Origin of the sequence: Halorubrum depositum (assembly GCF_007671725.1) — an archaeon.
Lineage (GTDB): Archaea > Halobacteriota > Halobacteria > Halobacteriales > Haloferacaceae > Halorubrum > Halorubrum depositum.
The window spans coordinates 273,319-328,559 of record NZ_VCNM01000001.1 but is presented as its reverse complement, the minus strand read 5'-3'; the positions used below and the strand labels follow the sequence as shown (position 1 = coordinate 328,559).

53 protein-coding genes (1 of these 53 running past the window's edge) are annotated in these 55,241 nt (G+C 70.6%); 28 read left to right on the top strand and 25 right to left on the bottom strand.

The window, feature by feature from the left end; genetic code table 11:
• Positions 1-198: 198 nt before the first annotated feature.
• Positions 199-837, bottom strand: coding sequence for a deoxyribose-phosphate aldolase (deoC, locus tag FGM06_RS01745; RefSeq protein WP_144796868.1), 639 nt, complete (start codon positions 835-837; stop codon positions 199-201).
• Between the two features lie 114 nt (positions 838-951).
• Here deoC and gatD point away from each other — a divergent pair, with 114 nt between their 5' ends.
• The 5 genes from gatD to FGM06_RS01720 all read left to right on the top strand — a co-directional run bounded on the left by gatD (position 952) and on the right by FGM06_RS01720 (position 5,990).
• The gene (gatD, locus tag FGM06_RS01740; RefSeq protein WP_144796866.1) at positions 952-2,262 is read left to right on the top strand and encodes a Glu-tRNA(Gln) amidotransferase subunit GatD; all 1,311 of its coding nucleotides are present in this window, start codon (positions 952-954) and stop codon (positions 2,260-2,262) included.
• Entirely contained in the window at positions 2,259-3,326 is a 1,068-nt protein-coding gene (locus tag FGM06_RS01735) for a GNAT family N-acetyltransferase (RefSeq protein WP_144796863.1), read from the top strand. Before gatD ends, FGM06_RS01735 begins: the two co-directional genes overlap by 4 nt.
• A 24-nt stretch (positions 3,327-3,350) precedes the next feature.
• Positions 3,351-3,566: a hypothetical protein gene (locus tag FGM06_RS01730; RefSeq protein ID WP_144796861.1), complete on the top strand. Its 216-nt coding sequence runs from the start codon at positions 3,351-3,353 to the stop codon at positions 3,564-3,566.
• Between the two features lie 45 nt (positions 3,567-3,611).
• Positions 3,612-4,889 carry a DUF6498-containing protein gene (locus FGM06_RS01725; RefSeq protein WP_144796858.1) on the top strand — a complete coding sequence of 426 codons (1,278 nt, stop codon included), beginning with the start codon at positions 3,612-3,614 and terminating at the stop codon, positions 4,887-4,889.
• A gap of 96 nt (positions 4,890-4,985) precedes the next feature.
• On the top strand, positions 4,986-5,990 hold the full coding sequence (locus tag FGM06_RS01720) for a prepilin peptidase (protein WP_144796855.1): 1,005 nt from the start codon (positions 4,986-4,988) through the stop codon (positions 5,988-5,990).
• 39 nt (positions 5,991-6,029) lie between these two features.
• Here the strand turns inward: FGM06_RS01720 and dnaG are convergent, their stop codons facing one another.
• Positions 6,030-7,643 (bottom strand): DNA primase DnaG, encoded by a 1,614-nt coding sequence (gene dnaG, locus FGM06_RS01715; protein ID WP_144796853.1) that lies wholly within the window; start codon positions 7,641-7,643, stop codon positions 6,030-6,032.
• Between the two features lie 176 nt (positions 7,644-7,819).
• Between dnaG and FGM06_RS01710 the strand changes: the two genes are divergently transcribed.
• Positions 7,820-8,104 (top strand): DUF3311 domain-containing protein, encoded by a 285-nt coding sequence (locus FGM06_RS01710; protein ID WP_241662512.1) that lies wholly within the window; start codon positions 7,820-7,822, stop codon positions 8,102-8,104.
• Positions 8,101-9,585 carry a sodium:solute symporter family protein gene (locus tag FGM06_RS01705; RefSeq protein ID WP_144796851.1) on the top strand — a complete coding sequence of 495 codons (1,485 nt, stop codon included), beginning with the start codon at positions 8,101-8,103 and terminating at the stop codon, positions 9,583-9,585. Before FGM06_RS01710 ends, FGM06_RS01705 begins: the two co-directional genes overlap by 4 nt.
• Positions 9,586-9,630: 45 nt before the next feature.
• On the opposite strand, the gene FGM06_RS01700 is transcribed toward FGM06_RS01705, so the two are convergent.
• On the bottom strand, positions 9,631-9,816 hold the full coding sequence (locus tag FGM06_RS01700; RefSeq protein WP_144796849.1) for a hypothetical protein: 186 nt from the start codon (positions 9,814-9,816) through the stop codon (positions 9,631-9,633).
• Positions 9,817-10,160: 344 nt separating this feature from the next.
• Between FGM06_RS01700 and FGM06_RS01695 the strand changes: the two genes are divergently transcribed.
• From FGM06_RS01695 to FGM06_RS01675, 5 genes are all read left to right on the top strand, one after another.
• Entirely contained in the window at positions 10,161-10,817 is a 657-nt protein-coding gene (locus FGM06_RS01695) for a helix-turn-helix domain-containing protein (RefSeq protein WP_144796847.1), read from the top strand.
• 67 nt (positions 10,818-10,884) lie between these two features.
• On the top strand, positions 10,885-11,769 hold the full coding sequence (locus FGM06_RS01690; protein WP_144796845.1) for a YqcI/YcgG family protein: 885 nt from the start codon (positions 10,885-10,887) through the stop codon (positions 11,767-11,769).
• Positions 11,762-12,355 (top strand): cysteine hydrolase family protein, encoded by a 594-nt coding sequence (locus FGM06_RS01685; protein ID WP_144796843.1) that lies wholly within the window; start codon positions 11,762-11,764, stop codon positions 12,353-12,355. Before FGM06_RS01690 ends, FGM06_RS01685 begins: the two co-directional genes overlap by 8 nt.
• Positions 12,356-12,453: 98 nt before the next feature.
• Positions 12,454-13,392 (top strand): lipoyl synthase, encoded by a 939-nt coding sequence (gene lipA, locus FGM06_RS01680; protein ID WP_144796841.1) that lies wholly within the window; start codon positions 12,454-12,456, stop codon positions 13,390-13,392.
• A 272-nt stretch (positions 13,393-13,664) separates the two neighbouring features.
• Positions 13,665-15,053, top strand: a complete 1,389-nt coding sequence (locus FGM06_RS01675) for an ABC transporter substrate-binding protein (RefSeq protein ID WP_144796839.1) — start codon at positions 13,665-13,667, stop codon at positions 15,051-15,053.
• A 189-nt stretch (positions 15,054-15,242) separates the two neighbouring features.
• On the opposite strand, the gene FGM06_RS01670 is transcribed toward FGM06_RS01675, so the two are convergent.
• From FGM06_RS01670 to ggt, 5 genes are all read right to left on the bottom strand, one after another.
• On the bottom strand, positions 15,243-15,947 hold the full coding sequence (locus FGM06_RS01670; protein ID WP_144796837.1) for an ABC transporter ATP-binding protein: 705 nt from the start codon (positions 15,945-15,947) through the stop codon (positions 15,243-15,245).
• Positions 15,944-16,756: an ABC transporter ATP-binding protein gene (locus FGM06_RS01665; protein WP_241662541.1), complete on the bottom strand. Its 813-nt coding sequence runs from the start codon at positions 16,754-16,756 to the stop codon at positions 15,944-15,946. The genes FGM06_RS01670 and FGM06_RS01665 overlap by 4 nt, the downstream gene beginning before the upstream one ends.
• 44 nt (positions 16,757-16,800) lie before the next feature.
• On the bottom strand, positions 16,801-18,192 hold the full coding sequence (locus FGM06_RS01660; RefSeq protein WP_144796833.1) for a branched-chain amino acid ABC transporter permease: 1,392 nt from the start codon (positions 18,190-18,192) through the stop codon (positions 16,801-16,803).
• Complete coding sequence (locus FGM06_RS01655) at positions 18,189-19,301, bottom strand: branched-chain amino acid ABC transporter permease (RefSeq protein WP_144796831.1); 1,113 nt, start codon at positions 19,299-19,301, stop codon at positions 18,189-18,191. The genes FGM06_RS01660 and FGM06_RS01655 overlap by 4 nt, the downstream gene beginning before the upstream one ends.
• Positions 19,302-19,512: 211 nt before the next feature.
• Positions 19,513-21,171: a gamma-glutamyltransferase gene (gene ggt, locus FGM06_RS01650; protein WP_144796829.1), complete on the bottom strand. Its 1,659-nt coding sequence runs from the start codon at positions 21,169-21,171 to the stop codon at positions 19,513-19,515.
• A gap of 292 nt (positions 21,172-21,463) precedes the next feature.
• On the opposite strand from ggt, the gene FGM06_RS01645 reads away from it, so the two are divergent.
• The 6 genes from FGM06_RS01645 to FGM06_RS01620 all read left to right on the top strand — a co-directional run bounded on the left by FGM06_RS01645 (position 21,464) and on the right by FGM06_RS01620 (position 28,277).
• The gene (locus FGM06_RS01645; protein ID WP_144796827.1) at positions 21,464-23,185 is read left to right on the top strand and encodes an ABC transporter substrate-binding protein; all 1,722 of its coding nucleotides are present in this window, start codon (positions 21,464-21,466) and stop codon (positions 23,183-23,185) included.
• Between the two features lie 38 nt (positions 23,186-23,223).
• On the top strand, positions 23,224-24,174 hold the full coding sequence (locus tag FGM06_RS01640) for an ABC transporter permease (RefSeq protein WP_144796825.1): 951 nt from the start codon (positions 23,224-23,226) through the stop codon (positions 24,172-24,174).
• Between the two features lie 3 nt (positions 24,175-24,177).
• Positions 24,178-25,263, top strand: coding sequence for an ABC transporter permease (locus FGM06_RS01635; RefSeq protein ID WP_144796823.1), 1,086 nt, complete (start codon positions 24,178-24,180; stop codon positions 25,261-25,263).
• Entirely contained in the window at positions 25,263-26,354 is a 1,092-nt protein-coding gene (locus tag FGM06_RS01630; protein ID WP_144796821.1) for an ABC transporter ATP-binding protein, read from the top strand. Before FGM06_RS01635 ends, FGM06_RS01630 begins: the two co-directional genes overlap by 1 nt.
• Positions 26,351-27,670, top strand: coding sequence for an ABC transporter ATP-binding protein (locus tag FGM06_RS01625; RefSeq protein WP_144796819.1), 1,320 nt, complete (start codon positions 26,351-26,353; stop codon positions 27,668-27,670). The genes FGM06_RS01630 and FGM06_RS01625 overlap by 4 nt, the downstream gene beginning before the upstream one ends.
• A 73-nt stretch (positions 27,671-27,743) precedes the next feature.
• Entirely contained in the window at positions 27,744-28,277 is a 534-nt protein-coding gene (locus FGM06_RS01620; RefSeq protein ID WP_144796817.1) for a hypothetical protein, read from the top strand.
• A gap of 49 nt (positions 28,278-28,326) precedes the next feature.
• Here the strand turns inward: FGM06_RS01620 and FGM06_RS01615 are convergent, their stop codons facing one another.
• Positions 28,327-28,686 (bottom strand): GntR family transcriptional regulator, encoded by a 360-nt coding sequence (locus FGM06_RS01615; RefSeq protein ID WP_144796814.1) that lies wholly within the window; start codon positions 28,684-28,686, stop codon positions 28,327-28,329.
• An 84-nt stretch (positions 28,687-28,770) separates the two neighbouring features.
• The gene (locus tag FGM06_RS01610) at positions 28,771-29,076 is read right to left on the bottom strand and encodes a putative quinol monooxygenase (RefSeq protein ID WP_144796812.1); all 306 of its coding nucleotides are present in this window, start codon (positions 29,074-29,076) and stop codon (positions 28,771-28,773) included.
• Between the two features lie 126 nt (positions 29,077-29,202).
• Between FGM06_RS01610 and FGM06_RS01605 the strand changes: the two genes are divergently transcribed.
• The 3 genes from FGM06_RS01605 to FGM06_RS01595 all read left to right on the top strand — a co-directional run bounded on the left by FGM06_RS01605 (position 29,203) and on the right by FGM06_RS01595 (position 32,428).
• Positions 29,203-31,437, top strand: a complete 2,235-nt coding sequence (locus FGM06_RS01605; RefSeq protein WP_144796810.1) for a hypothetical protein — start codon at positions 29,203-29,205, stop codon at positions 31,435-31,437.
• 245 nt (positions 31,438-31,682) lie between these two features.
• Entirely contained in the window at positions 31,683-31,913 is a 231-nt protein-coding gene (locus FGM06_RS01600) for a DUF1328 domain-containing protein (protein ID WP_144796808.1), read from the top strand.
• A 119-nt stretch (positions 31,914-32,032) separates the two neighbouring features.
• Positions 32,033-32,428, top strand: coding sequence for a hypothetical protein (locus FGM06_RS01595; RefSeq protein WP_144796806.1), 396 nt, complete (start codon positions 32,033-32,035; stop codon positions 32,426-32,428).
• On the opposite strand, the gene FGM06_RS01590 is transcribed toward FGM06_RS01595, so the two are convergent.
• On the bottom strand, positions 32,417-33,805 hold the full coding sequence (locus FGM06_RS01590; protein ID WP_144796804.1) for a DUF389 domain-containing protein: 1,389 nt from the start codon (positions 33,803-33,805) through the stop codon (positions 32,417-32,419). The genes FGM06_RS01595 and FGM06_RS01590 overlap by 12 nt on opposite strands.
• Before the next feature lie 431 nt (positions 33,806-34,236).
• Here FGM06_RS01590 and FGM06_RS01585 point away from each other — a divergent pair, with 431 nt between their 5' ends.
• A complete protein-coding gene (locus tag FGM06_RS01585) occupies positions 34,237-35,073 on the top strand; it encodes a YihY/virulence factor BrkB family protein (RefSeq protein WP_144796802.1) in 837 nt (278 codons plus the stop codon).
• Positions 35,074-35,181: 108 nt separating this feature from the next.
• On the opposite strand, the gene FGM06_RS01580 is transcribed toward FGM06_RS01585, so the two are convergent.
• From FGM06_RS01580 to FGM06_RS01565, 4 genes are all read right to left on the bottom strand, one after another.
• On the bottom strand, positions 35,182-35,649 hold the full coding sequence (locus FGM06_RS01580; protein WP_144796799.1) for a nucleic acid-binding protein: 468 nt from the start codon (positions 35,647-35,649) through the stop codon (positions 35,182-35,184).
• Positions 35,646-35,897: a hypothetical protein gene (locus tag FGM06_RS01575; RefSeq protein ID WP_144796797.1), complete on the bottom strand. Its 252-nt coding sequence runs from the start codon at positions 35,895-35,897 to the stop codon at positions 35,646-35,648. The genes FGM06_RS01580 and FGM06_RS01575 overlap by 4 nt, the downstream gene beginning before the upstream one ends.
• A 572-nt stretch (positions 35,898-36,469) precedes the next feature.
• The gene (locus tag FGM06_RS01570) at positions 36,470-38,887 is read right to left on the bottom strand and encodes a heavy metal translocating P-type ATPase (protein WP_206668645.1); all 2,418 of its coding nucleotides are present in this window, start codon (positions 38,885-38,887) and stop codon (positions 36,470-36,472) included.
• A gap of 77 nt (positions 38,888-38,964) precedes the next feature.
• Positions 38,965-39,720: a helix-turn-helix domain-containing protein gene (locus FGM06_RS01565; protein ID WP_144796795.1), complete on the bottom strand. Its 756-nt coding sequence runs from the start codon at positions 39,718-39,720 to the stop codon at positions 38,965-38,967.
• A gap of 266 nt (positions 39,721-39,986) precedes the next feature.
• Between FGM06_RS01565 and FGM06_RS01560 the strand changes: the two genes are divergently transcribed.
• Both FGM06_RS01560 and FGM06_RS01555 read left to right on the top strand, forming a co-directional pair.
• Positions 39,987-40,418 (top strand): Htur_1727 family rSAM-partnered candidate RiPP, encoded by a 432-nt coding sequence (locus FGM06_RS01560; RefSeq protein WP_144796792.1) that lies wholly within the window; start codon positions 39,987-39,989, stop codon positions 40,416-40,418.
• Positions 40,415-41,638 carry a TIGR04347 family pseudo-SAM/SPASM protein gene (locus FGM06_RS01555; protein WP_144796790.1) on the top strand — a complete coding sequence of 408 codons (1,224 nt, stop codon included), beginning with the start codon at positions 40,415-40,417 and terminating at the stop codon, positions 41,636-41,638. Before FGM06_RS01560 ends, FGM06_RS01555 begins: the two co-directional genes overlap by 4 nt.
• A 36-nt stretch (positions 41,639-41,674) precedes the next feature.
• Here the strand turns inward: FGM06_RS01555 and FGM06_RS01550 are convergent, their stop codons facing one another.
• The gene (locus tag FGM06_RS01550; protein ID WP_144796788.1) at positions 41,675-42,286 is read right to left on the bottom strand and encodes a helix-turn-helix domain-containing protein; all 612 of its coding nucleotides are present in this window, start codon (positions 42,284-42,286) and stop codon (positions 41,675-41,677) included.
• A gap of 103 nt (positions 42,287-42,389) precedes the next feature.
• Positions 42,390-43,433, bottom strand: coding sequence for a cell division protein FtsA (locus FGM06_RS01545; RefSeq protein ID WP_186310941.1), 1,044 nt, complete (start codon positions 43,431-43,433; stop codon positions 42,390-42,392).
• Positions 43,434-43,589: 156 nt separating this feature from the next.
• Here FGM06_RS01545 and FGM06_RS01540 point away from each other — a divergent pair, with 156 nt between their 5' ends.
• On the top strand, positions 43,590-44,423 hold the full coding sequence (locus FGM06_RS01540) for a geranylgeranylglycerol-phosphate geranylgeranyltransferase (protein WP_144796784.1): 834 nt from the start codon (positions 43,590-43,592) through the stop codon (positions 44,421-44,423).
• A gap of 122 nt (positions 44,424-44,545) precedes the next feature.
• On the opposite strand, the gene yciH is transcribed toward FGM06_RS01540, so the two are convergent.
• The 5 genes from yciH to FGM06_RS01515 all read right to left on the bottom strand — a co-directional run bounded on the left by yciH (position 44,546) and on the right by FGM06_RS01515 (position 51,030).
• The gene (gene yciH / locus FGM06_RS01535; RefSeq protein ID WP_004596695.1) at positions 44,546-44,839 is read right to left on the bottom strand and encodes a stress response translation initiation inhibitor YciH; all 294 of its coding nucleotides are present in this window, start codon (positions 44,837-44,839) and stop codon (positions 44,546-44,548) included.
• A 132-nt stretch (positions 44,840-44,971) separates the two neighbouring features.
• Complete coding sequence (locus tag FGM06_RS01530; protein WP_144796782.1) at positions 44,972-47,296, bottom strand: transglutaminase TgpA family protein; 2,325 nt, start codon at positions 47,294-47,296, stop codon at positions 44,972-44,974.
• Positions 47,293-48,483, bottom strand: a complete 1,191-nt coding sequence (locus FGM06_RS01525) for a DUF58 domain-containing protein (RefSeq protein ID WP_241662511.1) — start codon at positions 48,481-48,483, stop codon at positions 47,293-47,295. Before FGM06_RS01525 ends, FGM06_RS01530 begins: the two co-directional genes overlap by 4 nt.
• Positions 48,484-48,489: 6 nt before the next feature.
• Positions 48,490-49,479 (bottom strand): AAA family ATPase, encoded by a 990-nt coding sequence (locus FGM06_RS01520; RefSeq protein WP_144796780.1) that lies wholly within the window; start codon positions 49,477-49,479, stop codon positions 48,490-48,492.
• 174 nt (positions 49,480-49,653) lie between these two features.
• Positions 49,654-51,030, bottom strand: a complete 1,377-nt coding sequence (locus FGM06_RS01515) for a dihydroorotase (protein ID WP_144796778.1) — start codon at positions 51,028-51,030, stop codon at positions 49,654-49,656.
• Between the two features lie 118 nt (positions 51,031-51,148).
• Here FGM06_RS01515 and FGM06_RS01510 point away from each other — a divergent pair, with 118 nt between their 5' ends.
• The 3 genes from FGM06_RS01510 to serS all read left to right on the top strand — a co-directional run bounded on the left by FGM06_RS01510 (position 51,149) and on the right by serS (position 53,507).
• Positions 51,149-51,658: a hypothetical protein gene (locus tag FGM06_RS01510; RefSeq protein ID WP_144796776.1), complete on the top strand. Its 510-nt coding sequence runs from the start codon at positions 51,149-51,151 to the stop codon at positions 51,656-51,658.
• A 94-nt stretch (positions 51,659-51,752) separates the two neighbouring features.
• Positions 51,753-51,989 carry a hypothetical protein gene (locus FGM06_RS01505; protein ID WP_144796774.1) on the top strand — a complete coding sequence of 79 codons (237 nt, stop codon included), beginning with the start codon at positions 51,753-51,755 and terminating at the stop codon, positions 51,987-51,989.
• A 147-nt stretch (positions 51,990-52,136) separates the two neighbouring features.
• The gene (serS, locus tag FGM06_RS01500) at positions 52,137-53,507 is read left to right on the top strand and encodes a serine--tRNA ligase (RefSeq protein ID WP_144796772.1); all 1,371 of its coding nucleotides are present in this window, start codon (positions 52,137-52,139) and stop codon (positions 53,505-53,507) included.
• 60 nt (positions 53,508-53,567) lie between these two features.
• Here the strand turns inward: serS and FGM06_RS01495 are convergent, their stop codons facing one another.
• From FGM06_RS01495 to endA, 3 genes are all read right to left on the bottom strand, one after another.
• Entirely contained in the window at positions 53,568-53,777 is a 210-nt protein-coding gene (locus tag FGM06_RS01495; protein ID WP_144796770.1) for a hypothetical protein, read from the bottom strand.
• A 72-nt stretch (positions 53,778-53,849) separates the two neighbouring features.
• Positions 53,850-54,452, bottom strand: coding sequence for an LURP-one-related/scramblase family protein (locus FGM06_RS01490; RefSeq protein ID WP_144796768.1), 603 nt, complete (start codon positions 54,450-54,452; stop codon positions 53,850-53,852).
• A 102-nt stretch (positions 54,453-54,554) separates the two neighbouring features.
• Positions 54,555-55,241 carry the 3' portion of a tRNA-intron lyase gene (gene endA / locus FGM06_RS01485; protein ID WP_144796766.1) on the bottom strand. It continues 501 nt past the right edge of the window, so 687 of the gene's 1,188 nt are visible here — the last part of the coding sequence; its start codon lies beyond the right edge, outside the window; the stop codon is at positions 54,555-54,557.

The following is a 55,241-nucleotide window of genomic DNA, read 5'->3' as shown; positions in this document are numbered from 1 at the left end:
CCGTAGGTGTTCCGTGAATAAATGCTCACGACGGGATTCCCACGGCGAGGGAACGGGAGGCGGGCGGAACGGAGCGAGACATAACGCAGGGGAGTGGACGGGACGGAACGGGAACGAAGGGAAGCGGACGGGACGGGAACGAAGGGAAGCGGACGGGACGGGGGCGATCGGAGCGCACCAGAACGGGACCGACCGCCGTCACTCGGGGTGTCCCTCGACGATCTCGACGCCGGAGGAGGCGCCGATCCGGACCGCGCCGGCGTCGAGCATCGCCAGCGCCTCCTCGTAGGAGCCGACGCCGCCGGAGGCCTTCACCGGGAGGTAGTCGCTCATGAGCTCCACGTCGGGGACCGTGGCGCCGCCGTCGGCGAACCCGGTGGAGGTCTTCACCATGTCGGCGTCGGCATCGACGGCGGCCTCGCAGGCGCGACGCTTCTCGGCGTCGGTCAGGAGCGCGGTCTCGATGATCACCTTCACGGGGACCGGTACCGCGGCGACCACGTCCGCGATCTCGGCGGCGACGACGTCGTCCTCGCCGGCCTTCAGCCGGCCGACGTTGATCACCAGATCGATCTCGTCGGCGCCGTCGTTCCACGCGCCGACGGCCTCGTCCCGCTTCGCCTCCGGCGCGTGCTGCCCGTGCGGGAACCCGACCACGGTCGCGACCGTCTCGGGGGCGTCCTCGTAGTCGGCCGCCTCGGCGACGTAGCAGGGCGGGATACAGGCGTTCATCCCGTGGTCGGCCGCCTCAGCGAGGACGGTCTCGACGTCGCCCCACGTCGTCTCCGGGCCGAGCACGGTGTGGTCGATGCTGGCGGCGAACGCGTCGCGGTCCATGGGCTCAGGTCTGCGCGACCGGTAAAAGACGTACCGACCGAGACGCGCGCCGACCCGGGGCGGCCCCGCCGCCGAACGGTTGGATTCAAGTCCGCCGCAGGGGAAGCGGGTGGTATGCAACCGGGAGATCGCGTCCGCGTCGAGCGCGGGGACGTCACGAACGAGGGCGTACTGCTCCCCTCGACGACTCGCGACCACCTTGTCGTCAAGCTCGACGGGGGGTACAACGTCGGCGTCGACCGCGACGCGGCCGACGCCGAGGTGCTCGAATCGGGCGCCCGCGACGTCGACGAGGGGGCCGACGCGGGCGGGGGCGAGGCCTCCGAGATCACCTTCGACGACGACCTGCCGACGATCTCGCTCATCTCGACCGGCGGGACGATCGCCTCCACCGTCGACTACCGGACCGGCGCGGTCACCGCCCAGTTCGACGCCGAGGACGTGCTGCGAGCGGTCCCCGACCTGGCCGGCCGCGCGAACTACCGCGGGCGCGTCGTCGCCAACATCCTCTCGGAGAACATGGAGCCGGCCATCTGGCGGGAGCTCGCCGAGGCCGTCGCCGAGGAGATCGAGGCCGGCGCCGACGGCGTCGTCGTGATGCACGGCACCGACACGATGCAGTACTCCGCCTCCGCGCTCTCCTTCATGCTCGATTCGCCCGTCCCGGTCGTGTTCACCGGGAGCCAGCGCTCCGCGGACCGCCCCTCCTCGGACAACGTGATGAACGCGGTGTGCGCGGTCGAGGCCGCGAAGGCCGACCACGCCGAGACGCTCGTCTGCATGCACGCGACCCAGTCCGACGACGCCTGCGCGCTCCACCGCGGCACCCGCGTCCGGAAGAATCACACCTCCCGCCGCGACGCCTTCGAGACGGTTGGGGCCCGACCCCTCGGCGTCGTCGACTACGAGGCCGCGGCCGAGGCGGGCGCCGAGGGCGACGCGGCCGACGCCGCCATCGAGTGGCACCGCGAGCCGCTCCCGCGGGGGAGCGGGCCTGACGCGGATAGCGAAGACGCCGACGCCGACCTCGCCCCCGACCTCGACGGCGACGTGGAGCTGGCGAAGTTCACGCCCGGCATGGACCCCGCCGCGTGGGACTACCTCGACGACAAGGACGGCGTCGTCATCGAGGGGACCGGGCTCGGCCACGTCCACACCGACCTCATTCCGCGGATCGAGGAGCTGGTCGAGGGCGGGGCCGTCGTCGCGATGACGAGCCAGTGCCTCGACGGCCGCGTCTGCGACCGCGTGTACGACACCGGGCGCGACCTGCTCGACGCGGGCGTCGTGGAGGCGGGCGACACCCTCCCCGGCACCGCGAAGGTGAAGCTGATGTGGGCGCTCGCGAACCTGTCCGACCCCGCCGAGGCGATGGGGCGCGACCTCGCCGGCGAGCTCACCGAGGAGTCGCAGCCCTGGAGATGACGCCCCTCGACTCGGCGCCCGCCGAACCGACCGTCGTCGTCCGCGAGGCCCGCCCCGCCGACGCCGACGCGGTCGCCGCGTTCACGCGGGACACGTGGGGCGAGCGCCACGCCGACTACATCCCGCGCGTGTTCCCCGAGTGGGCCGCGTCCGACGACTCGGACCGCGGCACCTTCGTCGCGACGCTCCCGCCCGAGGCGGTCGCCGGGAGCGAAGCGGTCGCGGAGCGCGACGACCGGAGCGAGGGCGACACGCTCGTCGAGGGCGACGGCGCGGGCGCCGCCGCCCCGGGCGAACCGGAGGCCGTCGTCGGCTGCATCCAGGGCGCCCTGCTCAGCGAGTGGGAGGCGTGGGGACAGGGTATCCGCGTCGACCCGGCCGCCCGCGGCTTCGGCGTCGGGACCGCCCTCTCGACCGCCGCGCTCGACTGGGCGCGCGAGCGCGGCGCGACCGTCTGCCGGAACATGGTCTTCTCGTGGAACGTCGCGGGGCTCGGCCAGTCTCGCGCGGTCGGCTTCGAGCCGACGACGGAGTTCCGGTTCGCGGAGCCGGAGCCGGCCGCGGATTCGACCGGTGACTCGGTCGCGCTCCGCGCCGTCGACGACCCCGACCCGAACGCGGCGTGGGCGTTCTGGACCGACAGCGACGCCCGCGACCACCTCGGCGGCCTCGCGCTCGACGACGGGGAGTCGTGGGCCTGCTCCGAGCTCACCCGCGATCGCCTCCGCGTCGCGGCCGACGAGGGCCGACTGCTGGCCGTTGCCGACGCGGACGCGCTCGCCGGCTTCGCGGTCCGCACCCGCGTCTCGGAGCGCCCGGGCGACGACGCGGGAGACGCCCCCGAGCGCGTCGCCGTGTACGGCGCCGTCGCGTGGCGCGACGTCGACGCGGCGGGCGCTCTGTATCCGGAAATCGCCGCCGACGCGGCCGCGGTCGACGCCGACGCCACGCGGGTCCTGATCCCCGAGACCGTCGAGCACGTGAGCGACACCGGCGCGAACCGCGTGCCGGTCGCCGGCGAGCCCGACTTCGTCATGCGGGCCGACCTCACGGGCGACTTATAAGCAGCGCCCGCCGAAGGCGGTACCATGACGCTCCTCTCCGGAGTCGCCCTGCCGTGGTCGCTCCCGCTCACGCTCGTGGTCTACGGGGTCGTCGTCGTCGCCGCGGCGTGGATCTACCGCGACGCGAGGGCGCGCGGGAGCCGCTACGCGCCCCTCTGGGCGGTCGCGACCCTCGCGTTCACCATCCTGCCCGTGCTCGCGTACCTCTACCTCCATCGCGACGCGGGACCGGCGCCGTGAGCGGCGCCGACTATTTATAAGCGCGGCCGCGCACCGACCGAACGAATGCCCTCCGCCGTTCGCTTCGCCCCCCTGCGAGCCCTCGCTCGCGGGCGCCGCCCCCGAGCGCTCTCGCTCCTCGTCTCGAACGTCGTCCCCCTGATCGGCGTCGTCGCCCTCGGCTGGAACGCGGCCGCGCTGATGACGCTCTACTGGTTCGAGCTCGGGATCGTCTCCGGCTGGGCGGTCGTCCGCGGCCTGTTCGCCGGGCGCCCCTCCGAGATCGAGCGCGACGCGCTGATCGCCGGCCCGCTCGCGCAGCGACGGGCCGCGCTGCCGGTCCCCCGCACGGGGCTCCGAGTACGTCTCTCCTCGCTGCTCGTCCTCCCGATCGCCGCGCCGGTGCTCTGCGTCGTCTGGCTGGTCGTCGGGGGTCTCACGGTCGGGGTCGTCGCCGACGGTGGACCGCCGGCCGCGACGCTCGACACCGTGGCGCTCGCGACGCTCGGCGTCTTTCTCGGCGAGGGGGCGACGACTCTCGTCGAGTACTTCGGCCGCGGCGAGTACCGGGAGCACAGCGCGCAGACGGCGATCCGAGGGATCTTCGCACGCGGCGCGGCGATCTTCGTCGGCGCGCTGATCACCGTCACGCTCGTCGGCGCGGCGACGCTCGACGGCGACGACCCGATATCGGCGATCGATCCCGACGCGGTCGGGCTCCCGCTCCTGCTCGGAATCATCGCGGTGAAGGCCGCGTTCGACCTCGCCGGGCTGTACGGCGACCGGCTGGCGGCGTTCGACGAGTCGGCGGCGCTGGATCTCGGGCTCTCGCACGAGCCCCCCTCGCCCGAGTCGCCCGACGGGTCGGTCGCGGGGCCGGTCGAGACGGTCCGGCAGCCCGTTCGCTCTCGGCTCGCGGGCGCGGCGGTGACGCCGCTCGGGCGTCCGGGGCTGTGGTACCTCGCCGCGGTCCCGGCGCTCGGTGCGGCGCTGTTCGCGGTCGGCGGCGACTTGGCAACCGCGACCGCCCTCGTCGCGGTCGCGGTCGGCGTCCCGCTGCTCCTCGGCGCGCTCGACCACGAGTTCCGGTACGGGCTCGTGTCGTACCGGGCCGGGGACGACGCGCTCGTCGCCCGCGACCGCCTGATCGGTGCGACGCTGTGGCGCGTCGAACCGTGGGACGAGACCGGCTTGCGCGTGGAACGAAACCGGCTCGACCGGCGGCTCGACACAGAGACGGTCGCGATCGAACTCCGCGACGACGAGTACCGGATCCCCGGGGTGGCGGACCCGGACCCGATCCTCGACGTCTTCGACAGGCGACCCGACCGGCCGGACGACTGACGGGGGCCTCCCGAGCGACGCCCCGGCTCGGCCGGCGCTATCGATCGCGATACCCGAACCCGAACGCCTAATTACGCCCGCGGCGGCCGTGGGGACATGGTCGCCACGCTGCCGGACCTCCTGCGCCTGCTCGTCGTTCCCGTCTTCGCGTGGGCGGCGCTACGGGACGTCCGGACCCGACGCCTCCCGAACCGGATCTGGCCGCCGCTGTACGCCTTCGGCGCGCTGCTGCTGGTCTGGGAGGCGGCGTCGATGTGGCCGTTCGCGGGAGTCGCGGGGCGCCTGTTCCTCGTGCAGGCCGCGATCAGCCTGCTGTTCGTCGCGCCGCTCGGCTACGCGTTCTGGTACCTCGGCGCGTTCGGCGGGGCGGACGCGAAGGCGCTGATCGCGCTCGCGCTCCTCTTCCCCACCTTCCCGGAGTACGCCGTCGCCGGCGCGGAGCTCCCGCTCGTCGAGACCCAGATCGGCGTCTTCTCGCTCACGGTCCTCACGAACGCGGTGCTGCTCGGGTTGGCCTATCCCCTCGGGCTCGCCGGACTCAATCTCCTCCGCGGCGAGCTCTCGGCGAACACGTTCCTCGCGCGCCCGGTGGCGACGGAGTCGCTGCCGGACCGCCACGGTCGGCTCTTCGAGGACGACGCGGGGGAGACGCGGAGCGGGCTGGACCTCGACGCGCTCCGGATGTACCTGCGGTGGCGCGGGCTGACGCTCGCGGACCTGCGCGCCGACCCGGACCGGCTCCGCGACCCGGAAAGCGTCGGCGAGACGTTCGATCCGACCGACGGCGGCACCCACGTCGGCCCGCGGACCGACGGCGGGACCGCGGCGCAACCGGAGGGCGAGGCCGCTCAACCGAACTCCGGACCGGCGGCGTTCGACGACCCGTGGGCCGCGGAGCGGTTCCTCGCGGAGATCGATCGCGGGGCGTACGGCACCGACGTCGAGACGCTCCGCGGCGGGCTGGCGGTCGTCGCCAAGAAGGAGAGCGTGCTGGTGTCGCCCGGGATGCCGTTCGTCGTCCCGATGGCGGTCGGGCTCGTCGTCTCGCTGACGTTCGGCGACGCGCTGTTCGCGCTGCTCGGCGTCGTCGGACTGGTCTGAGCCGGCGGAACGGGAGGCGGTCGCCGGCCGCCGCGGGTCTCAGCTCCCGGCGCGGAGGTCGCCGACCGTGAGCACGCGAGTCCCCACGGGCCGTTTCACGAACTCGCCGACCTCGCGCCCGAGCAGCTCGCTGACTCCGCGCTGGGCCGCCACGTCGAGTAAGCGCTGATCGATCCGGTCGTCGACGACGACCGTGTGCGGCGCCGTCTCCGCGGCCTCGATCGCGTCGAACGCGTCGGCGGCGGCGACCTCCGCGAGGACGCCGCGGTCGTCGCCGAGCAGGCGGGCGCGGTCGCTCCCCGAGTCGACGACCTCCTGGACGTGCTCTTCGATCGACCGCGGCTCGTCGTCGACGGGGACGTCGTCGGACGGGTCGGCCGACCCCTCGTCGGCTTCCACTCCCGATTCCGCGTCGACCGCCTCAGAGGACCCCTCGTCCGTCGGTTCGGCAGGCGTCGACTCGGCGTCGACGACGTCGACTTCGACCGACTCGGGACCGCCCTCGTCCTCGGCGACCCCGTCTTCTGCGGCGGTCGCGGGCGCCTTCTCGACGGCCTCCACGAGGCCGCTCTCGGTCTCGTCTCGGGCCGCGCCGGCGACGACGCCGTCGGTCCCCGGATCGTCGGGGTCGGACGCGTCGGGGTCGGACGCGTCGGGGTCGGACGCGTCGGGGTCGGACGCGTCGGGGTCGGACGCGTCGGAGTCGGACGCGTCGGGCGTGTCGGGAGCCGGCGCCCCGGACTCGGTGTCCCCGGCTTCTCCCTCGGGCTCTCGGTCGTCGGCCTCCCTCTCGCTCCCGGCGCTTCCGGCGCCTTCGTCGTCCGCGGCCGCCTCGCGGAGGTTGGGTTCGTCGGCGAGGGTACCGTACGGGACCTTCCCGCGGAGCGCCTCGAAGACGGCGTTGCGGTCGAGGTCCTCCACCGACTCGCCGGGCGGCGCGAACGCGACGTAGTCGACGTCGCCCACCTGCGCGAGCTCGCGGAGGATGAGCTCGCCGCCGCGGTCGCCGTCGAGGAACGCGGTGACCGTCCGGTCGGCGGTGAGATCGGCGACCGCGTCGGGGACGTTCGTCCCCTCGACGGCGACCGCGTTCTTGATCCCGCACTCGAGCAGCGTGAGCACGTCCGAGCGTCCCTCGACGACGATGACGGCGTCGGAGTCGCCGACGCGCGGGCCGGCCGGGAGCCCCTCGTACTCGACGATCCCCTCGACGCGAGCCGCTTCGCGGACCTCTTCGAGGATGTCGTCGCTCGCGAGGCTCGTCTCCTCGAAGCCGCCGGCGATCAGCTCCTTAGCGCGCTCGACGACCTCGCGGCGCTTCGCCGCCCGCACGTCCTCGATGCTCGTCACCTCCACGGAGGCCTGGCAGGGGCCGATGCGGTCGATCGTCTCGAGGGCCGCCCCGAGGATCGCGGTCTCGACCTTGTCGAGGCTCGACGCGACGGTGACCTCGCCGAACGACTGCCCGTTCTCCGATTGGACGGAGACGTCGATCCGGCCGACCCGCGACGACTCCTGGAGGTCGCGGAGGTCCAACTCGTCGCCGAGGAGCCCCTCCGTCTGGCCGAACACCGCGCCGACGACGTCGCTCCGCTCGACGACGCCGTCCGCCGCGATGGTGGCGTGTATCAGGTATTTCTCTGTGTCGTTCATGATGGGTGAATGGTGATGATCGGGCGGCGTTCGCCGCCCGTGCGCTGTTGTGCGCGTCGCCGAAAATAGTTATCGCACCCGCCTCCGTCGGGGCCCTTTGAAGAAATATATTCTACAAAAACCCATATCGAACTGTTTCGGTAAGATTTATGCGTTCATAGTCGTATTCGTTCGACATGAGACGACCTCGGAGAGATATCGTGTGGATTCCGACGTTCGCGCTGCTCGTCGCGTTCGCGGTTCCGTGGCCGCTGTGGGGCGTCGACCGCGTCGTCGCCGGACTTCCGGTCTGGATCTGGTGGCACGTCGCGTGGCTCGGGCTGTGCGCGGTCCTGTTCTCGCGGTTCGCCCGAAGCGGCGCGTGGGAGCGCGGGATGGGCCTGCGCCCCGAGGCGAACGGGGAGGACCGCGGCGCGGGGGGCGACGCGAGGGGTCCCGCCGCCGGGGGTGACCGACCGTGACGCTCGGGCTCTCGCTCGGGATCGTCGTCGGCTACCTGTTCCTCGCGCTCGCCGTCGGACTCGTCGCCTACCGCGTCTCCGAGACGACCGCCGAGGACTACTACCTCGCCAGCCGGTCGATCGGGACGGTCGTCCTGCTGTTCACCACCTTCGCCACGCTGCTGTCGGCGTTCACCTTCTTCGGCGGCCCGAACCTCGCGTTCGCCGCCGGCCCCGAGTGGCTGATCGTGATGGGGACGCTCGACGGCGTGCTGTTCGCGGTGCTGTGGTACGTCATCGGCTACAAGCAGTGGCTGATCGGCAACCGGAACGGCTACGTGACGCTCGGAGAGATGCTCGGCGACCGGTTCGGCTCGACCGGACTTCGGGCGCTCGTCGCCGGCGTGAGCCTCCTCTGGCTGTTCCCGTACGTCATGCTCCAGCAGATGGGCGCCGGCGAGGCCTTGGTGGGGCTGACCGACGGCGTCGTCCCCTACTGGGGCGGCGCGGCGCTGATCACCGCGTTCATGATCCTCTACGTCGTCCTCGCGGGGATGCGCGGGGTCGCGTGGACGGACACGATCCAGGGGCTGTTCATGCTCTCCGTCGTCTGGCTCGCCGCGGTCTGGGTGGTGTCGGCCGTCGGCGGCGTCGGCGCGGCGACGGGTGCGATGCTCGACGCCCGCCCCGACTTCGGGAGCTTCGGCGGCGGCACCTACTCGGTCGGCTTCATCGTCTCGACGGCGATCACCATCGCGTTCGGCGTGACGATGTTCCCGCAGATCAACCAGCGGTTCTTCGTCGCGAAGTCGGGCGAGACGCTGAAGCGGTCGTTCGCGCTGTGGCCCGTGCTCGTCCTCCTCCTCTTTGTCCCCGCGTTCATGCTCGGCGCGTGGGCGGCCGGGATGCCGGTCGACGTGCCCGAGGGCGCGAACGTGCTCCCGGTCGTGCTGAACGAGTACACGCCGGCGTGGTTCGCCGCGCTCGTGATCGCCGGGGCGATGGCCGCGATGATGTCCTCGTCGGACTCGATGCTGCTCTCCGGATCGTCTTACTTCACCCGCGACCTCTACCGGCCCGTGGTCAACGCCGACGCCTCCGAGCGCCGGGAGGCGTGGGTCGCGCGGATCGGCGTCGCCGCGTTCGCGCTGCTCGCGTTCGCCGCGAGCCTGTTCCGGCCGGGGACGCTGATCGAGGTCGGCAGCACCGCCTTCTCCGGGTTCGCGCTGCTGGCGCTCCCCGTGATCTGCGCGCTCTATTGGGACCGGACCACCCGGACCGGGATGATCGCCGGCGTGCTCGTTCCGCAGCTCGCGTACCTCGCGGTGGTGCTGTCGGCCGTCGTCGGCTTCGTCCCGACGCTGCCCCGCGCCGTCGCCGGCGGCTGGGACGTCGCGCTCGGGCTGATGGCGCTGTCGGCGCTCCTCACCGTCGGCGTCTCCCTGCTCACCGCGCCGACCGCCGAGGGCGACGCCTCTCGGTTCGCCGTCGCCGGGGACTGAGATCGGACGGACCGGGCCCGGGGTCCGAGCGCGAGCGGCGACCGGCTACTCCGAAGCCGGCGACTTCCGCACCTCTGAGACGACGACGTCCCAGTCGGGGTGTTCGGAGCCGTTCCGGCAGTCCCACCCGCCCTCGACGTCGACGCCCTCCTCGTGCGCGCGGCGGAGCAGCGCCCGCAGCTCGTCGCGGAACTCCGCCTCGGCCGTCGGCGAGTCGTCGCCGGGGTTCATTCGAACCGCGTCCCGTCGATGCCGCCGCCCGACGTCTCCGCCCGATCGGACCGCGTCGGAGACGCCTCCGAGCTCGGACCGAAAGCAACCGGATCGAGGGTAGCGCCGCTCTCACTAACATACATGCGTAGATCGAACCTGCCGAAATGGTTCAACTACACTACTGATAGTACAGTGGCTATTTATAATGACGGGCCGCCACCGCCGGTGCGCGGTCGCGAGTCAATCCTTCGCGCGATCGCGGCTCGACCCGTTCCGCTGCGTCCCCGCCATCGCCCAAACCCTGATATACCAAGCTCGCCCTCTATAAGGGGCAATCGAAAACGGATCACAGAGGCCAACTGATGAGTGTAATCGTGGAGTTCCGCGTCCTGTCAAGCGATTTTGAACTCGGTCAGATCCTTCCCGTCGAAGGGAACTCCACCGTCGAGCTCGAGACGCTCGTTCCGCTCGGCGAGGCCTCCGTTCCGCTGTTCTGGATCCACGACTCCACCCGCGAGTCGTTCGTCGAGCGCGTTCAGCGCCACTCGGCGGTCGAGCAGGCCACGGCGATCGACGCCTTCGAGGACCGGACGCTGTTCACGCTCGACTGGGACGCGAACCGGGACCACCTCGTCGACGCCGTGCAGGCGAACGACGGGCAGATGTTGAGCGCCGTCGGGTCGGCCACGTCGTGGACGTTCGAGGTCCGGTTTCCGACCCACGAGTCGCTCAGCGCGTTCTCGACCAGCTGCGGGGACGCCGGGATCAACCTGGAAGTGACCCGCGTGTACAACCCCTCGGAGCCGGACGTCCAGCCGTGGTACGGCCTCACCGAGCCGCAGTTCGAGGCGCTCACGCTCGCGATCGAGATGGGGTACTACGACATTCCCCGCGGGTGCACGACGAAGGAGCTCGCCGACGAGCTCGGCGTCTCCGACCAGGCCGTCACCGAACGCCTCCGACGCGCCATCGTGGCGCTCGTCACGTACACGCTCCCGGTCGGCGACGAGGGCCGGTGAGTCCGGTCTCCGGTACGTTCGCCGCCGGCGCCGAAAGTCAAAAGACCGCTTGCCACCGACTGCCGGCATGAACGAGCCCGGCACCGAGGGCGTGCTGTTGGATCAAGGGGCGCTCCGCGGTCGGCTCGACGACGCCCCCGCCTGGCTGCGCGAGCACTACCGCACCTTCCGCGAGTCGATGCTCGGCGAGCGCGACGGCTCGCCGTTCCCCTGTTACTTCGGCATCGAGGCCGAACGGGAGGGCGACCTCCTCTACGCCGCCTGCGAGTCGACGACCGACCCCGCCGCGCTCCTCCGCCTTCGCGACGTCCTAGTCGAGTACCTCGACACGTACGACGACCACGCCGACCGCGCCCCGCTGGCGGTGTTCTTCCGACCCGAGGGCGACCGAGGCGAGGCCCACTACCACGAGCGACTGTGGAACGTCCTCGAGTTCCTCCACGTCCACGACCCGGCGCCGTGGCCAGAGGGGATTCCGACCGACCCCGACACCGCGCGGTGGGAGTTCTGCTTCGGCGGCGAGCCGCTGTTCCCGACTTCGCGAGCGCCCTTCTACGACGAGCGCCGGAGCCGGTACTCGCCCGTCGGGCTGGAGGTCACCTTCCAACCGCGGGCGGTGTTCGAGGGGCTCACCGCCGACACGGAGGCCGGCGAGGGGGCGCGGGAGGCGATCCGCGGGCGCATGGCGGAGTACGACGGCGTCTGTCCCCACGCCGACCTCGGCGACTGGGGCGTCGAGGGCGACCGCGAGTGGACGCAGTACCTGTTCCGCGAGGACGGGGACGCGAGCCCCGACGCCTGTCCCCTGCGGCCGACCCGCGAGCATCCCAAGGCGCCGGAGGGGCTGCTGGAACCGGGCGCCTGGCGACGGTTCGCGGAGTCGCGCCACTCGGGCAGCGCGTCCGGGCCCGACGCGGACGCGGCCGTCACCTCGGGGCTCGGCGATGACTGAGCGCGACGGCGCCGGTTCGGTCCGCTCGGAGGGCGGTTCCGCGCCCCACGACGACGCGGTCCTCGTCCTGATCGACTTCCAGGTCGGCTTCGACGAGCCGGGGTGGGGCGAGCGCAACAACCCCGACGCGGAGGCGGTCGCGAGCGCCCTCCTCGACCGATGGCGCGCGGCCGACCGCCCGATCGCGCACGTCCGACACGCCTCGACGGAGCCGGACTCCCCGCTCCGCCCGGACGCGCCGGGGTTCGGGTGGAAGCCGGAGACGGCGCCCGTCGACGGCGAGGCGACCTTCGAGAAGTCGGTCAACGGCGCGTTCCTCGAGTCGGGACTGGACGCGTGGCTCCGCGAGGCGGGCCACGAGTCGCTCGTCGTCTGCGGGCTCACCACCGACCACTGCGTCTCCACGACGACCCGCGAGGCCGAGAACCGCGGCTACGACGTTCGCGTGGTCGCCGACGCCACCGCGACGCACGCCCGCGAGACCTATGACGGCGAGGCGATCGACGCCGACACCTCTCACCGGGTCGCGCTCGCGCACCTCGACGGCGAGTTCGCGACCGTCGTCGAGGCCAACGACCTCCGATAGGTGCCGGCCCGTCGCGTGGCGACCCCGGGTGCGACCGGTCCGCTACGACGACCCCGTGCGATCCTCACGTTTTTGCACCCGGCCGCCGTGGTTCGGGTATGCAACGCGGTCGTCGGAAGCCGGACTGGCTGAAGTCGCGACCCCCGTCCGGCTCCCGGTTCACGGAGATCAAGGAGCGCCTCCGCGAGCGCGACCTCCACACCGTCTGCGAGGAGGCCAACTGCCCGAACATGGGCGAGTGCTGGTCCGGCCGGGACGGCCCCGGCACCGCGACGTTCATGCTCATGGGCGACCGCTGCTCGCGCGGCTGTAACTTCTGTGACGTGGAGACCGGCGGGATGGAACCGCTCGACCCCGACGAGCCCGCGAACGTCGCCGAGGCGGTGGTCGAGATCGGGCTCGACTACGTCGTCTTAACTTCCGTCGACCGCGACGACCTCGCGGACGGCGGCTCCGCGCACTTCGCCGAGACGATCCGCGAGATCAAGCGGCGCGATCCGGAGATACTCGTGGAGACGCTGGTCCCCGACTTCCAGGGGGATCCGGAGGCGATCGACCGGATCGTCGCCGCCGGCCCGGACGTGATCGCGCACAACGTCGAGACGGTCGAGCGCCTCCAGTGGCCCGTGCGCGACAGGCGGGCCGACTACGAGCAGTCGCTCGGGGTGCTCGACCGCGTGGACCGCGAGTCGGACATCTACACGAAGACGAGCCTCATGCTCGGCGTCGGCGAGTACGCCCACGAGGTGTATCGGACGCTCGGCGACCTCAGCGAGGTCGGCGTCGACGTCGTCACCTTCGGGCAGTACCTCCGGCCGTCGCGCTCGCACCTCGACGTGTTCGACTACGTCCACCCCGACGCCTTCGAGACGTGGCGCGCGGTCGCCGAGGAGGAGTTCGACTTCCTCTACTGCGCCTCGGGCCCGATGGTCCGCTCGTCGTACAAGGCCGGAGAGCTGTTCGTCGAGGCGCTGCTCCGCGAGGGCCGCTCGCCTGAGGACGCACGCCGCCACGCGCGCGCGGCCGGCGGTGACTGAGAGCCCGGACACCGCCGCCGGGACCCTCCTGAACCGCCGGTCGCTGTCCCCCCGTCCGACCCCGACCGAACGGCGGTGAACCCCTAAGGCGGCTGACCCGTCTGTGGGGTCGCGAGGCCGCCGCGCGGTCATATCTGAGAATCGGTACGATCGGCGCGAAACGCACCCCGATCCCCGAAGGAAGCAATATACCTTATATGAGAGTTATTGACAATACTTGTGTAGCAGTTGACAGGGATATACTTATCAAAGAGGGGTCTATATGAGTGGGTATGTCATACCACAAACGACGGCGTGACGTGTTGAAGACTGTCGGTGTCGCGGGCGCGATCGGGCTCGCCGGGTGTTCGGCGGAAACCGGCGACGGCGGAGACGGAAGCGATGGCGGCGACGGCGACGACGGCGGCGACGACGGAATGGACGGCGGCGACGGCGGCGACGGCGGCTCGGGCGGCGGCAGTCCGGACCTGCTCACCGTCATCGGCTACCCCGAGAGCGGGATACAGCTGTTCCGCGACTACTACGCGGCGTCGGACGGGGCGGAGGACATCCTCATCCCGGACGGGCTTCAGGACCCGTCGTTACCCGGACAGGTCGGGAACGAGATGGCTAACGTCACCGGGACCGCACCGGCGGCGGGCGGTCCGAACCAAGACGCGTTCGAGAGCCTGTATCAGGACGCGTACGACGAGACGCCGGGCGTGTTCACCTCGCAGTCGTACGACTCGGCGGCGGCGCTCATCCTGGCGAACGTCGCGGCGGGCGAGAACAACGGGACCGCGGTTCGCGACCAGCTCCGGCGCATCGCGAACCCCGACGGCACCGCGTACGGGCCGGGCGAGTTCCTCGACGCCGTCGAGGCGGTCGCGAACGGGGAGAACATCAACTACCAGGGGGCGTCGAGCGCCGTCAACTTCGACCAGAACGGCGACCCGGCGTCGGCGGCCTACTCCATCTGGGAGTTCGCGGGACAGGACGCCGACTCCGTCGACGTTCAGGAGACGCAGAGCTTCGAGGGCGAGAACCCCGACGGAGCGGGTCCCTCCGCCGACGAGTCGCCCGGCGGCCTCGGCCGCGAGGTGAGCGTCGGGATCCTGCTGCCCGAGACCGGCGACCTCGCGTCGACGGGGCAGCCGATGATCCGCGCGGCGGAGCTCCCGGCCCAGCAGATCAACGACTCCGACCTCGACCTGACGGTGAACGCCCAGTTCGAGGACACGAACACCTCGCCCGACCAGGGGGTCAGCGGCGCCCAATCGCTGATCAGCTCGGGGGTCCCCGCGGTCTGCGGGACCGCCTCCTCCGGCGTGAACGTCCCGGTCTGTCAGGAGGCGCTCATCCCGAACGAGGTCGTCGGCTGCTCGCCGTCCAGCACCGCGCTGTCGGTGACGAACCTGGAGGACGACGACTACATCTTCCGAACCGCCCCGAGCGACCAGCTCCAGGGCCGGGTGATGGCGCAGGTCGCCTCCGAGCGGCTCGGCGCGTCGACCGCCGCGACGCTGTACGTCAACAACGACTACGGGCAGCAGCTCTCCGAGCGGTTCAGCAGCGTGTTCGAGGACACGTTCGACGGCGAGGTGTACGACCAGATCAGCTTCAACATCGGCGAGTCGTCGTACTCCAACGTCATCGAACAGGCGCTCTCGAGCGGGAACTGACCGCGATCGGAGCCGACGCGCCTATCGGGCGGCCGGCCGAGCACTCCCGTTTTTTTCAGACGATCCGACCGAGAAGCGGTGCGATTCGGACGCGCGACTCGCCTGCGAGCGACGCGTCGCTTTCACGCCTTCCGCTCGGTGTCGTGAAAATCGGTCCGCGGGCCGGCGGTCGGTGTGCGACGCGACCGACTACCCGCCGAGGAACTCCCGGCGGACCTCCTCGTCGTTCAACAGCGCGGTCCCCTCGTCCTCGAACCGGTTCTGCCCGTTCGCGAGCACGTATCCGCGGTCGCAGCGTCTGAGCGCCTCCTTGGCGTTCTGTTCGACCATCAGAACCGCCGTCCCCGACTCGTTGATCTCGTCGATCTTGTCGAACATCTCGTCGACGAGGTCGGGCGCGAGCCCCGCGCTCGGCTCGTCGAGCAGGAGGAGGTCGGGATCGAGCATCAGCGCCCGCCCCATCGCGAGCATCTGGCGCTGACCGCCGCTCATCGTCCCCGCCTGCTGGTGTTTCCGCTCCTCTAAGATCGGGAAGCGGTCGTACACCTTGCGGAGCTCCTCCTGCGGGACCTCGTCGAGGATGTACGCGCCCATCTCGAGGTTCTCCTCCACGTCGAGCTCCGCGAAGATGTTCTCGTTCTGCGGGACGTACCCCAGTCCCTTGTGGATGACGTCCTCGGGTTTCGTCCCGCTGATGTCCTCGCCGTCGAACGTCACCGTGCCGCCCATGTGCGTCGTCAGTCCGAACACCGACTTCATGACGGTCGACTTGCCGGCCCCGTTCGGGCCGACGATGGTGACGTACTCCTCGTCGTCGACGTCGAGGTCGACGTCGGTGAGGATCTGGAGGTCGCCGTAGCCGGCGTCCAGGTCGCGGACCTCGAGCAGGCTCATACCTCACCCCCGAGGTACGCCTCGATCACTTCCTCGCTCTCCTTGATCTCCGCGGGGGTTCCGTCTTTCAGGATCCGGCCCTGGTGCATGACGATGACCCGCTCGCAGTTGTTCATGATGAGGTCCATGTCGTGTTCCACGATGAGGAACGTGTACCCCTGCTCGCGGAGCTCGTGGATGTGTTCGAGCAGTCGCTTCTCCAACGAGGGGTTGACGCCCGCGAACGGCTCGTCGAGAAGCATCACGTCGGGATCGGTCAAGAGCGCCCGGGCCATCTCCAGCAGCTTCCGCTGGCCGCCGGAGAGGTTCCCGGCGTACTCGTCGGCGAGGTGGTCGATCTCGAAGAAGTCGAGCACCTCCCAGACGCGTTCGAGCTGTTCGGTCTCCTGTTCGCGCACCGACTCGCGGGTGATCGGCATGACCGACCGCCACAGCGACTCGCCGACCTGCCCCTTCGGCGCGAGCATCATGTTCTCGAGGACGGTCATCTCCTCCAGCTCGCGGGCGATCTGGAACGTCCGAGCGAGCCCCTGGTTCGCGATCTCGTGAGGTTCGAACCCGGTGACGTCCTCGCCGTTGAACCGGACCGTTCCCTCGTCGGGGTCGAGCATCCCGGTGATGAGGTTGAACGTCGTCGACTTCCCCGCTCCGTTCGGGCCGATGAGACCCGTCAGCGTCCCTTCCTCGACGTCGAAGCTGACGTCGTCGACGGCGACGATCCCCCCGAACTCCTTCCGGAGCCCCTCGACTTCCAGGGGCGCGTATCGGTCCCCGTCGTCCCCGCTCGGGAGGTCGGCCTCGGAACCCATCACCTCGGTCAGGTCGGTCTCGGGCGACGACCCGTCGGTCTCGCTCATCGCTCTTCACCCCCGTCGGCGGCCGCCGGCGTTCCGGCCGACCCGTCGCTTCTCGGACGCGCGAGGTCGACGCTCGACGCGGTCTCCTTGCGGTGTCCGAGCAGCCCCTCGGGCCGGTTGTGCATCAGCCAGATCAGCACCACGCCCATGATCACCAGCCGCAACTGGCTGACGCTGTCGAGCGTGTACAGCACGAACGGCATCGGGTCGAGCGAGGCGAACCCGGCCATCGCCTCGCCGAAGTTCCGCGGCGCCCTCCCGAGATTGAAGGCGGCCTCGACGAGGTTCTTGAAGTAGCGCGGTCCCTCGTACAACAGCCCGGCGAATATCGCGCCGCCGAGGAAGCTCCCGGTGTTCGAGCCCGCGCCGCCGATGATCAGCGCGATCCAGACGAAGAACGTGATGTTCGGGCGGAACGACGGCGGCGTGATGCTCCCGCGGCCGGAGTACCAGAGGATCCCGCCGAGTCCCATCAGCGCGGCGCCGAGCACGAACGCGGTGAGCTTGAAGCGGTCGGTGTCCTTCCCGAGGGCGTTCGCGACGTCCTCGTCCTCGCGGATCGCCTTCAGGACGCGTCCGAACGGGGACTTTCCGGTCCTGGAGAGCAGGAGGTAGAACAGTCCGACGCCTACGAGGAGGACGATTCCGTACACGATCCCGTCGATCACCGGCTTGGGGTTGTTCGGGATGAAGTTCCGCTGGACGAACGCGACGAACCCGAGGTACGGCTCCCAGAGGAACAGTGCCCGAAGCAGCGCTTCGAGCGGATCCGTGTAGTTCAGGATGAGCCCGCCCCCGCCGCCGAGGCCGACGGTGTCGGCCGCCGGGTTCAGCGTGAGCACCTCGTTACCGAGGACGGAGAAGCTGATCGTGTCCGGCACCGTGAACTCCTGAAACGTCCGGGACATCATCGTGAACCGAACGATCTCCGAGAACGCCACCGTGACGATGGCGAGGTAGTCCGCCCGGAGCCGGAGGGCGGGTAACGCGACCAGCAGTCCGAACAGCCCTGCCACGAGCACGCCGGCGACGACGCCGACGAACAGCGGGAGGCCGAACCCACCGACCTGCGCCGCGCCGCCCTCCGCGACCGGCGGCTTCGAGACCAGCGCGGTCACGTAGATGCCGATGCCCATGAAGCCGACGATACCGATGTTGAACAGCCCGGTGTACCCCCAGTGGAGGTTCAACGCCAGCGCGAGCATACCGAACACGCCGATGTAGAACGTGAGGTTCGCGATCGAGTTCAACTGACCGCGGAGCCCGTACCCGAACGCGACTCCGGCGAGGATGTACGCCAGGTAGATGACGCCGAGGACGGCGAGCACGAGCGTGACGTCCCGCTCGAAGAGCCCTTCGACCCGTCCGCGGAGGTCGCTGGCGCTCATGCCGTGGTCCTCCCGCTGAAGATGCCTTCAGGTTTGAACAGTAAGATTACGATCATCACGAGGAACGCGGCCGCGCGACCGAACTCGGAGGGGATCCAGATCACGGAGACGGAGGCCGTCAGGCCGATGACGATCCCGCCGCCGATCGCGCCGTAGATCGATCCGATCCCGCCGAGGATGACCGCGGCGAACACGAGCAGCAACAGGAGCCAGCCGTCGTTGAAGCCGAGCGTCCCCTTCCAGAGGACGAACATGTAGCCCGCGACGCCCGTCAGCCCGGCGCCGACGATCCACGTCGTGCGGATGACCCGCTCTGTCGGGATCCCGGTGATCCGCGCGAGGTCCTCGTTGTCTGACATCGCGCGCATCGCCTTCCCGAGCTTCGTCCGCTGGAGCAGCAGGTGGACGCCGAGCATGAGTCCGCCGGCGACGATCACGAGGCTGATGTCGTGAGCCGTCACCCGGAACGTCCCGTCGATCGCGGGCACGTTCACGCGCGGGACCGACCCCGCAGCGGTCGTTCCCCGTACCCCGGCCCCGAAGACGAACTGGAGCAGGTACCGGAGCGCGAACGCGACCCCGATGCTGGTTATCAGCAGCGCGATACCGCTCTCGTCGCGGATCGGCCGGTAGACGAACCGGTCGATGGCGAGCGCCAGCGCGATCGTGGCGACCCCCGCCAGGAGGGCCCCGAGGACGACGGCGAGCGGCGCCGTCGTGACCCCGATGCCGAGCGCGCCGCCGAACACCGACCCGCCCGCGCCGACGAGCAGGAGCGCGCCGACGCTGTTCTCGCCGATTCCGGCGACGAGGTAGCTGGTCGCCATCCCGGCGAACGCCCCGCTGGTGAGGTAGTCGCCGTGCGCGAAGTTCGCGAAGTTGAGAATGCTGTACGTCATTGAGAGTCCGATGCCCGCCAGGCCGATGATCAGCCCCCTGAGCAACCCGTCCCAGACGAGGGACGCGAGGCTGCTGATCTGGATCCCCCCCGTCAGCAGCCCCGAGACGAGTGACCACGCCATCCACAGGGCCACGAGCAGGACCCCGATGGCGAGCGGTTCCTCGCTGAGGGTTTGGCGGTATCGGACGTACGTTTCAGAGACACTCACGTGATAACACTCCTCATCAAATCGTATGAATCAACCTATAAGACGTTTTCTACCCAAAACCGGCCGACGTATGCCGTATTTAGACACATAAGTCGTATCTGAGGAATATAATCACGAGCGCGTCGGGTCAGGAGACGTCGACTGTGTCGACGGGAGGTGGTTCGTCGGTCGCCGGACGCCCGTTCGCCGATCGCCAGACGCCCGCTCTCGGTCAGTACCCCTGTGCGTTGCCGTCCTTCCGGGGCTCGGTGGCGGCCGAGAGGACGCCGTCCCGATTCCGGACGATCTGCGCGCCGCCGAACTGGACCGGCGAGAGCGTCCTGATGTCGTGGTCCCTCCGGACCAGCTTCGCGGTGACGTCGCCGTCGAAGTGCGGTTCGACGCCCAGCTCGCCGCTCTCGCGGTACCGCCACCGCGGCTCGTCGAGCGCGCGCTGGAGCGGCATGCCGTAGTCGACGACGTTCGAGATCACCTGCACGTGCCCCTGCGGCTGCATGTACCCGCCCATCACGCCGAAGGCGGCCCAGTCGTCCTCGTCGAGGCGGACGATCGCGGGGACCAGCGTGTGGAACGGGCGCTTACCGGGTTCGAGGCTGTTCGGGTGGTCGGGGTCGAGCGAGAAGGACGCGCCGCGGTTCTGGAGGGCGATCCCCGTCTCGCCCGCGACGAGCCCCGAGCCGAAGCCGGCGAACCGCGAGTTGATGTACGAGACGACGTTCCCCTCGTCGTCGGCGACGGTGAGAAGCACCGTGTCGGCGTCCTCCGCGTTTGCGTTCGGCACGCCGAAGGAGACGTCGTGGTCGGCGGTCGGCCCGACGCCGGCCGCCCGCTCCGCCGCCCAGTCGGTCGATCCGAGCGGCGGGATCTCCTCGTACTCGGGGTCGGCGATGTAGCGGTGTCCGTCGTGGAAGGCCAACTTCATGGCCTCCGCGAAGTAGTGGACGCGCTCGGCGGTGTCGTAGTCGTGGTCGCCGGCGCCGAGCTCGCTCGCGATGTTGAGCGCCTCCAGCGCGACGAGCCCCTGGTTGTTCGGCGGGAGCTCGAACACCTCGGCGCCGTTGTACGTCGTCGAGATCGGCTCGGGCCACTCGACCTCGAAGTCGGCGAGGTCGTCGACGGTCATGAACCCGCCCTGCGACCGGACCTCATCGGCGATCGCCTCGGCGATCTCGCCCTCGTACACCATGTCGGCGCCGTGCTCCGCGATCTTCCGCATCGACTCGCCGAGTCGCGGGAGCGTGACCGTCTCGCCGACCTCGGGCGCCTCGCCGTCGAACAGGAACGCCTCCCGGGCGTGGTCGTCGGTGAACAGCTCCTCCGCGCCGGCCCAGTACGAGGCGATGACCTCCGAGACCGGGTACCCCTCGGTGGCGTATCGGATGGCCGGCTCGAGTGCGTCGGCGAGGGTGAGCCGCCCGAGCTCCTCGATCGTCGCCTCCCAGCCGCGGGCCGTCCCCGGGACCGTGACCGCGTGGGGCCCGTAGAACGGCATGCCAGCCTCGTCGGTGTCGTCGACCGCGTAGCCGCCGTCGTCGGGGTAGTACGAGGAGACGTCGTCGTCCTCCCGCAGGGCGTCGCGGACGTTCTCGATCGTCGCGCCGTCGGGCGCCCCGCCGCAGGCGCGCATCGCTCCCACGTCGCCGTCGGCGGTGCGGTACAGCGCGAACACGTCGCCGCCGAGCCCGGTCGACGTCGGCTCGACGACGTTGAGCGCGGCCGCCGTCGCCACGGCCGCGTCGAACGCGTTTCCGCCCTCGCGAAGCGTCTCGATCCCCGCCTGGCTGGCGAGGGGCTGGCTCGTGGCGACGACGCCGCGCTGGCCGTACACCGTCGACCGCCGAGACGTGAACCGGTCCAGGTCTGGCTCCATACCTCCCATCCGACGCCCCGGATTATAAATATCGGACCGGATCTATCCGGTCGGCTCGCCATCGGCCGCGGCTCTTTTTGCCGGCCGCTCGCGGCCCCTCCAGCGGGCGGTGTTCGGCCCATTGATCCGGGGTACCGACACTCGCTTTGATCGTTCTTTCGCGTTATCGACACACACGATGATCATTCATGTCATTTCTGCTTATCGAAAGGGAACCGGCCGATTACTGTACGGACGGTGGTTTGCGGTAAAGAATAGAATGGTTTTTAACACACCACGAGTACGTGTGGGTATGTCTCATTCCGACAACGGACAGACGCGATCGGCAGCGACTCGCCGACGAGTTCTCGCCGCGATGGGCGGCGCGAGCGTCGTCGGTCTGGCGGGCTGTGTCGGCGGCGACGACGGCGGCGACGGCGGAGACGGCAGTGACGGCGGCGACGGCAGTGACGGCGGCGACGGCACGAACGAGTTCGTCGCCTCGGCCGGCGCGAACCCGGGAACGTTCGACCCGACGATCATCACCGACGCGACCTCCAACTCCGTCATCGGGACGATGGCGTACGAGCGGCTGGTCGCGCTGACCTTCGATCTCTCCGAGGTCCGGGGCGAGCTCGCGTCCGACTACGAGCAGGTCGACGACACCACCTTCCGATTCCAGCTCCGCGAGGGCGTCACCTTCCACAACGGCGACGAGTTCACCGCCGAGGACGTCGCGTTCTCCATCAACCGGACGAGCGGCACGACCAACGACGCCGACGTCTCGTTCATCGAGAACGTCGAGGTCCTCGGCGACTACGAGGTCGAGATCACCTCGAGCGACCCGCACGCGCCGTTCCTGAACGACCTCGCCGCCGTCCCGATCCTCACGAGCAAGACGGACGCGATCAGCGAGAACCCGGAGCAGGACGAGCACGACTTCACCGACCAGACCCTCGGGACCGGTCCGTGGGAGTTAGAGGAGTTCTCGGCCGAGGACCGCGCCGTCCTCGTCCCCTACGAGGACTACTGGTACGACGGCGACGAGTACCCCGGCACGGCGCCGTGGGACCAGGTCACGTTCCGGGTCATCCCGGAGCAGGTCTCCCAGGAGGAGGCGATGGCCGCCGGCGAACTCGACATGATCGACAACGCGGCGCCGTTCGAGCTCGACCAGTGGGAGAACCAGACCGGCGAGGTCGTCACCGGCAGCGCCGTCGGGTTCGACTTCATCTCGTACCCGGTCAACCAGAGCCCGTTCACGAACGAGAAGCTCCGTCGCGGGATGACGCGACTCCTGCCGAAGTCTGACGTCATCGAGGCCGTCTTCGGCGGCTACGCGACCGAGCTCGCGGCCCCGATCAGTCCCGGACTCGGGGCGTTCTGGGACGAGGAGCACGAGCAGCGCCTCCTCGACGAGTACGTCGGTCAGAACGAGGAGGAGGGCCTCCGGCTCATCGGCGAGGCGTTCGAGGAGGAGGGCATCGAGGCGCCGTTCGACGTCTCCTTTATCACCAACGTCAACCGGACCCGCGAGCGGTGGATGGAGATCATCCAGCAGACGATGGACGAGACCGAGTACTTCAACGCCGAGCTCGACGTCCGCGCGTTCGACGACCTGGTCCCGTTCCTGCTCGACCCCGAGGGCGCCGCGGCCAGCACGGACGTCGTCGGAATCGGCTGGACCGGCGGCTCCGACCCCGACGGTCACGTGAATCAGCTGCTCCACTCCAGCCAACACGTTCCCGACGGGTTCAACTGGAACCTCTACGAGAGCGAGGAGATGGACCAGCTCATCACCGAGGGTCAGACGACGCTCGGCGCCGACGAGCGGCTCCCGATCTACCAGGACCTGCAGGAGCTCGTCGCGCAGGACGTTCCGATGGCGAACATGTGGACCGGCGACCAGATCGACATCCTCAATCCGTCGAACATCGAGTCGGTCGATCAGTGGAGTCCCCACCCCAACTCGAGCAACCGGTACAACACGCTGTACAAGCCGCACCTCGACGAGATCGTCTACCCGGCGGAGTAACGTCCCCGAACACCCGATAGCCCTCTCATTTCACCTCGATGAGCCTTCAACGATTCGTACTCAAACGCGGTCTGATAACCATCCCGCTGCTGTTAGGGATCTCCCTGCTCACCTTCGGGATGGTCCACGCCATCCCCGGTGACCCGATCGACTTCATCACGCTGTTCACGGACCTCGATCCGCAGACGGAGATGGAGATACGGGCCGAATACGGCCTCGATCAGCCGGTGTACATCCAGTACATCGACTGGGTCACCAGCGCGGCGACCGGCGACTTCGGCCGGTCGATCATCACCCGCGACCCGGTGATAGACGAGATCATGACCCGGCTCCCGTACACGCTCGTGATGGGGATCATGGCGTTCGGCGTCACGCTGATCACGGCGATTCCCACCGGCGTGATCGCGGCGTACTACCGCAACACCAAGATCGATCAGGCCAGCCGCGTGTTCGCGCTGCTCGGGATCGCGATCCCGAACTTCCTGCTCGGCCTGCTGCTCCTCTTGGTCTTCGCGAGCTGGCTGGACCTGTTCCCCATCCTCCCGCCGACCGATCAGGGGATTCTCAGCTACGACATGCTGGTGTACACGCTGTTGCCCGCGATCACCATCGGCACCGGCTCCACCGCCCTGTTGATGCGGCTGATGCGGTCCTCGATGGTGGAGGAGCTCGACAAGGATTACGTCCGAACGGCGCGCGCCAAGGGGCTCCCGGAGCGGACTGTCGTGCGGAAACACGTCCTCCGGAACTCGCTGATCTCGGTCGTCACCGTGGCGGCGATCCAGGTCGCGTTCATCATCAGCGGCTCCGTCGTCGTGGAGATCGTCTTCTCGTATCCGGGCATCGGGCGCCTCCTCGTCAACCGAGTGGGCAACCGCGACTTCCCGGTGATCCAGGCGATCGTCCTCCTCATCGGCGTCGCCGTGATACTCGCGAACTTCCTCGCGGACGTGCTCTACGCGTACCTCGATCCCCGAATCCGATACTAGATAATGTCAAGCGAAACCTCACAGCGGACGACGGAACGCGGACGAATACGGGTCAGCGGATTCGACGTCGACCGCGTCGAGTCCCGGGACCCGCTCTCCTCGTGGGAGCCGGACCTCCAGTCGGAGGAGGGACGCGGGCGCCTCGAGTACGCGTGGAAGCGGTTCAAGCGCAACCGCCTCGCGCTGTTCGGCGCGGCCACCATCGCCTTCATGATCCTGCTCGCGGTGTTCTCCCGACCCATCCAGCTCCCGAGTGGCTTCCCGGTGCTGGCCGGCCAGACGGTCCAGCCGTTCTCGCTCGCGCCGGCCGACCCCGCGAACCAGGACGTCCTCACCGGCTACCGAGAGCCGACGCTCGAGAACGTCCTCACGTGGCCGCCGACCGGGCTCTACCTGTTCGGCGCCGACTGGGCCGGACGCGACATCCTCTCGCGGGTGATGTACGGCGGCCGCTGGAGCCTCTCGATCGGCTTCATCGCCGTCGCCATGGCGCTCCTCGTCGGGATCCCGCTCGGCTCGATCGCGGGGTACTACGGCGGCAAGGTCGACGAGCTCATCATGCGGATCGTCGACATGCTGTACGCGTTCCCGTTCATCGTGCTCGCGATCGCGGTCATCGCGGTGCTGGGCCGCGGCTACTGGGAGATGATCCTCGCGTTGGTCGTCGTCGGCTGGCTCCCGTACGCCCGCATCATCCGCGGCGAGATACTGAGCGTGAAGGAGAACGAGTACGTCACCGCCGCGAAGGCGCTCGGCTCCCGCGACCGGTCGATCATCGTCCGGCACATCCTGCCGAACGCGATGGCGCCGGTGATCGTGCAGGCGACGCTCAGCATCGGCACGACGGTGCTCGTCGCCGCGGCGCTCGGGTTCATCGGGCTCGGGCTGTCGCCGGCGAGCGCGGAGTGGGGCGTCATGCTCAACGTCGAGCAGGACGCGATCGCCCGCGGTCGCTGGTGGGCCGGGCTGTTCCCGGGGCTCGCCATCTTCGTCTTCGTGATGGCGATCAACCTGGTCGGCGACGGCGTCCGCGACGCGTTCGACCCGCAGGGCGACCAGACCGACGCGGACACCGGGGGGCTCCGCTGATGGCGATGCTCGAAGTCGAGGACCTCAACGTGCGGTTCTACACCGACGACGGCGTCGTCAAGGCGACGAACGACCTCACGTACCGGATCGAGGCCGGCGAGCGGTTCGGCGTCGTCGGCGAGAGCGGGGCCGGCAAGAGCGTCACCAGCCTCGCGCTGATGCGCCTCATCGACAACCCCGGAGTCATCGAGAGCGGGGAGATCCGCTTCAAGGGGCGGAACCTCCTCGAGATGGACGAAGAGGAGATGCGGTCGCTCCGCGGCAACGAGATCGCGATGATCTTCCAGGACGCCGAGACCGCGCTGAACCCCTCCTACACGGTGGGAGAGCAGATCTCGGAGGCGATACGGTATCACCTCGGACTCGACGAGGCGGCGGCGCGCGAACGGGCCATCGAGACGCTGGAGTCGGTGGGGATCCCGTCGGCGGCCGAGCGGTACGGCGACTACCCGCACGAGTTCTCCGGCGGGATGCAACAGCGCGTCGTGATCGCGATCGCGCTGTCGTGTGACCCCGACCTGATCATCGCCGACGAGCCGACCACCGCGCTCGACGTCACCATCGAGGCGCAGATCCTCGACCTGTTGGAGGAGGTCGCGACCGAGTTCGACACCGCGATCCAGCTCATCACCCACGACCTGGGCGTCGTCGCCGAGTTCTGCGACCGCGTGATGGTGATGTACGCCGGCCACCCCGTGGAGATGGCGCCGGTCGAGGACGTGTACTACGACCCGCAACACCCCTACACCGTCGGGCTGATGAGCTCGATCCCGCGGATCGGCGACGAGCGCGAGCGGCTGCAGACGATCCCCGGGCGGATGCCGGACCTGATCGAGATGCCGCCGGGGTGTAACTTCCACCCCCGATGCCCGTACGCCGAGGAGTCGTGCACGCGCGTGGAGCCCGGGCTCGTCGACGTCGACACCGGCGATCCCGCGGACCCGATCAACAGCGACGCGCAGACCGCGGCGTGTCTCGCGCACACCGGCGAGCTCACGGGCGAGCTCGACTACGAGATCACCGTCCGCGGCGAGGAAGATCTCCCCGGATCGGACGACGCGTCGAGCTCCGCGGGGGTGAGCGACCGATGAGCGGCTCGGAGCCGCTCCTCCGCGTCGAGGGGCTCGAGAAGTACTACACGTCCGAGAGCGACTTCATCGACCGGCTCCTCGGCCGGCAGAAGGACGTGAAGGCGGTCGACGGCGTCTCCTTCGAGATCAACGAGGGGGAGACGCTGGGACTGGTCGGCGAGAGCGGCTGCGGGAAGAGCACCATCGGCCGGTCGATCCTCCAGCTCCGCGAGCCGACCGCCGGCTCGGTGTACTTCAAGGGGCAGGACATCACGACGCTCTCCGACGGCGAGCTCCGCGACCTCCGGAAGGAGATGCAGATCATCTTCCAGAACCCGCAGTCGAGCCTCAACCCGCGTCTGACGGTGAACGACATCATCGGCGAGGCGCTCGACATCCACGGGATCGAGGGCGACGTCACCCGCGACGCCCGGATCAAGGAGCTGCTCGAGCGGGTCGGGCTCAACGCGAGCCACGCCAACCGCTACCCGCACGAGTTCTCCGGCGGGCAGCTCCAGCGGATCGGGATCGCCCGCGCGCTCGCCGTGGACCCTGACTTCATCGTCTGCGACGAGCCCGTCTCGGCGCTCGACGTGTCCGTGCAGGCGCAGATCCTCAACCTGCTGGAGGACCTGCAGGACGAGCTGGGGATCGCGTACCTGTTCATCGCGCACGACCTCTCCGTCGTCGAGCACATCGCCGACGAGATCGCCGTGATGTACCTCGGCCAGATCGCCGAGCTCGGGACGCCGGAGGAGCTGTTCGCGCCGCCGCAACACCCCTACACCGAGGCGTTGCTGTCGGCGATCCCGGAGCCCGACCCGCTGTGGGAGGGCGACCGGATCCTGCTGGAGGGGTCGGTCCCCTCCCCGATCGACCCGCCCTCGGGGTGTAAGTTCCACACGCGGTGTCCGCGGGTCATCCCGCCGTCGGACTACGAGTTCGAACAGGAGGAGTGGCGCGCGGTCATGTCGCTCCGGCACCGCGCCCGCGAGGAGGACATCGCCGTCGAGACGTTCGACGCCGACGAGGAGGCGCTCACGGCGGCGCTCCGCGAGGAGCTCGACCTGCCGTCGTCGCTGTCGGACCCGGAGGCGGAGCGGGTTGTTCAGGAGGCGCTCCGCTCGGTCGCGGACGAGGAGTTCGCCGACGCGGAGGCCCTCCTGAGCGAGACGTTCGAGACGCCCTGCTCGACGGACGAGCCGGTACTGCGCCAGACCGACGCCGGGCGGGTCGCGTGCCACCTCTTCGACCCGGCCTACGAGGGCGGACCGAACGACGGGACGCCGACCGACGACGGGTCGGCCTCGGGGACGGCGGCGAGCGGCGACGACTGAGCTCGCTCGACTCGCGTCGGCCTCGGAGCGACCCCGACGACACGCTTATTCCTCCCGACGGGTACCCTCACTCATGCGCCGAACACGCCGGCGGGACGGGGTCGACCGCTCCGACGACGACCCGTTCCGACCCAACGAGTCCGCCGAGCGCCACCGCCCGCGGGCCGCCAGGACCCTCCCGGCGGCGACGCTGACCCGGTGGCTGCTCCCGGCGCGCCTCCACCGGCGGGCGGTCTCCGTCAGCGTCGACACGCCGGCGACCGTGTACGAACGGGGGGAGCCGGTCCCGGTCGCGATCGAACTCCGGAATCCGCTGCCGGTCCCGGTGACGGTCCGGACCCGGTCGCCGGTCCCGTGGACGTGGCACGTCGACGGCCATCGCGACGCCTCGCACGTCCCGGAACCGCTCCCGGAGTCGGAGTCGCGGTTCACGCTCGACCGCGGCGAGCGCAGGCGGTTCACCCGGAACTGGCGGCAGAGCTTCCAGGTCTCGAAGACGGACTGGGAGCCGGCCGAGCGCGGCGAACACACGATCAGCGCCGGGCTCGCTGTCGAGGACCCCGCCGCGAAGGGCGTCTACGACGAGACGACCGTCCGGATCGAGTGACGGAGCGCCGCGGGCCCGCAACGGGCCCGCACCCGGTCGGACCGCGGGCCTACTCGTCCGCGTCGCTCGGGATGTCGATCTCCTCTCGGTGGTACCGCTCCGTCGCGAGCTCCGCGACCGTCCGGAGCGACGCGACGAGGTCGTCCGACTCGTCGAGCGCGTACCGGTCCGGATCGCGGCCCTCGGCGCGGTCGACCTCCAAGATTCCGAACGGTTCGAGCCCGTCGAGCGCCTCGTGGACGACGGTCCGATCGACGCCCGCGCCCGCGGCGATCCGGTCGACCGGCAGCGGTTCGGAGGCGTAAAACAGCGTCGCGACGACCCGAGCCCGCACTCGGTTCGCGAACAGGAGCGCGAGCCCGTTCTCCTCGACGAGTCGCGTGTACTCCTCGGTCGATTGCTCGTCCATGCCCGCCGTTCACGAGCGAGCGGCATGACGGCTTCGGAATTCGCTGTCGTCGCCGAGGGGACGGTCCGGACTCCCGCGGTCGACCTACGAGTGTTTGGCGGCCAGCACGTCGATCTCGTCGATCTGCGGGTCGGTCGCGAACAGCTCGTCGGCCCGGTCCATCAGCTCGGCGGCGATCTCTCCGTCGAGGTGCGCCTGCCGACCCTCCTCGTCGGGGAACGTGTCGAAGATGCCGAACGTGGTCTCGTCGAGCCGGAGCGCGAACCACGTCGTCGTCTTCTCCTCGGCCTCCGCCGCCGGGAGCGCGGACTCGAGGAACTCGGCGACCTCCTCGGCCTTCTCCGGCTTCGCTTCGAGGCGGGCCTGCAGCGCGTATTCGGAGTCTGACATTCCGTACGGATCGACGGGCGCGAGGCGAATAAGTCCGGCTACGGGAGCAATCCGGACGCGGACATCGACGCGCCGGCGACCGTGGGAACGCTTAACGTGACCGACGGCCTCCGTTCGGTAGATCGCATGACGGATGACGACGACGGGAGGGCGACCGACGACGAGACGGCGGGCGTCGCCGAACGGTCGGTCGACGACCGCCGGCGCCGCGCGCTGGTGTACGGTGGACTCGCCGCGCTCGCGGGCACGGGCACCGCCAGCGCGTGGTACGCCGCTCGCGACGATCCGGCGGCGCCGGACGAATCGGACGAGGAACCCGGGAGCGCGGCGGAGCCCGATGCTGGCGACGGCGACGACGGCGACGACGCCGAGACCGCTCCGGCGATCGTCCGGCGGTACGCGCCGGACCTCTACTTCGGGGCCCTCGAGAAGTGGTACCCCACGGACCCGCGCGCCTACGTCGTCGAGACCGACGAGGGGTCGGTCGTCGACGGGTTCGCCGCGCTCGACGGCTACTCGGCGACGTTCCGCGAGACGGTGGTACCGCCCGCGCCGACCGTGTTCTACAACGTCGTCGAGGCCGCCGAGGGGGTCGACGCCCTGCAGTACTGGCTCTACTCCGCGTTCGACCAGTTCACCGTCAACTTCCACTGGCACGACTGGGAGCTGTTACAGGTGTTCGTCGACCGCGAGACCGGCGAGCCGCTGCTGCTCTCGGCGAGCGCGCACTCGCGCGCAAGCCCGAACAACGAGTTTCTCGACCCGGAGATCCCGGAGGGGACCCGGCCGGGGATACTCTCCGAGGTCGGCTCGCACTCCAGCGCGAGCGAGGTCAACGGGCTCGTGCCGAGCTTCGAGCGGCTCCCGACGGGCGACCTGCTCTCCGACGTGACCAACGACGCGATCGACGTCTCGGCGGCGGTCCGCGCGCCGTTCGCCTACGGGCTCCCCCGCGACGAGGGCGCGCGGCTCCCGTTCGTGCTCCCCGAACTCGACGGCGTCCCGCTACACGAGCACTCGTCGCTCTCAATCGGGCGGACGGACCTCGTCGACGAGCGGGTGACGGTCGGGTCGTGGCGCGGGCTCCCGGCTCCGCCGACCGACCTCCCGCTCCGCGAGCCGGGACTCGTGCTCGCCCATCCGGAGAGCCGCCTCGCGACCGGCGAGGTCGACGGCGCCGCCGCGGCCGACGCCACCTACGCGCTCGAACCGATCGCGCCGCTCCGGGAGGCGATCGACGGCTTCGTCGGCCCGCAGCTGAGCTTCGAGTTCGCGGTCCCGGGGTTCGCCGAGGACGCGATCGCGAGCCACATCACCTCGGTGGGGACCCCGTGGGAACAGGAGCGGTTCGCGGACCCGCTCTCGGACGTGACCGATCCGGCCCACCGCCGTCGGATCGACGGCGCCGAGCCGGCGGGGCTCACGAACCGCGTCGTCGGGCGGGTCCGCCAGCTCCGCGCGGGCGCCGAGGGCGCCCTCGACGGCGTCCCGGACGCGGCGCGCGACGCGGTCGCCGACGTCGCCGGAGTCTCGCTGTTCGCGCCCCCGACGGAGCTCGCGGTCCGACTGGCGAGCGAGGCCCCCGCGGCGACGGCGACTCGCGGCGGGGCGTTCGGCTTCCTCCGCGTCGAGCCCGGGCCGCACCTCCTCGCGATCAACGGTCCGGGGTTCGCTCCGATCGCGGAGCGGTTCGTTCACGAGGGCGGTCTCGTCCGCGCCGGCGGGGACGGTGAGCTCGCCGCGGTCGCGGTCGAGGACGCCGGGTGGATCCGCGGCGACGCGCGAGAGACGGGCGGCGTCGACCGCGTCCGCGTCGTCGAGGACTACGCGGGCGTGGTCCACGATGGCTCCCCCGTCGAGACGGACCGATTCGCGGTCGCGGTCCACCGCGAGGGGCGGTACACGGTCGAGGTGGTCGACCGCGACGGTCGCCGCGGCGCGTATCGGGTGACGCCGGACTCGTTCGACGCGAACGGGGAGGCGGTTCGGGAGGGGATCCGAACCGGCAAGGTCTCGCTCGCGCGGACCCTGCGCGACGAGGTCGCCGAGCTGTACGCGCTCGCGGAGTCGCTTTCGGCGTCCGACCGCGGCGGCGACTCCGATCGCGACCGAAACGCGGTGCTCGACCGCCTCGCACGCGCTCGACGTGCGGCCGACGGCGCGGTCGCGGCCGCGGAAGACGGCGAGGAGGAACCGGCCGACGACCGGCTCTTCGACGTCGCGTCCGCGCTCTCGGAGGTCCGAGAGATCCTCGTCAGCGAGGATCGGGGCGGATACGACGACGCGGCGGTCGCGGCGATAGACCCGAAGGCGCTCGCGGGGATCGAGCGATCGAACGCCGCCATCGACGCCCCGCTCTGAACGGGAGCGGGTACGGCGGCACCCTCACCGAGCGCCGCGCTCCCCGAAGCGAACCGTCACGCTGCCGTCGGTCGATTCGACCGAACGCACCGCAGTTCGTAAATCTCTATCCGCGATACCAATGACACGTCGCTCCGGGTTCCGGCTCCGGCCAACGTTCGTCCGCCTCCTCCCCATCGTCGAGTAAGCCGGCCTTACCGGTTTTGCAACCACATAACTAATCGAGCGGCTCTCCCACCCTCAGTATGGACGGTACCACGCTCATGCGCTCGGTCGGCCACCGCGCGTCGTCGGGAATCGACGTCTCGCCGCTCCAGTTTTCGGGCGACTTCCTCGAACTGGCGGTGGTGTTTTTCGTCATCGCCATCGTGGCGGCGATATTCGGCGCTCGCGGGGTCGCCGGGGTGTCGATGGCGGCCGCGAAGTGGCTCGTCATCGTCTTCCTCGTGTTGGCGATCATCTCGGTGCTGCTCTGAGAGGGTCCCCGACCGTGGCGAGCGGAAATCGAGCGACCGCGAGAGCGGGTCTCGGCACCGCGAGGCCCGCGATCGACCCGGGAACGCGGTTCGACTCCCGACCGCCCGGCGGCCGATAGATGGACGCCGAACGCTGGTGGCCGCCGTTCGTCGAGCTCGCGGCGATCGCCTGGATCGCGCTGTTCGTCGTCGACCTCGCGGTCGGCGCCGATCTGCTCGTCGTCTCCGGGCGGACCGAGAAGGCGATCCGCGGCGCGCTGCAGTGGCTCCTCGTCGTCTTCCTCCTCGACCTCGCGCTCCTCTATCGGTGGTCGGACAGCGGGCCGGCGGAGTTCGTCCGCTCGAACTGGCTGCTCGTTCTCACCGCCGTCCCGTGGTTCCGGCCGTTTCGACTGCTCCGCGCCGGCCGCTCGATCCGCGCGCTGCGAATCCTCACCGGCTCGCGTCGGATCGGGTCGCTCCTCGCCAAACTCCGCCGGAAGTGCCGGAGCCTCTGGCGACGGTTACGCGACTGAGGGCCTCGCCGAGACCGGCACCCACCGGTCGAGCGACGGTCTCCACTCGTCGAACGGCCACCACGCGCCCCGCTCGGCGTCGCCGGTGGCCGGCGCGCGCTGGTAGTCGACGAACCGAACGTCGACGCGGACCGACCGAGTCGTCCGGTTGTCGATCTCCGCCCGGAGATCGGTCGCCAGCCCCTCGTATTCGAGGTCGCTCGAGCGCCCCACGGTCACCGTCACCGCGACCTCGTCGCTGAAGGCCCCCGCGTCGTTGTACTCGGTCGCGACCTCGGCGAGCTCCAGTTCGCTGTACTCCTCGCCGTCGAGGACCGTTTGGACCCCGTCGTTCGCCTCCTGCTCGAAGACGAGGTGCTGGTACGTGCCGACGGCGGTCACCGCGACGACGACGGCGAACAGCAGGACGATCACGGCGAACGCCCCCGATCGCAGCGAGACGGCGGCGTTCTCGCGGACGGTGCGGATGACCGACGAGCGGTAGCCGAGCGCGACGAGCGTGAGGTACGCGGTGAGGTTGATGAACACGATGTTCATCAGGAGCAGGACGGTTCCGCCGGCGACGACGAGCGGCTGGCCCCAGGCCGTGCCGATGCCGGCCACGGCCGCCGCGGGGACGATGGCCGCCGCGACGGCGACGCCGGCGAGGGAGACGGGGAGATCGGTCGCGATCGCGAGCGCGCCGGCGACCCCGGCGGAGACGGCGATAGCGAACGTCAGGAGGTTCGGAGTGACGAACGCGCCCACCTGTCCGATGGCCCCGACGTCCAGGGTCGACGGGACGAACCCGCTCCGCTGCAGGAACACGCTCATCACGACCGAGCCGAGGTACGCGACGACGAGCCCCGTCACCTGCGAGGTGGCGCTGTCGACGACCATTTCGTAGTCGCTGACGACGGCGCCGACGCTCGCGGAGAGCGTCGATCCGGCGAACGGCGCGATCACCATCGCGCCGACGATCACGATGGCGGAGTCCAGGAGGAGCCCGCCGACCGCGACGACGGCGCTCGCGATCGCGAACGCGAGGTACGTCGCGGTGTCCGGCGTCAGGTCCTCCGCGCGCTCCCGGATCTCGACGTTCGGCGCGCCTCGCCTCCCCTTCGGCCCCTCGACGTACCGGTCTTCCAACTCGTCCACGTTGGGCACCGTCGCCCGTTCGAGGTCCGTGACGACGGTGTACGTGTCCTCGTCGAGTCCCGCGTCGTACAGCCGGTCGAGGACCACGTCGACGGCGCCCGACGGGACCGGAATCTCCGCCAACTTCCCGTCACGACGACCGTTCGCGTCGGTGAAGACGAAATCCACGTCCATCTCCGAGAGCGTCTCTCGGACGGCATCGCGGTCGTCACTCGGAACGAAGACCTGAACGAGTCTCACTGTCGGCCGGTCTCGGCAGACGCGCTTTATTAATCACCTGCTAGAGGTCAGTAACGGAGAACATATCTCGATCGAACGGTCCAACACGGAGCGCAGCGACCGACGCAATCGGGTCGAACCGGGACTCGCGGCACGGGCAAAACCGGTCCGGACGCTCGCGACTCGCGGCCGGACGCTCGCGACTCGCGGCCGGACGCTCGCGACTCGCGGCCGGACGCTCGCGACTCGCGGCGAGACGAGAGGCTCTCCAGTCGTCAATTCCTGACACCTCACGGATTTTGCAACAGAATAACTAACCACCAGTCCCCGCCACTACCGGCATGGACGCCGCGTCACTCCCGACACCGGTCGATCGCCGCCCGCCGTCGACCGCGAGGCCCCGACCCTCGTTCGACGTGCTCGATGACTGAATACGGTGCCTCCGTCGGCGCATGAGGCCGTCGGGACCGGACGACGCGGGAGGCCGCTCCCGCGCGTCGGTACGAGAGGTCGCGGCGGCGGTCGTCGCGGTCGCGCGGGAAAACGAGATCGGCATCGTCGCCTCGGGCGTCGCGTTTTACCTGTTCAACTCCCTCGTGCCGCTGCTGTTGTTCGCGTTTATCGGCCTCTCGTCGGTCGGGTGGCTCGGCCCCGCCGTCGAGCTCTTCGGTGCCGTGTCCGGAGTCGACGCGGGAGCGCTCGCCGCTTCGTTGGATTCGGTCGTCGGCGACGACGCGGACCGACGACGGGCGGTCGTCATCGCCGGCCTGATCCTGTTGTGGAGCTCGCTGCGACTGGTGCAGGCGATCAACGTGTCGTTCCAGACGATTCAGAACGTGCGCCACGAGCACTCGCTGCTCGAGACCGTCCTGGACAGCCTGATCGCGTTCGCGACGATCATCGTCGTCGTCCCCGCCGTTTCGCTGCTCGTGGTCGCGCTGACGGTCGCGACGGACGTCTCGGTCGTCAGAGCGGTCAGCGTCCCTCTGCTTTGCGTCGCGCTCCTGGGCGGGTTCCTGCCGATGTACTACCGGTTCTCGGCGCCGGAGACCACGCTCTCGCAGGCGTTTCCGGGGGCGGCGCTCGCCGCGGTCGCGTGGTCGCTGTGCGCCGTCGGCCTCCGACTGTACATCTCGACCTCACAAAGCGTCAGGCTGTACGGCGTCGCCGGCGGCGTCCTGTTGGTGTTGACGTGGCTGTACGTCGGCGGTCTGGTGCTCCTCGCCGGCGCGGCTCTGAACGCCGTGTTGGCGGACTCCGTCGACGTCGACGAGCGTCCCGACGGGTGACCGAAGGGCGGGCCGCGCCGAACGGATCGATTGCCTCGGTACTCACGACTCACGATCTGTCCATAGCGAACGTGTTTAGCGACTCTATAGCGTTCGCTGGGTCCGCTACTACTCGTCTAGCATCCGGATGCCGCGCTCCACGACCGCCTCGGTCACGAAGAGACTCGTCTCACGCTGGAGTGCTCGCATCCGCGATGCCGCTTCGTCTCTATCGAACAATCCGCGGCCGTAACCGAGCGCGATAACGCCGATAGAGCCGTGTACTTCGACGCCCGCGTCTGAGGCTGCCTCTCGGGCGGCGAGGTCGTCAGTCAGGAGAACGATTCCTCGATCCTCCGCGACCGCAATTGCGGCGCGTTCTCCGGCGTCCAGTTCTTCAGCTCCGACTCGGCTGCCATCGGCTTCGACGAGTTCGTACGAGAGGGCGTCCAACTCGTCCGGAACACCACCGGTCTCGACTTCATTGTAAACCGTCTCTGGGACGAGTAGTGTGTCAAACGCCGCGAACAGTTCGGGCGAACCGATTTCAGCGAGATGAATGAGCGGTCCCGCGTCCGAGACGGCCGCAAGCGTCACGCGTTCAGGCCCCAGTTCACGTCTTCCTCGACGACCTCGCGCTCCTGGCCCGCTCGCTCGACTTTCGTCCGACCGACACGCTCGATGGCCTCTCCGCGGTCGAGTTCGCCGTCGAGGTACTGTGCGAGTACGAGGTCTTCCCACAGGTCTTCGAGACCGCGTTCCAGTGCCCGTTCGAACACCTCGGACTCTGGAAGGCCGCGAGCCTCGGCGATTTCTCGTACCCGGTCGGAAATTTCAGCGGCCATACAGCGTGTTTACTCGGCAACGTTCATAAATCCGTGTCTGCCGGCCCGATGAGCATCTGACCGGGGCCTATGTCTACCGTGGACACAGCTAACATTCCTTAGAGACGTCTTCTACCGTCAAAAACGGCCTCGGCACTCATAGGGCTCGTCGTCGCTGGTGCCGAGGCAGCTCGGAGCGGTGGATCGTCATCGGCCGCTCGACGGTAGTCGCTTCGCGGACTAAAACCGACGGGTCGGCCGCGGACCGGGAGGCGGTCAGTCGTCCACGTGACACGACCCCGTGTACGCGTTCCATCGGTCGATCCCGTTGGGGAGTCGCCCGTCGTCCGTCGCGTCGAACGCCGCTGCGCTCTGCGCGATCGCTTCTTCGGCGGTCGGCAGTTCGTCGTCGCGGTCCGGCGTCTCCTCTTCGATGCTCGTCTCGCGCGTACTCGGACCCTCGGGGCGCGTCGCCGCCGATTCCGAGCCTGCGTCAGTCGTGTACTACGGGTGGCACGTCTCCCCCGAGACGCCCGTCCTTAATAATAGTTCATGTTGGTCCGCGTCGCGGTCGCCGACCTCGCGCCGGCCGGCTACTCGTACGACTCGGGCTCGATCCCGGAGAGCCGCATCGCGTTGCCGGTGACGCCGAGGCTCATCCCCATGTCCCCGACGACGACAGCGACGGCGACGCTCACCAGCCCCAGCGGCACGCCGATCGCGAGCAGGAACTTCACGCCGAGGCTCGCCCAGACGTTCTGGCGGATGACCCCGTTGGCCGTGTGCGAGAGCGCGTAGAGGTACGGGAGCTTCGCCACGTCGTCGCCCATCAGCGCAATGTCGGCGGTCTCGAGGGCCGTGTCGGTCCCCGCGGCGCCCATCGCGACGCCGACGTCGGCGGTCGCCAGCGCGGGCGCGTCGTTGATCCCGTCGCCGACCATCGCTACCTCTCCGTACTCCGCCTGCAGCGACTCGACCGCTTCGACCTTCTCCTCGGGGAGGAGCTCGGCGCGGTACTCGTCGACGCCGACCGACTCGGCGATCGCCCGCGCCGTGCCCTCGTTGTCGCCGGTCAGCATCACGACGCGCTCCACGCCGAGCTCGCGGAGGCGCTCGACCGCCCGCCTCGAGTCGGGCCGCACCTCGTCCGCGACGGCGATCGCCCCGGTCAGTGAACTCGCCGTCCCGACGAGCACGACGGTCTTGCCCTCGCGTTCCAGCGCGTCGAGGCCCCCCTCGGCGAACTCGCCGGGGGCGGTGTCGGCAGCGTCGGGAGCGCCTTCAGCGACGACCCCGCCGTCGGTCTCGGCGCGGGCGCGCGAGAGGTCGAAGCCCAGCTCCTCGAACAGCGCCGGCTTCCCGGCGTAGTACGTCTCGCCGTCGATCTCCACGCGGACGCCCTTCCCGGTCAGGCTCTCGAACCCGGTCGGCTCCGTGAGGTCGCCGACGCCCGCGCGCTCGGCGCGGTCGCGGATCGCGGCGGCGATGGGGTGCTCGCTCCGGCGCTCCAGCGTCGCCGCCCGACGGAGCAGCGTCGCCTCGTCGGCCTCGCCGAGCGGGACGAGGTCGGTGACCGCGAGCTCGCCCCGCGTGAGCGTCCCGGTCTTGTCGAGCGCGACGGCGTCGACCCCGCCCATCGCCTCGAGGTGGTTGCCGCCCTTGATCAGGACGCCGTTCTTCGCCGCGCTGGTGATCCCGGAGACGACCGAGACCGGCGTCGAGATGACGAACGCGCAGGGGCAGGCGATCACGAGCAGCGTGAGCCCGCGGACGAACCACGTCCCCCAGTCCGCGGCGAAGACGAACGGGTAGCCGGCGACGTCGACCGTCACCGGGTCGGCGATGACGAGCGGCGGCACCGCGGCGGTGAGGATCGCCAGGACGACCACGACCGGCGTGTAGTACCCCGCGAAGCGGTCGACGAACCGCTCCGTCTCGGTCTTCTCGGCCTGCGCGCCCTGCACCAGCTCGATAATCCGCGAGAGGGTGGAGTCGCCCGCGGTCGAGGTCACCTCGATCTCGAGGTACCCCTCCTCGTTGATCGCGCCCGCGAAGACCTCGTCGCCGACCGCTTTGTCGACGGGGACGCTCTCGCCGGTGATCGGCGACTCGTCGACCGCGCTCTCGCCCTCGGTCACCGTCCCGTCGAGTGGGACCTTCTCGCCCGGCCGGACGAGCACGGTCTCGCCGACGGCGACGTCGTCGGTCGGGACCGTCGTTTCGTTCCCCTCCCGCCTGACGGTGGCCTCGTCCGGCGACAGCTCCATCAGCTCGCGCAGGGAGTCGCGCGCGCGGTCCATCGCGTAGTCCTCCAGGAGCTCGGCGACACTGAAGAGGACGGCGAGCGTGGCGGCCTCGACGAAGTAGCCGATCCCCGTCGCGGCGAGGATCGCCGTCCCCATCAGCAGGTCGATGTCGAGGCTCCGGTTCAGCGCCGAGTAGTAGCCGCCGCGGACGACCGGGATTCCGCTGGCCGCGACCGCGCCGACGAACAGGACGTCCGCGAGCGTGAGCGGCGCGCCGAGCACGCTCGCCACGACGGGGTTTTGCGCGATCAGGACGAACTCGAACAGGAGCCCGGCGACCACGAGGACCGCGCCCAGCCACGTCTTCTTCGCGCGCGGCGTCGTCCAGACCTCGGCGGGGGGCGCGACGGAGACGCCGGCTCCCGCGTCGGCGTCCCCGCCGCCCTCGCCGTCGGCGGACCCGTCGCCCTTCGACCGGCCGCCCGTGACCTCGTAGCCGGCGCCCTCGATCGCGGCGACAACGTCGCCCTCGTCCGCGCGGTCGGGGTCATACGTGATCGTCGCGATCCCGGCGGTCGGGTTGAGCGCGACGTCGGTCACCCCGTCGACGCGCCCGAGGGCGTTATCGACCTTCCCGGCGCACGAGGGGCAGTCCATCTCGGGGACCGCGAGTTCGGCGGTCAGCTCGCGTCGTCCGTCGCTCGCGCCGTTCTCGGCGGCTTCGTCCGCGCGTGCGTCTCCGCGTCCGTCCGGCTCGTCGTTCATTACGTCGAGAGAGGGGCCTCGTATCGATAAGCCTTAGTTGGAAATTTCCAACGCGCCTGTCCGGCGGCCCGAACCCGTCAGTCGAACGACGCGGGCGCGGCGTCGCCCGCGACCGACCGGGCGACGTGCGCCTTCGCCAGCCGCTCTTCGGCCCGGCGGAGCCGGTAGGTGAGCGTCGACCGCGGCACGTCGAGGTGGGCCGCGAGCTCGCCGGCGTCGACCGCCCGCGGCGACTCGTAGTAGCCGTGTTCGACCGCGGCCCTGAGCGCGGCCTCCTGCTCCGGGGAGAGCCCGACACCGCCCGCGTCGCCCCGCGCCTCGTCGCCGGCCGAGGCGTGCGCCGTCCTGAGCAGCTCCGTGCGTGCCGCGTCGCCCACGGCCGCCCGGAGCGCGTCGAAGAAGGCGCCCACGTCGCCCTCGCCGGAGTGGATGAGCCGCCAGGTGTAGTGGCGCCCCTCGTGGCGGGTCTCGAACAGCACGCCGTCGCCGAGGTGATCGCGGGCGATGTGCGGGACGGACGCGCAGACGGGCGTGGGCTCCCAGTCGGTGTACAGCACGAGGGTGTCGTCGGTCCGGTCGAGGACGCGGGTGGTCTGCGTCGCGCCGCAGTCCTCGGTCGCGAGGCAGTCGGCGTAGTAGTCGCCGTCGGTGAAGGCGGCCTCGACGGCCGCGAGCGCCTCCGACGCCCCGGTTGCGTGGTCGACCCGCCAGAGGTGATCGTCGGTCGCGTGCAGCGACAGCGACCGGACCCGCGTCCCGGGGTGGGCCGCGAGCGCGTCGGCCACCCGGTTGCGCCCCGGCTCGTACTCCAGGGCGAAGACGAGTTCGCGCATGAGGGCCGCTAGGCGACGGGCGGACATAACTGATGGCCCCGGCGCGTCGCGGTCAGGGGCGGTTCGAGCCGATTTCGAGGCCGCCGCGGCCGACCCCCGCCGCCGCGGTCGGATCTGTGTGCGCCCCGCTCGCGTATGCGCCCCCGAATTCGGATTTGCTATACCGATATGCGATTCATCCGTCTCGATTCCGAACGTGTTCGGGCGGGTTTCGTCCCCGTGAGAACGCTCGAAAGCGGGTTCGGTGGGTCGGTCCTACGCCGGGTATGGTCGAGAAGACGGACCGAACCGCCGGATCGGGCGGCCCGCGCTCGGCGGACGGCAGACGCTTCGAGGTGTTCGTCCGCGAGGAGGAGGCGGACCCGCTCCGCCACGTCGGCACCGTCGCCGCGCCGACGCCGAACGTCGCGCACGAGGAGGCGAGCAAGCTCTTCGCCTGGTACGCCCGCGACGTGTGGGTCTGCCCCGCCGAGGAGACGCACCGCTACTCCGCCGAGTCGCTGGCGGGGGACGAACGGAACTCCGGCGACGAGTCGGCCGCGTCCGACGACGGCGCGTCTCCGGACGGCGACGCCGAGCCGCGCGTGTACGAGGAGACCGAGGGGACGCCCACCGTCACCTGCGGCGGCGCGCCCGTCGAGGGCGATTCCGAGGAGGCCGATCCCGACGACGGCCCGACCGCGGAGGGCGACCGATGATCTCGGTCAGCAAGCTCCTCTGCGGGCTCGACGCCGAGAGCGACGGGCTCCGGTACGACGCCGCGGCGGAGTCGAAGGAGCCGCAGATCACGAACGAGAAGCAGCGCCGCCCGGTCGTCGTCTGGAACGCGACGAAGCGGTGTAACCTCTACTGCGAGCACTGCTACGCCGCGGCCGACAAGGAGAGAGCGCCGAACGAGCTGTCGACGGCGGAGGGGAAGGCGCTCATCGACGACCTCGCCGAGTTCGGCGTGCCGGTGCTCCTCTTCTCCGGCGGCGAACCGCTCGTCCGCGAGGACCTCGCGGACCTCGTCGCCTACGCCGACGACGCCGGGATCCGGCCCGTCCTCTCGACGAACGGGACCCTCCTGACCCGCGAGAGCGCCCGAGAGCTGAAGGCGGCGGGGCTCAAGTACGCCGGCGTCTCCGTCGACGGGCTCCCCGAGCGCAACGACCGGATCCGGGGAGAGGAGGGGGCGTTCGACGCCGCGGTCCGCGGGATCGAGGCATGTCTCGACGTCGGGCTCAAGACCGGGCTCCGCTACACGATCACCGAGCACAACGTCGAGGACCTGGCGGGCGTCGTCGACCTACTCGTCGACGTCGGCGTCGACCGATTCTGCTTCTACCACCTCGACTACGGCGGGCGCGGCGCCGAGATCGCCGACGTGGACCTGAGCCCGGAGGCGACCCGGAAGGCCGTCGCCGACCTCTGTGACCTCACCCGCGAGTACCACGCGGCCGGCGAGGAGATCGAGACGCTGCTCGTCGGCAACTACGCCGACGCCGGCCACCTCGTCGAGTACGCCGACCGGGAGATCGGGACTGACCGCGCCCGGCTGATCTACGACCACCTCCGGCGCAACGGCGGCGACCCGACCGGCGAGCGCGTCGCCGACGTCGACCCCGTCGGCAACGTCCACCTCACGCAGTTCTGGCAGGGGTACTCCCCCGGCAACGTCCGGGACCGCTCGTTCGGCGCCATCTGGAGCGACGAGTCGAACCCGCTCCTCGCCGGGCTCCGGAACCGCGAGGAGCGGCTCACCGGGCGGTGCGCCGACTGCGCGTACAAGGGGATCTGTCGGGGCGGCTCGCGGCTCCGCGCCCTCTCGGCGCACGGGGACCCGTTCGCGCCCGATCCGAAGTGCTACCTCACGGAGTCGGAGCGCGACGGCGCAGAGGCGTTGCGACGGATCCGCGGTGGGTCGGCGGCCGACTGACCGCGAGCGATCCTCCCGTGCGCCCGCGACGACCGGTCAGCCGTCGACCCCCTCGAAGGCGTCCGTGACGAGCTTCGCCTGCGCGGTCCGGAGCCGCTGCGAGAGCGCCGACTTGCTGATCCCGACCTCGTCGGCGAGCTCGCCGAGCGAGACGTCGGCGTCGGCGTCGAAGTAGCCGCGGACGACGGCGAGCTCCATCCCCTCCCGCTGCTTCGGGGTGAGCGCCGACAGGTCGACGGTCGCCTGCTCCGTCGACTCGGGGCCCGCGACCACGGCGAGCCGCACCAGTCGCACGCGGTCGAGGCTCTCCCTGAGCGCGGCGACCACCTCGCGGACGCCGTCGCGGTCGTCGACGTACGACGTGACCAGCACCGTCCCCTCGTCGACCCGCCGCACGTGCGGGACGTAGCCGAACTCCTGGAAGACGCGACAGAGGCAGTCGTCGGTGACCTCGCCGCGGTCCCGGCGGATCCCCTCCTCGCCGGCGGGCTGGACCTCCACCGTGCACTCGTCGCCGACCGCGTTCACGGTGACATCGCCCGCGCGCTCCGACTGCGAGACGATCGGGCAGTCCCACTCACCGGACGGGTCGACCTCGAGGTCGACCCGGAGACGTCGTTCGCCGTCGTCGCCCGCGACTTCGACCATACGGTCACTCGGTCGACCGTCGGCTTAGCTGTTCGGCGCGTCCTCACGGATCGAAAAATCGGGGCTGGGCGGCGGGGTAACCGAGCCGGTGCGGGGGACGTGCTCAGTCCTCGGACTCGGGCACGGCCTCCTCGGCCGCGGGCTCCTCGGCGCCCTCGTCGGCCGCCTCGCCCTCCTCGGAGCGGGCCGCGACCAGCGCGCCGCTGGCGACGCTGTACATCGGCTCCTCGGCCGAGCGCACGCCGCTGATCGAGAACGGGATGTTCGCGTCCTCCAGGTGGTCCGCGAACAGGTCCTTGAACCCGTTCGGGCTGGAGGTGCCGCCGGTGACGACGACGGGCACGTCGAGCCCCTCCTCGACGTCCTCCTCGTCGACCTCGCGGGTGATGTTCTCGATGACGTAGTCGAGCAGGTTCTCGTAGTAGATGGCGAGCGCGCCCTCGACGCCGCCGACGTCGGTGCGGAAGTCGAGCTCGAAGTCGTCCTCCTTGATGCTCGTCACCTTGTCGACCGGCGTTCCCGTGGCCTGCGACGTCTGCTCGTCGATCCAGTCGCCCCCGCGGGCGATGGAGAACTTCATCACGGGCACCGCGTAGTAGGCGAGACAGACGTTCGTCATCCCCGCGCCGAAGCTGATCCCGAGCCCGGTGAAGTTGTTGTCCGCGAGCTCGGAGTAGATGACCGCCATCCCCTCGTTGATCGGCTCGGGGTCGTACCCCATGTCGCCGAGCATCGACTCCAGCGTCTTCTCGTGGTACAGCGTCGTCAGCCCGGAGTCGATCGGGTCGGCCGGGCTGGAGTAGAAGAGCCGCTCGTTCGGTTTCGAGGGCTCGCCGACCACCTGCTCGGTGATGAGCTTGATCATCGGGATCGCGGAGGCCTCGTCGCTGGAGAGGATTCCGTGCTGCATCGGGCGGCGCGTCTCCTTGTTGAAGATGTTCGCGAAGTTCAAGGCGTCGTCGCCGACGACGTACACCTTGTCGTCCTTGCGGATGTGGAGGACGTCGCTGCGAGAGAGCATCTGCTCGGCCATGTCGCTGTACTCGATCTCGACGAACGAGTTCCGCTGCTGTACGAACACCGTCTCCGCGCCTTCCTGTCGTCCGGAGAGGATGTTCATCGTGCCGACGTCAAGGCCCTTAGCCATACACCCTCGTTTCATTCCGCACTTCATAAACGTTCGTGGCCGATTCCGAGCCGAGAGAATCGCGGGCCGGGATCCCCCTCGCGAGAGCGAGCGGCGCGATCGCCCGGCTCGAATCCCGGGTCGTTTATGTGCCGCGCGGCGGTGGACGGAGACGACGTGAACGACACAGCGCGCGGGGTCGCGGAGCTGGCGCGGCCGGCGAACTGCGTCGCCGCCGCGGTCCTCACGGGGACGGGCGCGTTCGTCGCCGGCGTCGGCGGCGCCGTCGTCCCCGCGGCCGTCGCCGCGGTCGTTACCGCGTTCGCGGTCGCCGCGGGCAACGCGATCAACGACTACTTCGACCGCGACATCGACGCCGTCAACCGGCCGGACCGCCCGATTCCGCGCGGCGCCGTCTCGGCGCGCGGCGCGCTCGCCGTCGCCGCCGTCTGGTTCCTCGTCGCCGTCGCGTTCGCGGCCCTCCTGCCACCGCTGGCGATCGCCATCGCCGCCGTCAACCTCGTCGCGCTCGTCACCTACACGACGGTATTCAAAGGAACGCCCGGGCTCGGCAACGCGCTCGTCTCCTACCTCGTCGGCTCGACGTTCCTGTTCGGCGGCGCCGCGGTCGGCGCGCCGGGCGACGTCGTCGTCCTCGCGCTCCTCGCGGGGCTCTCGACGTTCACCCGCGAGGTGATCAAGGACGTCGAGGACGTGGCCGGCGACCGCGAGGAGGGGCTCCGCACCCTCCCGATCGCGGTCGGCGAGGAGCGGGCGCTCTGGGTCGGCGCCGCCGCGCTTCTCGTCGCCGTCGCGGCCAGTCCGGTGCCCTACCTCGCCGGCACCTTCGGCGGCGTCTACCTCCTGCTCGTCGCCGTCGCCGACGCGGTCATGCTGTACGCCTGCTACGAGGGGTTCGGCGACCCGGCGAGCGCGCAGCGACGGTTCAAGTACGGCACCTTCCTCGCGGCGGCCGCGTTCGTCGTCGGCCGGGCGGCGCTGCTCGTCTGAGAGAGCGATCGGAGAGCGCCGCGGGTCGCAGGGATGTGACCCACGGCACCGCGGCTCGTCGGACGGGGTCGTTCGAAAAACCGGATCCGTGAATCGCTCGACGGCGGACGGTCAGGTGACGGTCACGCGACGTTGAAGCCCTTGTCGCGGAGGAAGTCCTCCACGCGGCCCGAGTGGTTCCCCTGCAGCTCGATGGCGCCGTCCTCGACGGTGCCGCCGCAGGCGAACTTCGACTTGAGATCCGACGAGAGGGAGCTCAGGTCGACGTCCTTCGGGTCGAATCCTTCGATGACCGTTACCTCCTTACCGTACCTGCGCTCGTCGATGCGGATGCTGATCTGCTGGGACTCCTTCGCGACGTCCTCGCAGACGCAGAGTTCCTGGGGCAGTCCGCACGTCGAGCAGACTTCCGACATTACGGCCGAACCTACAGGGTGACCGTATTAAATAGTGTCGGGAGTGCGGCCGCGTCGGACGTCCGTCGCCCGTTCTCTCGGACCAGCGACCGGATCGAGCGCGCGAACGGGGATCGGCGCCGTCCGGACGCCTCAGTCGAACAACCGACCGAGAATCGGCGTCGCCTCCAGCGCGAGCCGCCGGACGGTTCGGCGCGCCTCGTCGGCCTCCTCGCGGGTCACCGTCCCGGCGTACGTCGCCCGCTCGTACGTCTCGCCGACGGCGAGCGCGCGCTCGTCGAGCCCGCGGAGCCGGAGCGCGTGGAGGTAGGCCCGCGGGGTCTCCCCGGCGCGTCGCGTGCGGTAGCGACGAGCGAGCAGGTACTCCAGGTCGGCGAACGCGCGCCGCGCGTCCGTGGTCGGGTCCGAGCCGATCCACGGGAGCCGGAGCCGCGCGGCGCGCCGCGCTCGTTCGCCGACGCCGAAGAGACGGGCGCCGGTGACGGCGATCACGGCGGCGAACAGCCAGTACGCGACGGTCTCTCCCGACGGAAGGGGGGAGTCGTCCCCGCTCGGCCGCGCCTCGCCGCTCACCGCGCCGCGGGTGAGCCCCTCCTGTCTCGCTCCGACCGCCTCCCGGCGGTCGTCGGCGTCTCCGTCCGCGGCGTCGCCGGTCGCCGCCGTTCCGTTGCTGTCGTTCGTCCCCTCCACCGCGGTCGGTGGGCTCCCGGACTCGGGGACGATCGCCGGGGTCCCCGGCTCGGGCTCCGACGCCGGTACGTCGACATCGTCGTCGCCCGCGGCGCGCGCGTCGGCGAGTCGAGCGGTCCGGACCTCGTCGCGCTCGGAGGGCGGGGTCGGGTCGAACGCGATCCAGCCGTGCCCCGGGAAGTACGCCTTCACCCACGCGTGGGCGTCCTGGCCGCGGACGACGTACCGGTCCTCGCCGACCCGCTCGCCCTCGGAGTAGCCCGTGACGAACTGCGCCGGGACCCCCTGCGAGCGCAGCATCGCGGTCATCGTCGTCGCGAAGTAGACGCAGTAGCCGGCGTCCATCTCGAAGAGGAACGCGTCGGCCACGTCGCCGTCGGGCTTTCGGACGGTCAGCGAGTAGTCGTACTCCTCGCGCAGGTAGCGCTCGATCGCGACGGCCCGATAGTACGGGTTCTCCGCGTCCGCCGCCGAAACGATCTCCTCGGTGCGCTCGCCGACGCGGTCGGGCGTGCTCTCGGGGAGCTGGGTGTACCGGTCCTCGACCGCGGGGTCGTAGTCGGCGCTCGCGTTCCGGAGCGCAGCGGGGTCGGCGTCGGGCACCCGGCTCTCGACCGTGACCGACTCGCCCGCCCCCAGCGGCTCGGCGAGCCGGAGCGTCCCGTGCTCGTCCACCCGCGCGGTCTGGGCCGCGGGCCCGCGCACGTCGACGACCTGCCACGGCGCCGGCAGCGAGGGCGACTCCGTCTCGGCGGTGATCGTGACGGTCGCGTTCGTCGCGTCGCCGGGGGGACCGTCGAGCTCCCCCTCCAGCGGCGACTGCTCGCCTGACCGCACCCACCCGTCGCCCGTGTAGGTGTCGTACGCGCCGGCGTGCCAGTTCGTCGCGATCGGGCTCTCTATCGTGTACCGCACCGCCGGCGAGAGCCGCGTCGGGCCGACGACCTCCACCTCGTCGTCCGCCTCGATCGACGACTCCAGCGTCGGGGTGCCGCGGTCGACGCCCCACGGCTGGGCCGCGCCGGCCGGCAGGAGGGTGAGCGTCGCGCTCACGAGAACCATCGCCGCCAGCACCGTCGCGAGGGTGTCGCCGTGGTCCTGGATCCCGCCGGGCGTCGACAGCGTCGAGAGGCCGGCCGCGAGCGCGACGCCGACGACCCCGGCGAGCGTGGTCGTCCCGCCCGCGTCGCCCGTGAGCACGAGGAACACGAGCGTGCCGCCCGCGACCCCCGCGGCGCCGACGTGGCGCCCGCGGCCGACGAGGTAGCCGACGAGGAACGTCGGCACGGGCGCGACCGCGAGCACCCACACGTCCGCGAGCGCGAGCCGGAGGATCGAGAGCCCGGTCAACAGCGAGACCACGTCGATCGCGACCCGCTCGACCGAGAACAGCGCGCGCTGGCTCGCGGGGATCGCGAAGTAGTACCCCGCGAGGGTCGCGGCGAACAGGAGACCGGTCAGCCGGAGTGCGGCCCGTTCGCCGACGTAGCGCGCGAGGAGGAAGCCGGCCGCGCCGGCGACCGCGACGGCGACCGCGACCCGGTCCGTCCCGCCGACGACGTCGGTCGCGGCGAGGAACACCGACAGGTACGCCGCGGTGACGACCGCGACGCCGAGCACCGGCGGCTCGACGACCGCCCGCAGCCACCCGCGGAGGGTGCCGTCTCCGGGGCCCTCCTCGTCGTCGCCCGCTCCTCGCGACCCGCGGCTCCGGAACGCCCCGCCCCGGTCCGATCCCCCGCGACCGCCGAGCGGGTGGCCCTTCATCGGTCGATCACCTCGCTTCGGTCCGAGGACGTTCCGCCGTCGACCGCGGTCTCTCCGGCCGCCAGCCCGTCGGTGACCGCCGCGCCCGGGGCGGCGTCCGAGGGATCGCTCCCCGATTCGTCGGCGTCCGTCTCACCGTCGGCCGCTCCGCGAACCGTCGCCCCGGCCACCTCGTCGAACGGGACCGCCCGGTCGCCGACGCGGTACCGCGCGCCGCGCTCGTCGGCGACGATCCGGACGTCCGCGTCCTCGACGCCGACCGCGCCGGGACGGGTCCGCGCGGCCAGTTCGAGCACGGCCCGCCGCCCGCGAGCGCCCGGGTCGGCCGAGACCTCGCCGCCGGGGAGCGTCAGGTCGACCGGCACGCCGTCGTCCAGCAGCGCCAGCGCGAGGCTGGCGGCCGCGCTCGCCAGGTCGTCGTCGGGGCCCCGATCGGCCGCGCTTTCGACCCTGCTCGGTCTCCCGCTCCCGCCGGCGGTCTCGCCCGCGATCGACACGCGACCGCGTTCCGTCTCCGCGGCGAACGCCTTCACCACGAGCTCGTCGTGTTTCGCCGTCGCCGGCCAGTGGACGTCTCGGAGGGGGTCGCCGCGCGCGTACTCCCGGAGCCGGTCGAACTCCTCGCGCCGCCGGCTCGCCCCGACGGCGTCGTCGGCGTACAGCGCCCGGCGGAACCACGTCGGGATCTCGCGGCACGCCGGGTACGCGAGGGCCGCGTCGTCCGCCTCGATCACCGCCCGTCGCTCGAAGAGCCCGAGGACGTCGCTCGCGGCCACCGTGACCGGGCCGAAGCGCCGCTCCCCCCGGCGCAGGTAGCGGACGCGGTACGTCGCGGGGGCGCCGCCGACGGAGGTGCGGACCGGTCCCTCCGGCCCTTCCAGCCCGTCGTCGAGCGCGTCGTCGACGTCGGCGACGTACGCGGGCGACACCTCACCGCTCGGTCCCCGGCCGCGGAACGCGATCCGCACCTCACCGGTCTCGCCGACGAACCCGTCGGGCGGGAGTTCCCGCCTCACCGCCGGCTCCTCGATCCGGGCGAGCTGAACGTACCCCGCCGCGAGCGCGACCGCGCTCGGGAGGACGACCGCCTCCAGCGACCGCCCGCCGGCCGCAAGCGCCATCAGAGCGCCGACGACGCAGACCGCGGCGACGACGCGGCCTCGGCGGGTGAGAGTCGGCGAGGACACGGGCGATCACTCCACGCTCGTCCGGTTCAGGGAGTCTTCGACCACCTCCGCCCCGTCGGTCCCGGAGTCGGAGCGGACGCGATGCGCGAGCACGGTCGGCGCCTCGGCCTGCACGTCGTCGGGGATCACGTACCCGCGGCCGTCGAGCGCGGCGCGCGCCTGCGCGGCCCGGAGCAGCGCGAGGCTCCCCCGGGGGCTCACGCCGAGCCGGGCGTTCCGCCGCGTGTACGTCGCCAGCCGCGCGACGTACTCTCGGACCGGCTCGGTCGCGTCGACGTCGGCGACGGCGGCCCGGGCGCGCCGGACCTCCCCGATCGACGCGACCGGCTCGACGGCGTCGACGGGGTGGTCGCCCGCCATCCGCCCGATGATCTCGGCCTCGTCCTCGGTGCTCGGGTAGCCGAGCCGGATCTTCTTCGTGAACCGGTCGATCTCGGCCACCGGGAGCTCGTACGTCTGACCGGGCTCGACGTCGTTCTGGGTGGCGATCACGCAGAACGGGTCCGGGAGCACCCGCGTCTCCCCGTCGGTCGTCACCTGCCCCTCCTCCATCGCCTCCAGCAGGGCCGACTGCGTCTTCGGCGGCGCCCGGTTGATCTCGTCGCCGAGGACGACGTTGGCGAACACGGGGCCCGGCTGGAACTCGAACTCGTCCGTCCGCTGGTTGAACACGTTGACGCCGGTGACGTCGGCCGGGAGCAGGTCCGGCGTGAACTGGACGCGCTTGAACGAGCCGTCGACCGAGCGCGACACCGCCTTCGCGAGCGTCGTCTTTCCGACGCCGGGCACGTCTTCCACAAGGAGGTGCCCGCGGGCGAGGATCGTGACCACGACGTGTTCGACCGCCGCACGCTTCCCGACGATCACCGCCTCGACGTTGTCGACGACGCGCTCCGCGAGCGCGGCGACCTCGTCGAGCGCCATCGGGGGCCGCTCCGCCTCGCCCGTTCCGTCGGCGTCGACCCCGGTCGGTCCCGTCTCCGCGGCGTCCGTCATGACGGCGGTCGCCGCTTGGCGGTCCGGGCCGCTCGTACGCCCGTCTCGCTACCACGTCTCGTGTCAAGGACACCCACGACCATCGATATGGCCTCGCTAAGGATAGCAACGACATATGCGTTCCGCCGAGCGGCACCGCCGGTACGCGGGCGATCCGGGCTCGGACCGTCCGACCTACGACCGCCGGACGTTCCGACCGGCCGACTCGCCGAACGACTCCGCGCCCGTGACGGGGTCGCGCTCGTAGACGACCTCGCCACGGACGAGCGTCAGCTCCGGGAAGACGCCCTGTAACCCCTCGAACGGCGTCCAGCCGCAGGCGCCGTGGAGCGCGCCCGCCTCGATCTCCCGCGGGTTCGTCAGGTCGACGAGGACGAGGTCGGCGTCGGCGCCCTCGGCGACCCGCCCCTTCGACTCGACCCCGAAGATCGACGCGGGGTTGGCGGCGGCGACGTCGCGGACGCGCTCCATGGTCAGCTCTCCCTTGCGCACGGACTCCAGGAGGAGCGGGTAGAGCGTCTCGACGCCGGGCACGCCGCTCGGCGCGTCGGCGAGCCCCCGCCGCTTCTCGGCGACGGTGTGGGGCGCGTGGTCGGTGGCGACGACGTCGACGTCGCCGTCGCGGAGGCGCTCGAAGACGCCGGCCCGGCGCTCCTCGGAGCGGAGCGGCGGGTTCATGCGGCCGAAGGTGCCGAGCCGGCCGGCGTTCTCACGCGAGAGGAACAGGTGGTGCGGGGTGACCTCGCAGGTGGGCGGGGCGGCGCCCGCGGTCGCCTCCTCGTCTCCGCTTCCCTCCTTCTCGGACTCCCGAGCGGCGACGACGGCGTCGATGCCCTCCGGCGTCGACGTGTGGGCGATATGCACCTGCGCGTCGCTCTCGGCGGCCGCGTCGAGGGCGCGCTCGATCGCGGCGACCTCCGCCTCGGCGGTCCGGTAGGCCGACCACGCGTCGGCGTTCGCGGCGGTGCCGGCCCCGCCGAGGTCGCCGTCGAGCGCGGTCTCGTCGAACAGCGTCTCGTCCTCCGCGTGGACCGTGACGGGGACGTCGCGGGCGGCGGCCTCGGCGAGCGCGTCCTCGAACAGGTCGACGGCGATCCCCATCTCGCCGGTCGAGTCGGCGAGGAACACCTCGCCGAGCGCGAACAGGGGCCGCTCGAACAGGCTCTCGGGGTCCCAGCCGGCGGTGACGCCGCCGTTGATCCCGTAGTCGACGAGCGAGTCGGCGGCGAGTTCGGCCTTCTCGTCGAACGCGTCGCCGTCGACCGTGGGCGGCGAGGTGTTCGGCTGGTCGACGACCGTCGTCACGCCGCCGGCGGCCGCGCTCCGCGAGCCGGAGGCCCACGTCTCCTTGTGGCTCCCGCCCGGCTCCCGGAAGTGGACGTGGACGTCGACGGCGCCGGGCAGGAGGTGTCGCCCGCGGGCGTCGACGACGCGCTCGCCCGCGTCGGGGTCGAGCCCGGCGTTCGTCGGTTCGACCGCGTCGATGGCCCCGTCTCGGATCCGAACGTCGCGGACGCGTCCGTCGGCGAGCTCCGCGCCGGTGATGAGCATGCGTACGCGCTCGCGGCGCGACGCTTAAAGCGTGTGATCCGCGAAAGCGCGGGATCCGCGCGATCCGCCGCGACCCCGCCACCACAAAGCGTTTGACACGTCCGGCGAGAGACGGCGTATGGTCCTCGATCCCGTCAGCGTCGCCGCCGCGCCCGCGGTCGTCGACACGGCGGTCGCTTGGCTCTGGACGCTCGCGCTGTTCGCCCTCCCCGGACTCGTCGCCGCCGTCTGCTGGACCCCCTTCCTGCTCTCGGCGCGGCTCCGGGCGCTGTTCGTCGCGCTCCCGCCGGCGGGGCGGCTCGCCCCCTCGTACGTCGGCGTCGCGCTCGCGCTCTCGGTCCCGTACCTCGTCGGCGTCGTCCTGACGGTGTGGCTCGTCGACTCGGCGGGGCCCGGCTGGAGCGAGGGGTTCCTCGACACCGCGCTGTTCGGCGGAGTCCTCGTCGGGTTCGTCGCCCCCGCGGTCGCCGGGGCCGGGCTCCCGCGGCTCGGCGTCGACTGGGACCCGACGGGGTACGGGCCGGGGACGTGGGCCCTCCTCGTCGCCGCCGGAGTGTGGTACGCCGTCGTCGCCGCGGTGCCGCTGGTCGCGCTCGCGGTGGGTATGGCGTTGCCGGGCGGGTACTGAGAGCGCGACCGGCGGACGCCGGCGGCACCGCGAGGCTCAGCGGCGGTCGTCGACACCGTAAGATTTTGTTGATTCGCGTCGCCATCGCTCGGACATGTTCCCCGCCCCGTTCCGGCTGTTCTTCGTCGCCGTCCCCCTCCTCGTCGCCGCGGGCGCGCTGGCGATGGCGGCGTTCCCGCGTCGGCTGACGAGCTGGCAGGCCAGCGGTCCCGACGGGAGGACGCGGATCGAGCCGAGCGAGACGCGGATCCTGCTGATGCGCGTGATGGGCGTCGTCGTCGCCGGACTCGCGATCCTCATGGTGGTCGCGAACTTCGCGTTCATCCCCTGAGACGGCGACCCCGCCGTTCGCTCTCGCGAGTTCCGCCCCCGGGGCTTTTAGGTTGGACCGCCCCCGCCGAGACCGCTTCTTGGCCCCGTGCCAATCGATGCCGACGCTCCGATACGGTTTTGGGTCGCCCCGCGGAATCCCCGTTAAATGCTGTCTCGACAGTTCGTCCGGGAGAACCCCGAGGTCGTCCGCGAGGCGCTCGCCAACAAGGGCGTCGACGTGGACCTCGACCGGATACTCGACGTCGACGAGGAGTGGCGGGAGCTGAAGAGCCGCGGCGACGACCTGCGCCATGAGCGCAACGAGGTCTCCTCGACGATCGGCGAGCTCAAACAGGCCGGCAAGGACGAGGAAGCGGACGAGGCGATCGAGCGCTCCCAAGAGCTCAAGGCCGAACTCCAAGCGGTCGAGGAACGCGCCGACGAGTTGGAGGCCGAACTGGAGGAGTCGCTGCTCGAGCTCCCGCAGATCCCGCAGGAGTCGGTGCCGGTCGGCGCCGACGAATCGGAGAACGTCGAGCGGCGCCGCGAGGGGTTCGACGATCTCCGGGAGCTTCCCGGCGACGTGGTGCCGCACTACGACCTCGGCGAGGACCTCGAGATCCTCGACTTCGAACGCGGCGCGAAGGTCGCGGGTGCCGGCTTCTACGTCGCGAAGGGCGACGGCGCCCGGCTGGAGCACGCCCTGATCCAGTTCATGCTCGAAATCCACCGCGAGCAGGGGTACGAGGACGTTTTCCCGCCGATCCCGGTCAACTCGGCGTCGATGCGGGGCACCGGACAGCTCCCGAAGTTCACCGAGGACGCCTATCGCGTCGAGGGCACCAACGAAGACGAGTACGACGACGACGACCTCTGGCTGCTCCCGACCGCGGAGGTGCCCGTGACGAACCTCCACCGCGACGAGATCCTGCTCGGCGAGGACCTCCCGCTGAAGTACCAGGCGTACACGCCGAACTTCCGGCAGGAGGCGGGCGAACACGGCACCGAGACGCGCGGGATCGTCCGCGTCCACCAGTTCAACAAGGTGGAGATGGTGAACTTCGTGCGCCCGGAGGAGAGCGACGAGCGCTTCGAGGGCCTCGTCGACGAGGCCGAGGAGGTGCTGCGCCGGCTCGAGCTCCCCTACCGCATCCTGGAGATGTGCACCGGCGACCTGGGGTTCACGCAGGCGAAGAAGTACGACATCGAGGTGTGGGCGCCCGCCGACGACATGGACGAGGGACCCGACCGCGGCGGCCGCTGGCTGGAGGTCTCCTCGATCTCGAACTTCGAGGACTTCCAGGCGCGCCGCGCGCAGATTCGCTACCGCGAGGAGCACCACGAGTCGGCGGAGCACCTCCACACCCTGAACGGCTCCGGGCTCGCGGTCCCGCGGATCGTCGTCGCCATCCTGGAGTACTACCAGAACGACGACGGCACCGTCACCGTCCCCGAGGCGCTCCGACCCTACATGGGCGGCACGGAGGTCATCGAGGGCCACGACGCGGTGGGCGAGACGAAGCTTGGCGGCGAGTAGGCGGCGCCCCGCGTCTCGGTCACCACGAGGTGGACTCGCCCTCGATCACGCCGGGGCGGGCTACTCCTCCTGCGGGGGGACGCCGAGCTCCCCGTTCCACGCGTAGTAGCCGATCGCGACGGCCGCCATCACGAAGCCGGTCGCCACGCCGAGCGGAATGCTCCCCTCGGCGACGTACGAGACGAGTGCGAACACCGCACAGAACGCCACGACGTAGACGGCCGACTGCCGGAGCGCCAGCGACCGATCGAACGTCTCGGGCAGCTGCATGGGCGGACGCTCGGCGCATCCGAGTATAGCTCTTTCCTCTTCCGACCGCGTTCGGGCGTCGCTTCGAAACCGCTACTGGTTCTCTAGGGCGTCGAGGATACACGCGGCCGCCACCACGGCCTCCTTCGGCACGTCGCTCGCGTCGTCGATGGTGACCGTGTAGGCGTCGCGCAGCGAGAACTTCCCCTCGATGTCGCCGACGTGACCGCCGTCGGCGTCGAATATCTCGTACTTGTTCGGGACGAGGTTCGCGGCCGAGATCAGGTGCCGGAGCCCCGCCATCAGCTTGCTCTTCGACTTGATGGTCGCCAGCGCCTCCCCCGTCTCGGGGTCGCGGATCGTCCAGTTCTCGACGAACAGCGAGTAGTCCTCGTCGAGGACGACGACCTCCTCGCCGGTGCCCGAATCGACGATGGCGTAGTTGCCGCCGATGTCGACGATCCCGCCCGCCTTCACCGAGAAGGCGTCGTCGCCGTCGCCGGTGACGAACGGGAACTCCTCTTTCAGCTTGAACATCTTCTGTTTCCCGCGCAAGACGACGTTCCCGGCGCTGTCGCGAACGGTGTACTTGTTCCGGATCGCCGACTGCTTCACCTCGTAGCGGTCGTCGTCGAGGTCGACCGTGGAGATGTCGTAGGCGTCCGAGTCGGAGGGGAACACGGAGTGCTCGCTCATGGCCGGCAAGAGAATCAGGCGCCGGAAAACGGTTCCGCTCGCTTCGGTGGGCGGCGTCGTCTGATCCCGCCGGCGCCCGTCGGGGCGTCAGCCGCCCGCCAATCAGGGCGTCAGCCGCGTGATCGAGAGCCATTCGACGTCGGCGTCGCGGGCCGCGTCGCCGGCGTTTCCGGGGGCGTCGCCGTCGGCGTCCCTCCCGACCGCCGTCAGGGCGAACACCATCTCCTTGCGGACGCCTCCCGCGAGCCGCACGTCGAGCGAGAGCTCGCGGGGCGAGAACCGGTGGTCGGCGTCGACGACCCGCACGAGGTGCTCGGAGTGCGGCAGGTCCTCGACCGTCTCCACGTCGAGGTACGTCCGGAAGTCGGCGCCGAACTTGAAGCCGGTCTTCGGGACCGCGTCGGCCGCGCGGAGGCGCTTGTAGACGGCGAGCCGGCGGTCGAACCGCTCGCCCTCGACGTCGCGGCCGCGGGCGACGACCGCGGCGGCGGGGCCGTCCGGCGCCGTCCCGTCAGCGCCGTCTTCGCCGGCGGTCTCGCCCGCCGCCCCGACCGACGCCGACAGCGACAGGACGCCGTCGGCCGCGAGCGACGCGGCCTCGACGAGGGAGAGCTGGAGCGCGCCCTCGACCGCGGCCGCGCGGCCGGTGAGCGGCTGGCCGTAGAAGCCGCGCTCGTAGAGGGCCTCGGGGGCGTCCCAGACGACGACGCGGTCGGAGAGGAGGACCCCGTCGAGCCGGTCCGGCGGGTCGTAGTCGGTCGCGCCCTCGATCCGGCCCTCGGTCGCCGC

Coding starts and splice junctions, on each gene's coding strand:
- deoC (WP_144796868.1), bottom strand. CDS start 837: ATGGACCGCGACGCGTTCGCCGCCAGCATCGACCACACCGTGCTCGGC.
- gatD (WP_144796866.1), top strand. CDS start 952: ATGCAACCGGGAGATCGCGTCCGCGTCGAGCGCGGGGACGTCACGAAC.
- FGM06_RS01735 (WP_144796863.1), top strand. CDS start 2,259: ATGACGCCCCTCGACTCGGCGCCCGCCGAACCGACCGTCGTCGTCCGC.
- FGM06_RS01730 (WP_144796861.1), top strand. CDS start 3,351: ATGACGCTCCTCTCCGGAGTCGCCCTGCCGTGGTCGCTCCCGCTCACG.
- FGM06_RS01725 (WP_144796858.1), top strand. CDS start 3,612: ATGCCCTCCGCCGTTCGCTTCGCCCCCCTGCGAGCCCTCGCTCGCGGG.
- FGM06_RS01720 (WP_144796855.1), top strand. CDS start 4,986: ATGGTCGCCACGCTGCCGGACCTCCTGCGCCTGCTCGTCGTTCCCGTC.
- dnaG (WP_144796853.1), bottom strand. CDS start 7,643: ATGAACGACACAGAGAAATACCTGATACACGCCACCATCGCGGCGGAC.
- FGM06_RS01710 (WP_241662512.1), top strand. CDS start 7,820: ATGAGACGACCTCGGAGAGATATCGTGTGGATTCCGACGTTCGCGCTG.
- FGM06_RS01700 (WP_144796849.1), bottom strand. CDS start 9,816: ATGAACCCCGGCGACGACTCGCCGACGGCCGAGGCGGAGTTCCGCGAC.
- FGM06_RS01695 (WP_144796847.1), top strand. CDS start 10,161: ATGAGTGTAATCGTGGAGTTCCGCGTCCTGTCAAGCGATTTTGAACTC.
- FGM06_RS01690 (WP_144796845.1), top strand. CDS start 10,885: ATGAACGAGCCCGGCACCGAGGGCGTGCTGTTGGATCAAGGGGCGCTC.
- FGM06_RS01685 (WP_144796843.1), top strand. CDS start 11,762: ATGACTGAGCGCGACGGCGCCGGTTCGGTCCGCTCGGAGGGCGGTTCC.
- lipA (WP_144796841.1), top strand. CDS start 12,454: ATGCAACGCGGTCGTCGGAAGCCGGACTGGCTGAAGTCGCGACCCCCG.
- FGM06_RS01675 (WP_144796839.1), top strand. CDS start 13,665: ATGTCATACCACAAACGACGGCGTGACGTGTTGAAGACTGTCGGTGTC.
- FGM06_RS01670 (WP_144796837.1), bottom strand. CDS start 15,947: ATGAGCCTGCTCGAGGTCCGCGACCTGGACGCCGGCTACGGCGACCTC.
- FGM06_RS01665 (WP_241662541.1), bottom strand. CDS start 16,756: ATGGGTTCCGAGGCCGACCTCCCGAGCGGGGACGACGGGGACCGATAC.
- FGM06_RS01660 (WP_144796833.1), bottom strand. CDS start 18,192: ATGAGCGCCAGCGACCTCCGCGGACGGGTCGAAGGGCTCTTCGAGCGG.
- ggt (WP_144796829.1), bottom strand. CDS start 21,171: ATGGAGCCAGACCTGGACCGGTTCACGTCTCGGCGGTCGACGGTGTAC.
- FGM06_RS01645 (WP_144796827.1), top strand. CDS start 21,464: ATGTCTCATTCCGACAACGGACAGACGCGATCGGCAGCGACTCGCCGA.
- FGM06_RS01640 (WP_144796825.1), top strand. CDS start 23,224: ATGAGCCTTCAACGATTCGTACTCAAACGCGGTCTGATAACCATCCCG.
- FGM06_RS01635 (WP_144796823.1), top strand. CDS start 24,178: ATGTCAAGCGAAACCTCACAGCGGACGACGGAACGCGGACGAATACGG.
- FGM06_RS01630 (WP_144796821.1), top strand. CDS start 25,263: ATGGCGATGCTCGAAGTCGAGGACCTCAACGTGCGGTTCTACACCGAC.
- FGM06_RS01625 (WP_144796819.1), top strand. CDS start 26,351: ATGAGCGGCTCGGAGCCGCTCCTCCGCGTCGAGGGGCTCGAGAAGTAC.
- FGM06_RS01620 (WP_144796817.1), top strand. CDS start 27,744: ATGCGCCGAACACGCCGGCGGGACGGGGTCGACCGCTCCGACGACGAC.
- FGM06_RS01615 (WP_144796814.1), bottom strand. CDS start 28,686: ATGGACGAGCAATCGACCGAGGAGTACACGCGACTCGTCGAGGAGAAC.
- FGM06_RS01610 (WP_144796812.1), bottom strand. CDS start 29,076: ATGTCAGACTCCGAATACGCGCTGCAGGCCCGCCTCGAAGCGAAGCCG.
- FGM06_RS01605 (WP_144796810.1), top strand. CDS start 29,203: ATGACGGATGACGACGACGGGAGGGCGACCGACGACGAGACGGCGGGC.
- FGM06_RS01600 (WP_144796808.1), top strand. CDS start 31,683: ATGGACGGTACCACGCTCATGCGCTCGGTCGGCCACCGCGCGTCGTCG.
- FGM06_RS01595 (WP_144796806.1), top strand. CDS start 32,033: ATGGACGCCGAACGCTGGTGGCCGCCGTTCGTCGAGCTCGCGGCGATC.
- FGM06_RS01585 (WP_144796802.1), top strand. CDS start 34,237: ATGAGGCCGTCGGGACCGGACGACGCGGGAGGCCGCTCCCGCGCGTCG.
- FGM06_RS01575 (WP_144796797.1), bottom strand. CDS start 35,897: ATGGCCGCTGAAATTTCCGACCGGGTACGAGAAATCGCCGAGGCTCGC.
- FGM06_RS01570 (WP_206668645.1), bottom strand. CDS start 38,887: ATGAACGACGAGCCGGACGGACGCGGAGACGCACGCGCGGACGAAGCC.
- FGM06_RS01565 (WP_144796795.1), bottom strand. CDS start 39,720: ATGCGCGAACTCGTCTTCGCCCTGGAGTACGAGCCGGGGCGCAACCGG.
- FGM06_RS01560 (WP_144796792.1), top strand. CDS start 39,987: ATGGTCGAGAAGACGGACCGAACCGCCGGATCGGGCGGCCCGCGCTCG.
- FGM06_RS01555 (WP_144796790.1), top strand. CDS start 40,415: ATGATCTCGGTCAGCAAGCTCCTCTGCGGGCTCGACGCCGAGAGCGAC.
- FGM06_RS01550 (WP_144796788.1), bottom strand. CDS start 42,286: ATGGTCGAAGTCGCGGGCGACGACGGCGAACGACGTCTCCGGGTCGAC.
- FGM06_RS01545 (WP_186310941.1), bottom strand. CDS start 43,433: ATGGCTAAGGGCCTTGACGTCGGCACGATGAACATCCTCTCCGGACGA.
- yciH (WP_004596695.1), bottom strand. CDS start 44,839: ATGTCGGAAGTCTGCTCGACGTGCGGACTGCCCCAGGAACTCTGCGTC.
- FGM06_RS01530 (WP_144796782.1), bottom strand. CDS start 47,296: ATGAAGGGCCACCCGCTCGGCGGTCGCGGGGGATCGGACCGGGGCGGG.
- FGM06_RS01520 (WP_144796780.1), bottom strand. CDS start 49,479: ATGACGGACGCCGCGGAGACGGGACCGACCGGGGTCGACGCCGACGGA.
- FGM06_RS01515 (WP_144796778.1), bottom strand. CDS start 51,030: ATGCTCATCACCGGCGCGGAGCTCGCCGACGGACGCGTCCGCGACGTT.
- FGM06_RS01510 (WP_144796776.1), top strand. CDS start 51,149: ATGGTCCTCGATCCCGTCAGCGTCGCCGCCGCGCCCGCGGTCGTCGAC.
- FGM06_RS01505 (WP_144796774.1), top strand. CDS start 51,753: ATGTTCCCCGCCCCGTTCCGGCTGTTCTTCGTCGCCGTCCCCCTCCTC.
- serS (WP_144796772.1), top strand. CDS start 52,137: ATGCTGTCTCGACAGTTCGTCCGGGAGAACCCCGAGGTCGTCCGCGAG.
- FGM06_RS01495 (WP_144796770.1), bottom strand. CDS start 53,777: ATGCAGCTGCCCGAGACGTTCGATCGGTCGCTGGCGCTCCGGCAGTCG.
- FGM06_RS01490 (WP_144796768.1), bottom strand. CDS start 54,452: ATGAGCGAGCACTCCGTGTTCCCCTCCGACTCGGACGCCTACGACATC.